This window comes from Faecalicatena fissicatena (assembly GCF_016900595.1).
Taxonomy (GTDB): domain Bacteria; phylum Bacillota; class Clostridia; order Lachnospirales; family Lachnospiraceae; genus Claveliimonas; species Claveliimonas intestinigallinarum.
On the sequence record NZ_JACLYY010000019.1, the window covers coordinates 1 to 51,602 of the forward strand.

General features: G+C 50.3%; 44 protein-coding genes and 1 pseudogene. 41 read left to right on the top strand and 4 right to left on the bottom strand.

Features of this window, described 5'->3' with window-relative positions:
- Nucleotides 1–65 precede the first annotated feature (65 nt).
- The 19 genes and pseudogenes from H7U36_RS14325 to H7U36_RS14415 all read left to right on the top strand — a co-directional run bounded on the left by H7U36_RS14325 (nt 66) and on the right by H7U36_RS14415 (nt 21,186).
- Complete coding sequence (locus H7U36_RS14325) at nt 66–488, top strand: FHA domain-containing protein (RefSeq protein WP_205156371.1); 423 nt, start codon at nt 66–68, stop codon at nt 486–488.
- A complete protein-coding gene (locus tag H7U36_RS14330) occupies nt 460–1,782 on the top strand; it encodes an FtsW/RodA/SpoVE family cell cycle protein (RefSeq protein WP_205156372.1) in 1,323 nt (440 codons plus the stop codon). The genes H7U36_RS14325 and H7U36_RS14330 overlap by 29 nt, the downstream gene beginning before the upstream one ends.
- Nucleotides 1,754–3,088, top strand: a complete 1,335-nt coding sequence (locus H7U36_RS14335) for a penicillin-binding transpeptidase domain-containing protein (RefSeq protein ID WP_205156373.1) — start codon at nt 1,754–1,756, stop codon at nt 3,086–3,088. The genes H7U36_RS14330 and H7U36_RS14335 overlap by 29 nt, the downstream gene beginning before the upstream one ends.
- 63 nt (nt 3,089–3,151) lie before the next feature.
- Nucleotides 3,152–3,718, top strand: a complete 567-nt coding sequence (locus H7U36_RS14340) for an FHA domain-containing protein (RefSeq protein WP_205156374.1) — start codon at nt 3,152–3,154, stop codon at nt 3,716–3,718.
- A 77-nt stretch (nt 3,719–3,795) separates the two neighbouring features.
- Nucleotides 3,796–6,813: an AAA family ATPase gene (locus H7U36_RS14345; protein WP_205156375.1), complete on the top strand. Its 3,018-nt coding sequence runs from the start codon at nt 3,796–3,798 to the stop codon at nt 6,811–6,813.
- On the top strand, nt 6,797–8,206 hold the full coding sequence (locus H7U36_RS14350) for a hypothetical protein (RefSeq protein ID WP_205156376.1): 1,410 nt from the start codon (nt 6,797–6,799) through the stop codon (nt 8,204–8,206). The genes H7U36_RS14345 and H7U36_RS14350 overlap by 17 nt, the downstream gene beginning before the upstream one ends.
- Nucleotides 8,207–8,230: 24 nt before the next feature.
- A complete protein-coding gene (locus H7U36_RS14355) occupies nt 8,231–8,407 on the top strand; it encodes a hypothetical protein (protein ID WP_205156377.1) in 177 nt (58 codons plus the stop codon).
- Nucleotides 8,408–8,435: 28 nt separating this feature from the next.
- Complete coding sequence (locus H7U36_RS14360) at nt 8,436–9,125, top strand: metallophosphoesterase (RefSeq protein ID WP_205156378.1); 690 nt, start codon at nt 8,436–8,438, stop codon at nt 9,123–9,125.
- Nucleotides 9,126–9,138: 13 nt separating this feature from the next.
- Nucleotides 9,139–10,506 (top strand): WG repeat-containing protein, encoded by a 1,368-nt coding sequence (locus H7U36_RS14365; protein ID WP_205156379.1) that lies wholly within the window; start codon nt 9,139–9,141, stop codon nt 10,504–10,506.
- 115 nt (nt 10,507–10,621) lie between these two features.
- Nucleotides 10,622–10,831: a DUF6462 family protein gene (locus H7U36_RS14370; protein WP_205156380.1), complete on the top strand. Its 210-nt coding sequence runs from the start codon at nt 10,622–10,624 to the stop codon at nt 10,829–10,831.
- Between the two features lie 312 nt (nt 10,832–11,143).
- The gene (locus tag H7U36_RS14375) at nt 11,144–12,379 is read left to right on the top strand and encodes a site-specific integrase (RefSeq protein ID WP_205156381.1); all 1,236 of its coding nucleotides are present in this window, start codon (nt 11,144–11,146) and stop codon (nt 12,377–12,379) included.
- Nucleotides 12,380–12,654: 275 nt separating this feature from the next.
- Nucleotides 12,655–13,029: pseudogene (locus H7U36_RS14380) on the top strand (lysine--tRNA ligase); the annotation flags it as partial.
- An 18-nt stretch (nt 13,030–13,047) separates the two neighbouring features.
- A complete protein-coding gene (locus H7U36_RS14385; RefSeq protein ID WP_195639072.1) occupies nt 13,048–13,212 on the top strand; it encodes a hypothetical protein in 165 nt (54 codons plus the stop codon).
- A gap of 58 nt (nt 13,213–13,270) precedes the next feature.
- Nucleotides 13,271–14,872: a response regulator gene (locus H7U36_RS14390; protein WP_205156383.1), complete on the top strand. Its 1,602-nt coding sequence runs from the start codon at nt 13,271–13,273 to the stop codon at nt 14,870–14,872.
- 12 nt (nt 14,873–14,884) lie between these two features.
- Nucleotides 14,885–16,687: a sensor histidine kinase gene (locus H7U36_RS14395; RefSeq protein WP_205156384.1), complete on the top strand. Its 1,803-nt coding sequence runs from the start codon at nt 14,885–14,887 to the stop codon at nt 16,685–16,687.
- The gene (locus H7U36_RS14400; RefSeq protein ID WP_205156385.1) at nt 16,662–17,960 is read left to right on the top strand and encodes an ABC transporter substrate-binding protein; all 1,299 of its coding nucleotides are present in this window, start codon (nt 16,662–16,664) and stop codon (nt 17,958–17,960) included. Before H7U36_RS14395 ends, H7U36_RS14400 begins: the two co-directional genes overlap by 26 nt.
- A 145-nt stretch (nt 17,961–18,105) precedes the next feature.
- Nucleotides 18,106–19,410 (top strand): ABC transporter substrate-binding protein, encoded by a 1,305-nt coding sequence (locus H7U36_RS14405; RefSeq protein WP_205156386.1) that lies wholly within the window; start codon nt 18,106–18,108, stop codon nt 19,408–19,410.
- A 96-nt stretch (nt 19,411–19,506) separates the two neighbouring features.
- On the top strand, nt 19,507–20,349 hold the full coding sequence (locus tag H7U36_RS14410; RefSeq protein ID WP_033125963.1) for a carbohydrate ABC transporter permease: 843 nt from the start codon (nt 19,507–19,509) through the stop codon (nt 20,347–20,349).
- Nucleotides 20,350–21,186 carry a carbohydrate ABC transporter permease gene (locus H7U36_RS14415; protein WP_205156387.1) on the top strand — a complete coding sequence of 279 codons (837 nt, stop codon included), beginning with the start codon at nt 20,350–20,352 and terminating at the stop codon, nt 21,184–21,186.
- Nucleotides 21,187–21,240: 54 nt separating this feature from the next.
- Here H7U36_RS14415 and H7U36_RS14420 read toward each other — a convergent pair whose 3' ends face one another.
- Nucleotides 21,241–23,721, bottom strand: coding sequence for an excinuclease ABC subunit UvrA (locus H7U36_RS14420; protein ID WP_205156388.1), 2,481 nt, complete (start codon nt 23,719–23,721; stop codon nt 21,241–21,243).
- 184 nt (nt 23,722–23,905) lie between these two features.
- Between H7U36_RS14420 and H7U36_RS14425 the strand changes: the two genes are divergently transcribed.
- The 10 genes from H7U36_RS14425 (at nt 23,906) to H7U36_RS14470 (ending at nt 35,233) form a co-directional block, all read left to right on the top strand.
- Nucleotides 23,906–24,649: an SDR family NAD(P)-dependent oxidoreductase gene (locus tag H7U36_RS14425; protein ID WP_205156389.1), complete on the top strand. Its 744-nt coding sequence runs from the start codon at nt 23,906–23,908 to the stop codon at nt 24,647–24,649.
- Nucleotides 24,650–24,807: 158 nt separating this feature from the next.
- Nucleotides 24,808–26,190, top strand: coding sequence for a branched-chain amino acid transport system II carrier protein (brnQ, locus tag H7U36_RS14430; RefSeq protein WP_205156390.1), 1,383 nt, complete (start codon nt 24,808–24,810; stop codon nt 26,188–26,190).
- Entirely contained in the window at nt 26,187–26,855 is a 669-nt protein-coding gene (locus H7U36_RS14435; RefSeq protein WP_205156391.1) for a response regulator transcription factor, read from the top strand. The genes brnQ and H7U36_RS14435 overlap by 4 nt, the downstream gene beginning before the upstream one ends.
- A gap of 20 nt (nt 26,856–26,875) precedes the next feature.
- Nucleotides 26,876–28,054, top strand: coding sequence for a sensor histidine kinase (locus H7U36_RS14440; RefSeq protein WP_205156392.1), 1,179 nt, complete (start codon nt 26,876–26,878; stop codon nt 28,052–28,054).
- 103 nt (nt 28,055–28,157) lie between these two features.
- Nucleotides 28,158–28,838 carry an ABC transporter ATP-binding protein gene (locus H7U36_RS14445; protein WP_205156393.1) on the top strand — a complete coding sequence of 227 codons (681 nt, stop codon included), beginning with the start codon at nt 28,158–28,160 and terminating at the stop codon, nt 28,836–28,838.
- 5 nt (nt 28,839–28,843) lie between these two features.
- Entirely contained in the window at nt 28,844–31,021 is a 2,178-nt protein-coding gene (locus tag H7U36_RS14450) for an ABC transporter permease (RefSeq protein WP_205156399.1), read from the top strand.
- A gap of 90 nt (nt 31,022–31,111) precedes the next feature.
- Nucleotides 31,112–32,104 carry a helix-turn-helix transcriptional regulator gene (locus tag H7U36_RS14455; RefSeq protein WP_205156394.1) on the top strand — a complete coding sequence of 331 codons (993 nt, stop codon included), beginning with the start codon at nt 31,112–31,114 and terminating at the stop codon, nt 32,102–32,104.
- 351 nt (nt 32,105–32,455) lie between these two features.
- Nucleotides 32,456–33,463: an ABC transporter substrate-binding protein gene (locus tag H7U36_RS14460; RefSeq protein ID WP_076779643.1), complete on the top strand. Its 1,008-nt coding sequence runs from the start codon at nt 32,456–32,458 to the stop codon at nt 33,461–33,463.
- 24 nt (nt 33,464–33,487) lie between these two features.
- Entirely contained in the window at nt 33,488–34,426 is a 939-nt protein-coding gene (locus H7U36_RS14465; RefSeq protein ID WP_243426787.1) for an ABC transporter permease, read from the top strand.
- A 12-nt stretch (nt 34,427–34,438) separates the two neighbouring features.
- Complete coding sequence (locus H7U36_RS14470; protein ID WP_173829268.1) at nt 34,439–35,233, top strand: ABC transporter ATP-binding protein; 795 nt, start codon at nt 34,439–34,441, stop codon at nt 35,231–35,233.
- Between the two features lie 62 nt (nt 35,234–35,295).
- Here the strand turns inward: H7U36_RS14470 and glgD are convergent, their stop codons facing one another.
- Both glgD and H7U36_RS14480 read right to left on the bottom strand, forming a co-directional pair.
- A complete protein-coding gene (gene glgD / locus H7U36_RS14475; protein ID WP_205156395.1) occupies nt 35,296–36,411 on the bottom strand; it encodes a glucose-1-phosphate adenylyltransferase subunit GlgD in 1,116 nt (371 codons plus the stop codon).
- A gap of 1 nt (nt 36,412) precedes the next feature.
- On the bottom strand, nt 36,413–37,552 hold the full coding sequence (locus H7U36_RS14480) for a glucose-1-phosphate adenylyltransferase (RefSeq protein ID WP_076779633.1): 1,140 nt from the start codon (nt 37,550–37,552) through the stop codon (nt 36,413–36,415).
- 263 nt (nt 37,553–37,815) lie between these two features.
- On the opposite strand from H7U36_RS14480, the gene H7U36_RS14485 reads away from it, so the two are divergent.
- Nucleotides 37,816–38,979 (top strand): CD0519/CD1768 family membrane protein, encoded by a 1,164-nt coding sequence (locus tag H7U36_RS14485; RefSeq protein ID WP_243426788.1) that lies wholly within the window; start codon nt 37,816–37,818, stop codon nt 38,977–38,979.
- 95 nt (nt 38,980–39,074) lie between these two features.
- Here H7U36_RS14485 and map read toward each other — a convergent pair whose 3' ends face one another.
- Entirely contained in the window at nt 39,075–39,884 is an 810-nt protein-coding gene (gene map / locus H7U36_RS14490; protein WP_205156396.1) for a type I methionyl aminopeptidase, read from the bottom strand.
- 182 nt (nt 39,885–40,066) lie between these two features.
- Here map and H7U36_RS14495 point away from each other — a divergent pair, with 182 nt between their 5' ends.
- The 11 genes from H7U36_RS14495 to H7U36_RS14545 all read left to right on the top strand — a co-directional run bounded on the left by H7U36_RS14495 (nt 40,067) and on the right by H7U36_RS14545 (nt 51,264).
- The gene (locus H7U36_RS14495; protein WP_205156397.1) at nt 40,067–41,143 is read left to right on the top strand and encodes a 6-phosphofructokinase; all 1,077 of its coding nucleotides are present in this window, start codon (nt 40,067–40,069) and stop codon (nt 41,141–41,143) included.
- 51 nt (nt 41,144–41,194) lie between these two features.
- Nucleotides 41,195–42,766 (top strand): DNA polymerase III subunit gamma/tau, encoded by a 1,572-nt coding sequence (gene dnaX, locus H7U36_RS14500; RefSeq protein ID WP_205156398.1) that lies wholly within the window; start codon nt 41,195–41,197, stop codon nt 42,764–42,766.
- 25 nt (nt 42,767–42,791) lie between these two features.
- The gene (locus tag H7U36_RS14505; protein WP_087175123.1) at nt 42,792–43,142 is read left to right on the top strand and encodes a YbaB/EbfC family nucleoid-associated protein; all 351 of its coding nucleotides are present in this window, start codon (nt 42,792–42,794) and stop codon (nt 43,140–43,142) included.
- 23 nt (nt 43,143–43,165) lie between these two features.
- Complete coding sequence (gene recR, locus H7U36_RS14510; RefSeq protein ID WP_033125345.1) at nt 43,166–43,762, top strand: recombination mediator RecR; 597 nt, start codon at nt 43,166–43,168, stop codon at nt 43,760–43,762.
- A gap of 3 nt (nt 43,763–43,765) precedes the next feature.
- Complete coding sequence (locus H7U36_RS14515) at nt 43,766–44,881, top strand: LacI family DNA-binding transcriptional regulator (RefSeq protein WP_033125344.1); 1,116 nt, start codon at nt 43,766–43,768, stop codon at nt 44,879–44,881.
- A 259-nt stretch (nt 44,882–45,140) separates the two neighbouring features.
- Entirely contained in the window at nt 45,141–45,797 is a 657-nt protein-coding gene (fsa, locus tag H7U36_RS14520) for a fructose-6-phosphate aldolase (RefSeq protein WP_033125343.1), read from the top strand.
- A gap of 70 nt (nt 45,798–45,867) precedes the next feature.
- The gene (locus H7U36_RS14525) at nt 45,868–46,704 is read left to right on the top strand and encodes a transketolase (RefSeq protein ID WP_033125342.1); all 837 of its coding nucleotides are present in this window, start codon (nt 45,868–45,870) and stop codon (nt 46,702–46,704) included.
- Complete coding sequence (locus H7U36_RS14530; protein ID WP_205148839.1) at nt 46,692–47,633, top strand: transketolase family protein; 942 nt, start codon at nt 46,692–46,694, stop codon at nt 47,631–47,633. Before H7U36_RS14525 ends, H7U36_RS14530 begins: the two co-directional genes overlap by 13 nt.
- Nucleotides 47,634–47,848: 215 nt before the next feature.
- The gene (locus H7U36_RS14535) at nt 47,849–48,985 is read left to right on the top strand and encodes a LysM peptidoglycan-binding domain-containing protein (protein ID WP_138304991.1); all 1,137 of its coding nucleotides are present in this window, start codon (nt 47,849–47,851) and stop codon (nt 48,983–48,985) included.
- A 107-nt stretch (nt 48,986–49,092) separates the two neighbouring features.
- A complete protein-coding gene (locus tag H7U36_RS14540; RefSeq protein ID WP_205148838.1) occupies nt 49,093–50,331 on the top strand; it encodes a DUF5711 family protein in 1,239 nt (412 codons plus the stop codon).
- Nucleotides 50,332–50,340: 9 nt separating this feature from the next.
- Complete coding sequence (locus tag H7U36_RS14545; RefSeq protein ID WP_205148837.1) at nt 50,341–51,264, top strand: CvpA family protein; 924 nt, start codon at nt 50,341–50,343, stop codon at nt 51,262–51,264.
- Nucleotides 51,265–51,602 lie beyond the last annotated feature (338 nt).

Consider the following 51,602-nt stretch of genomic DNA (forward strand, 5'->3'; position numbering starts at 1 on the left):
CGTGAAGGTGGTTCTCATCTTCCGTGAGACTGGCTCAGAATACTCGTGCAAGTGGTGCTACACGAGTGGAATATACACAGCATAATAAATTTAAGTATACGAAATTAACCGAAAGTAATGATGGTTATCAATATAATGCATCAAATCTTTCCGAGTATGCCTACATAATTATTCAGTTAAATCGTAATGGTCAAGTGCTTCAGAAAAAGGGAATTAATATTGACAACGGCGGACGGTTTACTATAGGTAATTCCCAAAAGTGTGATATGTGTATCGAAGACAACAGCATAGATGAATTACAGAGCATAATTTCAAAAGATAATAAAGGAATGTTCCTTATCAATAACTCAATGTTATGTAAGCTTTATTATGACAGAAAAAGTGTAAGACAAGTTGATATAGCAGACGGTACACTTATTTTCCTTGGTAATTATATTTACAAATTTAGAGAGGTACGTCATGAAAGTAAAATTCAAACAGTTGAATGACATCCACTTAATTAAAATTGCAGGTTTATTTTTGATATTGGAATTGTTTGTAGCGGGAATTATTTTATCCAGACATGGAAATATCGATGTTTTTGCTTCTGTTTCATTACTTTACCTGTTAATAGCTACAGTAACAGTTTTCGTAGTAAAAAAATATGCTTCAAATATTAAGATAGCAGTATGCAGTTTGCTTCTTTTACTTATAGGAATTACTTTGCAAAGCTTTGTTCAGGAGAAAGAATATGGAAGGAAGTTCCTTTTCATTTTGGCTCTTAGCTTTGCTGCGTCTGCAATGTTTTGGGTTCTGTATCTTAAGATACATGACTTGTGGAGAAAAGAAATCTTACTGCCTGTTTTGGCTGCTCTTACTATTTTGGGATATGCTGGATTGTTTGTATATGGAAATAATATAAATGGCACAAATGCATGGATTATTATTGGTGGTTTTTCATTTCAGGTTACTATCTTATTTAAGATTATCTATATATATTATTTATCTTTAGTTTTTGCGGTATATTCCTGGAGTGATATGAAAAAAATATTGAGTACTATGCCAATATTAGCGATAAATTTTTGTGGCCTGATTGCTATTCGAGAAATGGGAACCTTGTTGGTGATGTGTATATTATATGTTTTATATTGTATTTTGTTTCTTAGACAGATAAAGACTATTTTTGTCATGATAATTGCTGGGGGGATAGTACTTCTTTTTGGTTTTGGTCTATGCTTTCTATTATCTCATTTAGGCATAAATAACGTAGTCGTTCAAATGGCTGATAAAATATCAAATCGGCTTTATATATGGATACATCCAGAAGCTGATCCATTTAATCTTGGATATCAGGGATTAAAAGCAAAAGAAGCAATGGCGTTAGGTGGCGTATTTGGCAGTAATTATAAGATTGAAATACCTGTTGCGGAAAGCGATTATGTATTTCCTGCGTTGATTTTATACATGGGAGTATTTGTCGCTGCCATTGTAGTGATATTGTATATTTTACTTCTTGTTGAAGGAATTAAAATTTATTTGTATGCAGATCAGGAGTTAGAAAAAGGACTTGTGGCAGGCTTTACATATTCAATATTTATCGAATCTGTCCTAATGATGTTTGGATCCACAGGTTTTTTTGTTATGACAGGAGTCCCCATGGCCTTTATAAGCGATGGAGGAACCGCTATGTTAACAAACTTTTTGATGATTACTTTTATGCTTTGTGTTGATTCAAAGTTAATACAGAACAAAAAAAGAAAGGAGCGTTTTTATAATGCAGAAGATGTTATACGAAAGAACTAAAATTGTGATTTTAATTATAACGACAGGTATAATTTTCTTTTTATACTATTTGTTAACTAGGACTTCTGTAGTTAGTGGAGTAAATGAATATACCGATAATTTAAGAAAATCTACTTTAAATGATATATATAGGGAATCCGTTTTAGAGGGTTCAATTATTGATTCATCAGGAAATATCATTTCGGAAGCCACGGAAAAAAGCAAAACAGGAAGTCTGGTATATCCCGAGGCATATTCATGGTTAATTGGATATAATGATGTTACATTTGGTGCTTATGGGCTCAAAGGAAGATATGAAGAATATCTTTATATGCCAGGTGAGGACGGTAAAGGTGCTACAATCCAGTTGACCATTAATGATAATCTGCAGCGGAAAGCATATGAACTGATTTCTGGTACAGAAGCGTCTGTAATTGTACTCAATACAACTTCGGGAGAGATATTAACATTAGCCTCATCAAAGAAAGACACTCAATTTAATGTGAATGAAATCAATGAATATATGGAAGAATGGAATAAAATAGATGGTTTTTTTCTTCCAAATGGATATAAAGATATGGAGGAGCCGGGAAGTGTCTTCAAAATTATAACGGCGTCTTCTATTGTAGAAAATAATATGGAAAATAATATTATTCAGGATTCAGGCACGCTGGATATACAAGGACACACTGTTAGAAATAGTGGAGAATCTGCATTTGGATCAATATCATTGCAAGATGCATTAGGATATTCTTCAAACGTGTATTTTGCACAAGAAGCATTGCTGCTGGGAGAATCCGAACTAAATGGAAAGGGCAAAGATTTTTTGATTGGGGAGGATATAGAGTTAGATTTTACTACGTTAAAATCGAATTGGAATTTAGAAAATGCATCATCGGCTCTTTTGGCAGATACAGCATATGGACAGGGGAAGACTTTAATTACACCTTTGCAGATTGCAATGATTGGACAGGCGGTGGCGAATGATGGAAAAATGTTAAAACCTTATCTTGTAGATGATATCTCCCTAAATGGAAATAAATTATACGAAGGAGCAAAAACTTGTCTGACCCAGTCAATTTCCGAAGAAACATCTAGTCTTCTGAAGGAATATTTAAATAAGGTAGCGGAGAACAATTATGGTATAAATTTATACAATATATCTGCTAAAACGGGAACAGCAGAACTTCCAAATGGGTATGTGAAAAAATACTTTCTGGCATTCAACCAGGATTATGTAGTGCTGATTTCTCAAAAAGATATAAGTGGATATGGAATAGATTTAAAAGATAAAGTTATGGAAATGTTTGGTTTACTGTACCAGTAAAAAAATAAAATTTTATAGGACTCCATAGATTAAAATAGAGAAAACAAAAAGGAGGAGTCTGTTATGAATAATTTGTTGGCACAGTTTATTATTATCGCGTTAATAGGTGGGATCATTTTCACTGTAAAGTTTCTTTGCAGTACCATAGGAGAAGGTGACTCTGGCTATAGAAAATTAAAAAAAGGAAATATACATCGAGCCAGTAGAAAACAGCGTGTTGGAACTTATATTATGCCTACATGGGAAATTCAAATGCTCAATGACAGAGGAGAGACTGTAAAAAAGAAACCAATCAGTTTTTTGCCTGGAAAAGGATTTTACATAGGCAGCTCGGAAGAGTGCGATTTTGTAATTAAATCCCCTTTTATATCGTCTAAGCATGCCATAATAGCGGAAGATGAGAATGGATACTTTATTAAAGATTTAAATTCTAAAAACAAAATAAGGGTAAAAAATGAGGTGGTTGAGGAGATTGATTTAAGAGATGGGATGCTTCTCTATTTAGCTAATATTCCCTGCAGGATTGTAAAAGAAGATCCGTTTGCGGTTTTTGAAAATATGAAAGAAGCAAAAGAGAAAGAAAGAATATATGATTTCACGGACACGGAACCTATCACAAGATTACGGTGATTAAGAATAATCTAATATTTATTACGGTAAAAAATACAGTAGTTGAGATAGGAGGGATCAGTATGTGTGCGTATAACATGAAAGATGAAGATATCCAGGAAATACAGACAACTTTCTTTGCTATTAAAACTGCAAAAGTGGAGACTGGTCATATAATTTGTATCGAGTCCGAAGTCTATAATCTCCGGAAAAACTTACTGTATGAGTTTCATATCATCGATCAGGAAGATGAATGTCGCAGACTGAACTGCTGCCTTGAAATGATGCTTGCAAAACAGTTGGGCGAACCTTTGGAAGGGGAAAACTATTGTTTTTTTCTTGCCCTGGATGAGGAAACTGAGTTGTATCATGTCCAGTCCTATATTAAAACGTCAGACAAGCCCATTTTACGAGAGTATCTGGAGCATGTGGACCGTAATCCTGATAATAAGGTTCTTGCTGCTTTTTCAAGTATGACAGAAGAACAAAAAGAATCTATCAAAAGACAGCTTGATTCGCCCGAATATGCACAGAAAGAAAGGGATGAACGGCCTGCACCGATATTCAACACAGAAAGCGAACTGAGATGTAAATATGAGCTGGCGAAAGCTCATTACAGTCCCGAAAATAGAGAGTACATAGAGGGGAAATTTGCAGTTTTACAAAAGTCTTCGGACAGCAAAGAGAAACACCATGCAAAAGAGTGTTTAAAATATTTTCTGACTATTAATTCGGGTGTTCAGAAAGGATTTTCTTTTTCGACTGCTTCTCTGCGTAAAGAGATAAGCACGAGCCTTTATGGAATGGAGACCGTAACAGAACGGATTATAGAGATACTCATGGCTGCCAGAAGAAGTGGAAAGTCAAACTGTCGTATTCTTCTGGTAGGAAGTCCCGGAACAGGGAAAACAGAAGTGGTTCAAGCTGTTTCCCGTGGAATAAACCGTCCTATTGTAACGATAGAAGGATCTGCTATGCGTTCCGGGCTCGATCTCATAGGAGAGGATAAAATCTACGATAAATCAGAACCGGGAGCGGCTACGCTACAATTTTTCAGGGCGGGAACTACTGATGTGGTCCTGCTTATTGATGAAGTCGATAAAATGGGAAAAGATGCGAGGGATGGAAACTGTTTTAATGCCCTGCTGTCTCTTCTGGAGGGATATGACACCTATCTCGAAGGATGTCTCGATCTGTCTTCCACATTGGTATTCGCTACAGCCAACTCACTGTATGGAATTTCGGATGCTGTGGTAAACAGGTTTGAAGTGATTCATATTCCGGATTTCGACTTCGAGAGAAAAATAAAAATTGCTGAAGAATACTCAGTTCCTAAACTGTTGAAAAAATACCATTTATCAGAAGGCGAACTAAGAATAAATAACGATGTCCTTGAAATGCTTGCCAGACAGTATTGTTCAGATGCAGGCATGAGAGATATGCAGAAATTTTTGGAAGTAATATTCCAGAGAGTGCTTGTAAAAAATGCTGAGGGAACTGTTTCTGTGAATACAGAAAATATTAAGGAATATCTTGCGGTGGAACCGGATAAGACAAATCTGAGAGTCCTTTATAATAATCAGTATCAGTATTACAGCGAGGAAGAGCGCCGGGAAATAGAGGGGATGTTTTCCACCCTGGCAAGTCCGGCTGCAGATTCAAAAGAGAGGATGATTATCAGAAAGAAACTGGAATATCACATTTATATGAATCCTTATGAGGAAAATCGAGAGAAAGTAGGCATTGAATCATTTTACCGTACCCTCGAAGAAAGTCACTTTGGGATGGAGGCTGTCAAAAGGCAGATTATTCGCTCTTATTATTCAGAAAAGCAGCCGAATTTCAGATTTCTCTTTTATGGTCCTGCCGGGACAGGAAAGACTAGCTTGATTAATGCAGTGGGCAAGGTTTTAGATATGCCGGTTGTTCGGATTAACTGTAATGGGCTTTATGATGTGTCGGTCTTAAAAGGCACGCCGGATCTTTATGGAAATGGGGACTGCGGTGCAGTAATAAGGGGAATGAGTAAAAAGAGAACAAGGAGGGTTTTGATACATCTGGATGAAATCGATAAAGGACTGAAACAGGGAGGATCAGGAAACATAGAAGCGGTTTTAATGGAGTTGTTGGATGACAGCAGACTCTGGTACGATACTTTTCTGGACTTTCCGATAAATATGGATTCTGTCAGTTTTATTGCGACATGTAACAGTCTGAATGAAATCAGTCCGATTTTACTGGATCGTTTTCGTATGATTCCTGTTATGGGTTACGAGCCGTGGGAGAAGAAACAGATCGCCTCAGCTTATATTCTGCCAAGACTGATTCGCCGGTCTGGATATGATAATCTGCAGATCCATATGGATGCGGCTGCTGCGGAATATCTTGTGGATTACTGCGCGCCGGGAAGGGGCGTGAGAGGGTTGGAACATTGTCTGAGGACAGCTGTGGAGGCGTTGATTGAAGAATATTGCAGTTCGGGAAAAGAAGAATTACGTATCAGCAAATATCTGCTGGAAAAAGAAATAGGATCAGCTGTCAACAATGAAGATGAATGCCCTTGTAAAGATACAAAAGCGGTGGGAATAGCAAAAGGAATTGGAGTTTGTAACGGAATCGGAAGAATTATGACAGTAGAGGCAACAGTACTGGATAGAAACGAGATTGTGATAACAGGCAGTGTGGAAGAGGATACAAGAGAGAGCGTTCTGGTAATCCGTACACTGGTTGAAACAATGACATCAATACAGGGGAAAGGTCTGCATATACATTTTGGTACAATTGGCGAGCGAAAATGTGGTCCTTCCGCTGGACTCAGTGTATTTGCGGCTACATACTCGGCATATACCGGTTTGCCAGTTCCAATGGATCTGGCTCTTACCGGCGAGGTGACGTTGAAAGGATATGTAACAGGCGTCGGAGGTGTAGAAGAGAAGATCAGAGGAGCACAGAAATCCGGATGTAGTCTGATCTGTGTTCCGAAACAGAATTATACGGAAAAAGTGGAAGCATTATGTGAAAATTTAGAAACAAAGGTTCTTCCGATATATCATGTAAAAGAAGTTCTCAAACATGTTTTTGGAGAGGGGGAAGGAAACGATGGAGGAGTTATTTAAACAGCCGCTCGGGGTACAGCTTGTCAATCTTTACGCTATGCGCTTGAAGTGTTTAAGAGAAGGGAACGGGATGCATCAGGCAATATACTTGTTTCGGTATATTAAGATTTTAGCAATGCTCGGCGTAATCCCTTATTCGGTATATAAAGAATGTGACTTAAAATATGGGTGGCGAGAAGAGTGCGCTAAGCTTTATTTTTGCATAGCCAGGGTGCTTTGGAACGAGCTTGGAGTGTACAAAAAAGATGCTGATATCCCTGATATAAAAGTCTTGAGCGATCACTTAAACCGTTATCCATCGATTCGGTATAACTGGCTGGAAAGAGCTTATCTTCGGAGAGATTCAGATATTATCAGAATGGAGTTGCGCGGAAATAATTACATTTTGTTAGTCCGTCATCCGGGGGAAAATAATCTCTTTATCATATCGGCAGATAAGGTGAATGCTGTTGAAAATATAGAAAAAAATATTTCAGAGATTTTGGGGAATAAGGGCGAATTTGAGAAAATAGGCGGCTTGACATTAGCTGAAGGCATCAGGAAATTCCCCTGTATTCTTGAAGATTTTGGAGAAGATATTCTTTATTATGATCTCCCTGATCGTGATGATTATATTGCAGAATATAAAATGCTCACAGGAGAGGGGAAAATAGGTAAAATGAAAACGCCGAATCTTTTCTGGAGCCATACATTTTGGGGAAGATGTTCGGATAAATTTGCCTACTGGGACAGAAAGAAAGGGATTATTTATCATGAAGAGGGTGAAGAACGTAAGCTGGCGGATCTTCCAAATCATTGTGAAGTGGAGCGGAAGAAAAACAGAATTGAGCTTTGTTTTACTCATGAATCTGTCTTTTTTGAAAGGATTTTTTATGACCTGGAAGGGAATTGCCTTGCAAGTTCAAGGAGTGATCAGTTGGAAGATATGTGGTGGCTGATTGTCCAGCTGGTGATTCCACCGGGTTTCAGGATTATGACAGACCGAGATATTGATTTATTAAGACGATATCATGATAACTTCAGCATAAACTGGATCCGGCAGAAACTGAGTGAAAGAAATTTCTTGGCAAGTAAAAAGGAAAAGGCATTTCAGGATATCCTTACTCTTCTGGAGGAATGCGGCTGTAATGATGAAAGAGATATTCTTTCGATATTAAGAATATTGGCGCACTATACATTCAGAGTTATTGAAGATGCCTTTGTTGTAAGACGTTACTTCTCAGAGCTCTTCTATAATGTGTTGATACAGGCAGTAGATTTTCATGGGAAAGACCAGTTCCTCAATAAACTGGAATCGGATCCCGAAACAGTGTTTGCCCCATATTGTATCAGGACACAAGAAGAGTGTGATGAGATGATGGATAAAGCGATGTTTTCATATGATAAAAATTAATCATGTGTTGAAGGAGCGGGGAAAATGGCCAATAAGTATTTGAGCGATTTACATCTTGGACATGCACATATTTTGGAGATGTCGAAAAGAGGAGAAAGGTTTGCAGACGTTGATGAAATGAACAGATGTTTCGATATAAACGATCATCCCGTGACACTGGAAGAACTGATTGAAAACAATAGGAAATGGTATGGACGATAAAAGAGGTGAGTTTTTTATGACGTACGTAATGAGCGATATTCATGGTGATTATTCATCATTTTATAATATGCTTGTTAAAATAAATTTTTCGTCATTTGATAAGTTATTTATCCTTGGAGATGTAGTCGATAAGGGACCGGACAATCTTTGTCTGCTTGGGTTTATCAGATCTATGCCTAATATTTTTTTAATTAAAGGAAACCATGAATATCTTTTTGAGAGATATCTGCAGGGGACTGTCAGCGCTGAATTATGGGATGCTTGTGGAGGCAGTATAACTCGTAAAGAGGCTGAAGGACTTACAGAAGAGAAAAAAGCTGACATGTTTCAGTATCTAAGAAGTTTGCCCGTTTATGAAATCGTAACGGTCGGGGGCAATGAATATTTCCTCACGCATTCAGGCTACAATGCGGATTATGATGTATTCCATTCCGGAATGGGTCTGATTGATATTAAAGAGTCTGTAGATCAGGCAGTTAAGGCGGATCAGGAAAGGTATCTGTTTTCAAATGATATTCATTATATACCGGCTGTTTTAAAATTTGATAAGAAGATAATTGTGGGACATTATCCGACATTTTTAATTCCGGGGCACAAGATGTATTCCATATTTTATGGGGAGAAGTTCTTTGATATAGATACGGGAAATGAGCGTAGGGATGAAGGGGGAAGGCTTGCCTGTCTTCGCTTGGATGATGGAAAAGAATTTTACATATAGGGGGAAATGAAAAATGAAAAAGAAAATTTACTTTGTAATTCTAATGACTATATTTCTGCTTACAGGTTGTTCGAGTAATTCTTCTGATTCTAATATAAACGATATTGATCCAAAGAATAACGATGTTTTAAGAACAACAGAAGAAATAAAAAATGAGTTGGAGAATGTAGCCTTGCCGTATACATGTGGAGAAGAGTCTGGATTGATTAATGTTGACGGAGAAAAAATATTTTCTATGAAAGAGGACTGGATACATCCAACTTATGATGACAAATATTGGATATGTGGAAATGAGGTCCGAAGAATTGATGGATCTAGTGTGGTTAACTCCGGGGGTGGAGAATTGATATTATATCTTGGTGAAAATATGTTTGTTCAGACTATGTTGATCGGGGAGATTTTAGGAGAAGATAAATATGCTGTTCAGGCATTCAACGTAAATGAAGAAGGTGCTGTTGAGCTTCCATTAAGCAATATCAGTGAAGTTGTTCCTTTTCAGAATGGCATAGCAATGGTAAAAGGAGAAGGATTTGATCAATATGAGATTATATATATTGGTACTGATGGCAAGCCAATTACAAATAAAATATTTCGATCTGGAACAGGGTTTAATAGTAATAGCGAAGCACTTGTTCTTGACGAGGATAACACCTACAAATATATTAACAAATACGGATCTATAATACGAACAACAAACTATACTGCATCAGATTTTTCGATTCTTTTCAGTTGTCCTAATTCTGATTTGGTTGCCATCAGTAAGAATCCGGGAGAATACATGATAAACGGTGAAGAAATATCAGCTGACGGCGGTAAATCCGGATATCTAAATTCAAAGACAGGGGAAATTATAGGATTATATGATAATGTGGCTAATTTGACCGAATTAAACGGGGAGACATATGCAAATGTCTATTTGGAAGATAAAGGATGGGGTCTTATGGATGTTGCATCAGGAGAAACTGCTATTGAGTGTCAGTATAGTAGTACAGGTCTGTTTCGTAATGGACTCGTCTCCTTACAGAAAGAGTCACTGTTTGGTTGTATAAATGTAACCGGTGAAGAAGTCGTTCCTTTCTCATTTATAGATCCAGTAGAATTTGGCAATCGCGGGAACTGGACTGTTGGAAATAAACTTTCAGAAATCGATATTGTCCTGATAGGGGAATATGTGTTACTTACTACAGAGAATGGAAAGTGTGCAGAATCGGAAATTCCAGGTCTAAAAGAAGGTGATGAGCCTAAGGTAAATCTCTTTAACGCATCAGATAAAAACTGTACGATTCAGCTGTTAAATGATTCTAATCATGACAATGTGATCGAATCAACACGCTATATAAATCCGTGGACCGGAGAAATAATATGTGAAGTGGGAAATTAAAATATCTCAAAATAAAAGTTTTAATAATATATTGTATTATGAGCCTTTTTCTCTTGGAAATATGAGGGAGTTGTTTTCTAATTCCTTCTAAATTTTGAAGAAAGGGGCTTTTATTATGGGTTTTGCGAGAAAAGATGTTGAAGCAACGAAGCGCCGCGAAAAGAAGTTTGTGAGATATCAGGAAGGCGCTGAAAAATACAGTCTTGGATTGACAAAATTCCAGGCATTAGCAAAAGAGGCTAAGGCGACATATAAAATTGATAAAGTTGTCTTAGTGAATTGTGAGATCTTTGAAAAGTATCTTGAAACATTTAGAGAATATTGATTATTTACAGTGAGAAAAAGGACTCAGATAAGATTGCTGCCTGTTGACATTTTGTCATACAAAAAGTATAATGTGAATCATAGGAGGTATGAATGCAGCTATGACTAAGATGGGAAGACCAAAGTCTGAAAACACAAAGAAGAAAGTCTTGAGCATTCGTGTGTCTGACCAGTTGTATTCTCAGCTGCTTACATACGCCGAAAAACATAATATGACCACTACAGATGTTGTTTTACGTGGAGTGGAGGCTTTTATCTCTAAGCAGGAATAAATCAATGAGTCCTTCTTTCATACTGGGAGGAGGAAAACAACATGGCAAAGACAAGAAAAGATCTGCGGGGAAGGTCGTTAAGAAAAGGAGAGGTGCAGAGAGCGTCGGATAAGCGGTATATGTATACTTATACGGATCCGCTTGGCAGACGAAAATTTATTTACGCAAATGATCTTACACAATTAAGAGAAAAGGAAGAAAAACTGTTAAAGGATCAGTTGGACGGTTTGGATATCTATGTGGCCGGGAAGGCTACTCTGAATGAAACTTTTGACCGTTATATCTCTACTAAATACAATTTGAGAGAGTCTACAAGAAGTTCCTATTTATATACTTATGATCACTATGTGAGGGATACTTTTGGACTAAAGAGAATTGCAGAGATAAAATATTCCGATGTTTTGCAGTTTTATTATCATCTTCTTAATCAGCAAGGGATTTCATTAGGAACACTTGATTCAGTGCATTGTCTGCTTCATCCTACATTTCAGTTGGCGGTAAGGGATGAGATTATCAGAAAAAATCCTACTGACGGTGTAATGAAGGAAATAAGCAGAGAGTCGGGAAAAAACAGAGGCGTCAGGCATGCGTTGTCCATTGAACAGCAGAGATGTTTTATGGAGTATATTGCCAACCATCCAATTTATTATCACTGGTGGCCTATGTTTACTATTTTATTGGGAACAGGCTGCAGGATCGGAGAAGCGCTTGGATTACGATGGCAGGATCTTGACTTTGAAAAGCGGGTAATCAGTATTAACCATAGCCTGGTATATTATCCGGCGAATGGAAGTAATAAATGTGTTTTAAGAGTTTCACTTCCGAAAACAGATGCCGGCATCAGAACTATACCGATGTTGGATATCGTAAAAGATGCTTTTGAAATGCTCTATGAAGAACAAAAAGAAAACGGATTCAATGAGACAGAGATTGACGGAATGACGGGCTTTATTTTCTGTAACCGCTTTGGTTCAGTGCCAAATCCGCAGACAGTCAATCATACAATAAAACGTATTGCCAACAACTATAATGCTGATGAAGTGGTTCGGGCAAAAAAAGAACACAGGGATCCGATTATTCTACCTAATTTTTCATGCCATCATTTGCGGCACACTTTTTGCACCAGACTTTGCGAAAACGAAACAAATTTAAAAGTTATCCAGTCCATTATGGGTCACAAGAATATTGAGACTACATTGGACATCTACGCTGAAGCAACAGAAAAGAAGAAACAAGAATCATTCGAGAATTTGGCAGCCAAATTAGATATCTTTTGAGAAGGGCTTACAAATTCGCGGAGTACAACAAAATTTTGAAAAGACAACAAATTGACAACAAAATGAATTGAATAATGAATTATAACGAAGGACTGTGAATAATATATTTATTCAGTTGCAAGCCGGAATAAGGGATAATAAGTGATCACGAAGAGATCATAAAATATTTCCCGACAATGAAGTCGCAGGGAGCTGCAAAGAACGCGGCCAACAACGAGGCCCAGTCCTCCGCACCGGCACAGGCACAGACAGCGGCAGTATCCGCGCCCGCTCTGGATCTGTCCAAGGTGAAGATCGAGCCTCTGTTCGAGGATATGGTGGACTTCGAGACATTCAGCAGGTCTGATTTCCGGGCTGTGAAGATTGAGGCCTGCGAGGCAGTTCCGAAGAGCAAGAAGCTTCTGAAGTTCACACTGAACGACGGGACAGACCGGAAGCGCACGATCCTGAGCGGTATCCACGAGTACTACGAGCCGGAGGAGCTGGTCGGAAAGACAGCGATCGCCATTACAAACCTTCCGCCCAGGAAGATGATGGGCATTGACTCCGAGGGTATGCTGATCAGCGCGGTGTACGAGTATGACGGACATGAGGGGCTGAACCTGCTGACGGTGGATGACCAGATTCCGGCAGGAGCAAAGTTGTACTAAAAATAGAAAATATAAGAAATGAGACTGCAGAAGAGCACTTTTTGGAGGAGAGATCTTTCAAGGAGTGCTCTTTTTGTGTCTGGAAAACACACAGGTTTAATTTTTTGCATGCCAGGTATAGTTTTTGTTACAGGTTTTTCTCCCGGAGGACTTAAAATAGTACGTGATGATATGATAAGATAGACTCAGTGTACCGGACGGCGGAGGGGCTGGCCGGGCGCTCCTGGGAGAAGAGGTTTTTATGAAATTATTGAAACTTGTGATCGTGGACGATGAACCTATCCTGCTGCAGGGACTGCTTGACACCTACGACTGGGCGGACATGGGTTTTAAGGTAGTGGGCTCAGCCCAGAGCGGGGAGCAGGCCATAGAGGTGATCAAAGAGACAAAGCCCCATGTGGTGCTGACAGATATCCGGATGAAACAGATCACGGGGCTAATGGTGATGGAGGAGATCCAGAAAACGGACATGGACTGCATGTTTATCGTCCTCAGCGCCTACCGGGATTTTGACTATGCCCAGCAGGCCTGCGATCTGGGGGCCTTCGCTTATCTGCTGAAGCCTATTGAGGATGAGAAGCTGCGGGAGACCATGGAGGCAGCCTACCGGACCTGCATGGAGCAGATGGAGCAGGAGGCCAGGTATGAGAGCTGGGAGAAGCTGCTGGTGAAGGATGGAACCAGCTTTCAGCAGGTGGTTGTGCAGAATTATGTCCGGGACAGGCTACCGGAGGAAAAGGTGGAAGAAGTCTTCCGGACGCTGGGAGACATGCCTGGAAATGAGGAGCGCTTTATCACTGTGTACGCGGATATAGATGTGGCCTACAAGATCACGGATTACCTGGATTATGAAGCGGCCAGATTTGCGCTTCTTAAAAGGCTGGAAGAGGAGCTGGAGAGCCGCTATTTCTGCTGGCGGGCCGACGGCGAGGAGACGGGTAGCGCCTTTATCGTCCGCACCACGGACAAAGAGGCGGTGGGAAAGCTGAAGCACTTCCTGGAATACATCAAAAAGGAGGAGCAGAGCAGGGTTATAGCCGCCATATCCAAGCCCTACAAAGGAATTGCCGGGATCAAAAGAAGTTATGTGGAAGCCCGGAAGCTGTTCGAGATTGCCAGTGTGTCCGGAGCGGGTGCTTTTACTTCCCCGGAGGGGGTGGAGCTGCCGGACCAGGCGGCGACGGCCGGAGAAAGCGGGGACGTGGACAATCTGATCGTGAACGCTGTGCGCAGGAACAGTGAGAAAGAGCTGAAGGAGGCCTTTGTCCAGTTTGTCTACGGGCTGCCTCACGAGGAGGAACAGCAGCGGCAGCATCTCCACCGGATGATGCTGAAAGTGGAACTCATGCTCCAGGCGTCTTACGGGCTGTCAGAGGATATCCGGGAAAAGTTCCGGGGCTACTACGATAATCTGGGAACCATCGGCACGGCAAAGATGGTGGATGTCTGTTACCGGATCCTGTGCGCGGCCATTGAAGTGAGAAAAAGCGACGCAAAGCAGGATGAGACAAGATATTTCAAAGAGTACATGTCAGAGGCAGTGGCTTATATAGAGGAACATCTCAGGGACGAGGAGCTGTCCATTGTATCTGTGGCCTCCCACATTTATCTGAACCCGGTCTATTTCGGAAGGGTGTTTAAAAATACGTTCCACATGACGTTCAAGCAGTATCTTCTCCAGCAGAGGATGGAGAAGGCCAAAAAGCTGCTGGAGGAAGGAAAAGGCAGTATCGGAGATATCTGTGAGGCGGTGGGGATCCACAACCCGTCCTATTTTTCCCATGTGTTCAAGCAGTACACGGGGAAGCTCCCAAGCGAATACAAGAAAGAGTACGAGGGATAGACAGAAATCGATATGAAAAGAAACGAGAAGGTATCCGGCATACAGAAAAAATATCTGAAGTATACGGCGGCGCTCCTGGGGCTTGCGCTTCTTCTCTCCAGCCTGGGGGCCGGCCTGTATGTGAAGAACAGGCTGACCCGGGCGGTGATCGCAAAATACGAGTTTATGACGGAGAGAATGGGCATCAGCCTGGAAAATCTGTTCCGCCAGAGCGACGAGGCGATGGCAGAGTGCGTCCTCTATGACGATGTGCAGCAGAGCCTGCGCAGTAAGGGGCTGGAGGAAGTCAGCCGCATTGGTCTGAGTAAATATTTCGCCTATGTGGGGCTGGAGCACATCGCGGATTACTGCTATGTGGATAATAAAGGGAATGTATACAGTAAATCCTATTCAGATGTAACCTTTGAGGATGTGACAGACAGCGGTTTCCAGGAGTATCTGGGAGCGGACTACGCCCGGACAAAATGGTTCTGGGCGAAAGATACGCTTTTTGGAACAGAGGAGGAGGCGCTTTTTATCGGAAGGTATGTCCGGAGCATGGAGTATGCCCACGACCCCGGGATGCTGTTCTTCAGGATGGATGATGCGTTTCTGGAGGGGATCACAGGGACGAGTGGAGAGCTGACAAGCGAGGCGGCGGTTGGAATTATCGACGCCAAAGGGCAGCTCTGTTTTTCCTCGGTTCCGGAGGAATTCAGCGTGGGTAAGAAGCGCCAGGCGGATATAGCGGAGCGTATCGCCGGGAGCGGGTCTGCCGGCATGATCCTGGAGGGGGAGAGTATTCCGGGAGGCGTTCTGTCGGCGTACCGGGATGAGGCCAGCGGGCTGGCGGTCTTTTCCTTTGTGCCGGACAGGGTGCTGAACCAGGGGATTTTCCCTGTTTTCCTGGTGCTGGCCGGGATCTATCTTGTGGTGCTGGCTGCGGCCGCGGTGCTGAGTATTTATTTCTCCAGAAGATTTACAAAGCCCATCCAGGAGATCCGGACGGCCATGGCGGAATTTGACGGCAGCAATTTTGACCGGACCATAGAGCTCCATACCAACACAGAGCTGGACGAGATCGGTCACTCCTACAATGAACTTCTCGGGAATATCCAGAGACTGCTGGAGGAGATCAAGGAGCAGGAGAGAGAGCTGCGCACATCGGAGCTGAACATGCTGATCAGCCAGATCAATCCCCATTTTCTGTACAATACACTGGATACGATCTATATGCTGGCGCGGATCAACAAGGAAGAGACGACTATGCGGATGATCCAGGCCCTGTCCAGATATCTGCGGCTGTCGCTGAGCAAAGGAAACGATATAGTGACTGTGGAAGACGAGCTGGAGAATGTGAAGAGTTACATGGAGATCCAGCAGATACGAAACAAAGATCTTTTCTCCTACCAGGTAGACTGCCGGGTGGATGCCGCCCACACAACCGTTCTGAAGCTGGTCCTGCAGCCGCTTGTGGAAAATGCAGTAAAGTATGGATTCCGGGATATATTTGAGGGAGGGCAGATCCGGATCACCGTGTGGAAGGAAGAAGAGGAGCTGTACCTGGAGGTGTACAACAACGGCACCCCCATGGAGGCGGACATGGTGCAGAAGATCAACGGAATGAACAAGCTGCCTCTGGGAGAGATGAAAAACTGCTTTCCGGATAAGAGGCACGGTTACGGCGTGGTAAATATTCTGACCCGGCTCAGACTGAAGTACGGGGACGGGGCAGCCTTTTACTGCAGAGCACAAGAAGATGGAACAAGCTGTACGATCAAAATTCCCCGGGGAGACGGGCAGGAGGCATATGAGCAGGAACAGATACAGATTTAGAGGAAGAGTGATACAGGCGGCAGCGGTTTCCCTGCTTTTCTCCGTGGCAGCCGCAGGCTGCGCGGGAAGGCAGACAGAGGAAAAAGCAGGCGGGGAGGAGGTGTCCATCCCGGTCATCCTGATCGTGGACTCCTCTACAGGCAATAGAAATGAGGAAGATGTGATCCAGGCATTCAATGAACTGTATGATGGGAAGTGGCAGGCGGATGTGGAGTGGGTCATGGAGACGGAGGAAGAGTACCGGCAGAACCTGAAACGGCAGAATGTGACGGATACCCTCCCGGCAGTTATTACAGATCTCCGGATGCTTCCCGCTTTCTATTATACGATGATCCAGGATGGCAGGATCGAGGAACTGTCCGGGTATATCAAGGAAGATGAAGAGTGGATGGAGATGATCGAGCCGTCGGTGCTGGAGTCCTGCAGCGAGGAGGACGGCAGTATCTATCTGGGGCCTGTCAGTACGGCGGCATTTTCCTGTTCCGGGATCTTCTGGAACGAAGAGCTGTTTGCCCAGGCAGGTATTGAAAAATTTCCCGAAACCTGGGAGGAATTCTGGGAGTGCTGCGAGAAGCTGGAGAGCTGCGGCATCACTCCGCTGGCCCTTCATACCGAGGGGACGGCCTGGGCGCCCATGCTTTTTGCCACGGCGGAGGCGGCCTCCACGGAGGAAGGGGCGCAGTTCATGCAGCAGTTTTACCCGGACACCTACCAGAATGAAAGCGGGCTGCGCATTGCCCGGACGCTGGAGCGGCTGTTTCAGTACACCACAGGTGATGCGCTGTATGCTGATTTTGATGTGTCCTATGAGAATTTTTTCTCCGGGAAGGCAGCCATGATCCCCAACGGATACTGGATGATGGATCAGATTCCCGAAGAGTGGCAGGACAAAGTAAGGTTCTCGGCATTTCCGGAAAACAGGCTGATCTCATCCCCGGAGACATTTGGCTGGGCCATTGTGTCCAGCTACAGCCAGGAAGTCAAAGAGGGGGCGGCGGCGCTTCTGAAGCTGCGCACGCAGATGAACATGGAGCAGAGGGAGGAGCTGTTTGAACAGAGTCCGGATTCCCTGACCCAGGCAGAGCGGGACTATATAGAGACCTACAAAAGCGGCCCGGTCCTTGTCCCCAACTACCAGGTGAAATGGAACTCCATCCTGCAGGAGGAGACGCTGGGAACCATCCTCCCGGATCTGGCCCAGGGGAAGATCAGCCCGGAGGAATTTACAAGAAAAGAAGACGAGAGCATCCAGGAATTTCTGGAGGAGCAGTGATACTTCGGCGCCGGAGAAGATACCGGCGCTGAAGTATTTTTTTTGGCATTCCTGGTTTTTTATTTGATAACGGGGAGGAAGAGCGGCCGGTTATAATAGTCCCAGAACAAAGAAAACAGAGGTTTTCAGAAAGGTGAGGAAGGATATGAAAAAGAAAAAAGTAATATCATTATTATTAGTTGCAGCCATGACAGCAGGCCTGGTGGCAGGATGCGGAAGCTCCTCCGATTCCGGGGACAGCGCCGGCAGTGAGGCAGAAGGAAAGGTATATTACCTCAACTTTAAGCCTGAGGCGGACGAGTACTGGCAGGAACTGGCGGAAGTCTACACAGAGGAGACCGGCGTGGAGGTGACAGTTCTGACAGCAGCTTCCGGAGAGTATGAGAAGACACTGAAATCAGAGATGGCAAAGACAGATGCGCCTACCCTGTTCCAGGTAAACGGACCTGTGGGACTGGCAAGCTGGAAAGACTACTGCTATGATCTGTCTGACTCCGATATCGCAGGGGAGCTGACAGACGACAGTTTTGCGCTGATGGACGGCGATAAGATGGCAGGTATTGCCTACGTTATCGAGAACTACGGCATTATCTACAACAAGGACCTTCTTGAGAAAGCAGGCTACACAGCAGACGATATCACAGACTTTGACAGCTTCAAAAAGGTAGTGGAAGACATTACGGCAAAAAAGGATGAACTTGGATTTTCCGCTTTTACATCAGCAGGCATGGACAGCTCATCTGACTGGAGATTCAAGACACATCTGGCAAATCTTCCGATCTACTATGAGTATAAGGATGAGGGCATTGACAATACAGACGCCATCAAGGGCACATACCTTGACAATTACCGCCAGATCTGGGATCTGTACATCAATAATGCAACCTGCGAACCGACAGAGATTTCCACAAAGACAGCCGATGACTCTACAGCAGAGTTTGTGACAGAGGAAGCGGTCTTCTACCAGAACGGTACATGGGAGTACAACAACATTGCGGATATCGGGGATGAGAACCTTGGCATTCTGCCGATCTACATCGGAGTTGAGGGCGAGGAGAACCAGGGCGTCTGCACAGGAACAGAGAACTACTGGTGTGTAAACTCCAAGGCATCTGAGGAAGATATCCAGGCAACACTGGATTTCATGAACTGGTGTGTAACTTCCGATGAAGGTGTGGAGGCTATGTGCAAGGATATGGGATTTGTCATTCCGTTCGAGTCCAACCTTGAGTCTGAAAATACACTGGTAAACGAAGCCAACGCGTACATGGAAGATGGGAAAACACCTGTGACATGGGTATTCTCAACCATGCCTTCTGAAGAGTGGAAAAACGGCGTAGGATCTGCGCTGACTGCATATGCGGCAGATCAGACAGATGCCAACTGGGATAAAGTTGTAAGCGCATTTGTGGACGGATGGGCTACAGAGACAGCGGCATCAGCAGAGTAATCTTTCCGGAAGATCTGAAAGACATATTGAATTGAACAGGAAAGCGGCGGGCAGAAAAAGTCTGAACGCCGCTTTTTCAGAAGGAGGAGGATTTATATGGAAAAAGCGATCAAGCGGTATATGCCCATCTTTGTGCTTCCCACATTCTGCGCATTTATCCTTGGATTTATTATTCCGTTCGTAATGGGGATCTGGCTTTCGTTCTGCAAATTTACCACAGTCACGGATGCGAAGTTTGTCGGATTATCCAATTACATCGAGGCGTTTAAGGACACGGTGTTCAGACATTCTTTCTGGTATACCGCTCTTTTCGCCGTGGTATCGCTGGTGGTGATCAATGTGATCGCCTTTGCCCTTGCCATGGCGCTGACCCAGAAAATGCGGGGAACCAATATTTTCCGCACGATCTTTTTTATGCCTAACCTGATCGGAGGCATCGTGCTGGGCTACATCTGGCAGCTCATCTTCAACGGCGTGCTGGCGCACTACAGCACAGCGCTGGGGCTGAATGAGTGGTACGGTTTCTGGGGACTGATCATTCTGGTGAGCTGGCAGCAGATCGGTTATATGATGATCATTTACATTGCAGGGCTTCAGTCCATCCCCGGAGACGTGATGGAGGCGGCCCAGATCGACGGCGCATCGCGGATCCAGAGACTTTTCAAAGTGACCATCCCCATGATGATGCCATCCATCACCATCTGCATGTTCCTGTCTATTACCAACGGATTCAAGCTCTTTGACCAGAACCTGTCGCTGACGGCAGGAGAACCGTCCAAGATGTCCGAGATGATGGCCCTGAACATATTCAACACATTCTACGGACGTACCGGATGGGAGGGCGTCGGCCAGGCCAAAGCAGTGATCTTCTTCGTCATCGTTGTGGCTATCGGCATGCTCCAGCTTAGGGCTACCCGTTCAAAGGAGGTGCAGCAGTAAATGAAAAAGAGAAGCAGGATAAGCACGCTGGGGACCGGCGCTTTCACCATACTGGGGCTGGTCTACATCGCCCCGATACTGATCGTGCTTATGAATTCCTTTAAGAAAAAAGTATATATCAACAAAGAACCTTTTACGCTGCCGACGGAAAAGACATGGAACGGCCTTGAGAATTATCTGACAGCCATCGACAAGTACGAGCTGCTCAGCGCCGTGGGCTGGACGGTATTTATTACCGTTGGCTCCGTGCTGGTGATCCTTGTGTGCACATCCATGTGCGCCTGGTATATCACAAGGGTAAAGACAAAATTTACTAAGGCCCTGTACCTGCTCTGCGTGTTCTCCATGGTAGTTCCCTTCCAGATGGTGATGTTCACCCTGTCTCTGGTGGCGGACCGTACCAGGCTCAACACACCCTGGGGAATTATCATCATTTATCTGGGATTCGGAGCGGGACTGGCAGTCTTTATGTTCTGCGGTTTTGTAAAATCCATCCCGCTGGAGATCGAGGAAGCGGCTCTTATCGACGGCTGCACGCCTCTTAGAACTTTCTTTTCTGTGGTGCTTCCCATTATGAAGCCGACATACATCTCCGTGGGGATACTGGAAACCATGTGGATCTGGAATGACTTCCTCCTGCCTTACCTTGTACTGGACCTGAATAAATACAAGACCATATCTATTGCGATCCAGTATATGAAGGGAAGCTACGGCCGGGTGGACATGGGCGCCATCATGGCGGCGCTGATCCTGGCGGTCATCCCGGTGATCATCTTCTACCTGTCCTGCCAGAAGCACATTATCAAAGGTGTGGCAGCAGGCGCGGTGAAAGGATAAAACAATGGAAAAACATAAGGGGGCTGCCCGGCGGGGTGCCCTCCTTTCGTCTGTCTACAGATATCTCCCTGTCACGCTCTGCGCATTTGTCTTGATTTCCTCCGGCGTTCCGGCTGCCACGATCCGCCCGCCGCTCTCCCCGCCGCCGGGGCCCATGTCGATGACGTAGTCTGCGCTGCGGATCACGTCCAGGTCGTGCTCAATGACGATGACAGTGGCGCCCTGGCTAATGAGCGTCTGGAAGACATGGAGGAGCGTCTGCACGTCCAGAGGGTGGAGGCCGATGGTGGGCTCGTCAAAGACAAAGACCGCATCCCCCTGGGGGCGGCCCATCTCGCTGGCCAGTTTCAGCCGCTGGGCCTCTCCGCCGGAGAGCCCCGGGGTCTCCTCGCCCAGAGTCAGGTAGCCAAGCCCCAGGTCTTTTAAGATCTGCAGACGCTGACTGACGTTTTTCAGATGCCGGCAGGCATCCAGCGCGGTGTTCACATCCATGGCCATCAGCTCCGGCAGAGAGAAGGACTGTCCTTCTTTATTAGTATACCTGATCCTGCCGGCGTCCTTGCTGTACCGGGAGCCCCGGCATCCGGGGCAGGTGACTTCCACATCCGGCAGGAACTGCACGTCCAGGCTGATGACGCCGGTGCCGTCGCAGACCGGACAGCGCAGCTTTCCTGTGTTGTACGAAAAGTCCCCCGCCTTGTAGCCGGCTTCTTTGGCATCCGGTGTCCTGGCAAATGTCTTCCGCAGCTCATCGTGGACATTGGCGTAGGTGGCTACGGTGGAGCGGATGTTGATGCCGATGGGGGTGGCGTCGATGAGTTTTACCTGTCCGATCCCATCCGCCTCCAGGGAACGCACGTGTTCCGGCAGTTTTCTGCCCTTGATCTGTGCCTCCAGGGCGGGGATCAGGCTCTCCAGGATGAGGGTGGTCTTGCCGGAGCCGGATACGCCGGTGACAGCAGTGAGCCGTCCTTTTGGGATGTCTGCCTCCAGCGGCTTTACGGTGTGGATGGGACCGGTGGAGAGGTGGATGCGGCCGTGGGAGAACATGTCAGAGGCCGGAGCCTGCTCCCGCCGGAAGCCGTCTGCCCTGCCGGCCAGGAAGGGGCCGATCATGGAATGGGAATCTGCCATGATCTGGGGAATACTGCCCTGGGCGATGACATGGCCGCCCTTCAGGCCGGCCTCCGGCCCCATCTCCACGATCCAGTCGGCCTCTGACAGGATCTGTGTATCGTGGTCCACCAGTACGACGGAATTGCCGTCTGCTATGAGGTCGTGCATGACTCCTTTCAGCCCTTCGATGTTGGCGGGATGCAGTCCGATGGAGGGCTCGTCCAGCACGTAGAGCACCCCGGTGGTGCGGTTGCGGACAGCCCGTGCCAGCTGCATCCGCTGGCGCTCCCCGGTGGAGAGGGTGGAGGAAGCGCGGTCCAGGGACAGGTAGCCAAGGCCCAGGTCCATGAGCCGCCGGGCCGGGGTGTGGAAGGACTCGCAGATACTCTCCGCCATGGGGCGCATTTCCTCCGGCAGGGAGGCAGGTACGCCGGACACCCAGTCAGCCAGATCCACAAGTGGCATCCGGCACACCTCATCCAGGGAGCAGCCCCGCAGCCGGGGCGCTCTTGCTTTTTGGGAGAGTCGGGTCCCGCCGCAGTCCGGGCAGACCTCCTCCTTTAAGAATTTTTCCACCCGCTTCATGCCTTTTTCGTCTTTTACTTTGGAAAGGGCGTTCTCCACAGTATACACGGCATTAAAATAAGTAAAATCAAGTTCCGCCGCCTGGTTGGAGCTTTTGGCCTTGTAGAGGATATGTTTTTTCTCGGCGGGCCCGTTGTAGACAATGTCCTTCTCCCTGTCTGTCAGCTGGCAGAAGGGCACGTCCGTGCGCACTCCCATCTCCCGGCAGACGTCGGTCATAAGCGACCACATAAGGGAGTTCCAGGGAGCCACGGCGCCCTGGTCGATGGTGAGGGTTTCGTCCGGTACAAGGGTGGAGCGGTCCACTGTCCGGACGGTTCCGGTCCCGTCACAGGAAGGGCAGGCTCCCTGGCTGTTGAAAGCCAGTTCTTCCGCCGAGGGAGCGTAGAAGGAGGCGCCGCAGTCCGGGCAGACCAGCGCCTGCTCGGCGGCCACCTTCAGGGTGGGCGGGTGGTAGCAGCCGCAGGACGGACAGCGGTGGCTGGCCAGCCTGGAGAACATGAGCCGGAGGCTGTTCAGAAGCTCGCTGCCGGTCCCGAAGGTGCTGCGGATGCCGGGGACAGCCGGGCGCTGGTGGAGGGCCAGAGCTGCCGGCACGTAGAGCACATCATCCACATCGGCTTTGGCCGCCTGGGTCATCCTGCGCCTTGTGTAGGTGGAGAGGGCGTCCAGATACCGCCTGGATCCTTCCGCGTAGAGGACACCCAGGGCCAGGGAGGATTTGCCGGAGCCGGACACGCCGGCGATCCCCACGATCTTGTTCAGAGGGATATCTACGTCTATATTTTTCAGATTGTGGACCCGGGCGCCCCGGATCTTCATCTTGTCTATCATCTGTCATCATTTCCTTTCCGTTGTGTTTCTGTATCTCATAGTATAGTCCAATCTGAATTGTTAGGAAAGAGCTGTAGATTGACTAATATTAAACGTTCCTTGTAAACAGGGATCAGCCGGTATAAAATAAAATTAACAGATAAAAATATAAAAAAACAGAAAATTGTGCAAAGGAGGAATGAAAATGCTAAAAAATAAAGTGGCAGTTGTGACAGGCGGCACCCGCGGCATCGGCTACGCGACGGTGAAAAAATTTCTGGAGAACGGGGCGGCGGTCGTGCTGTTCGGTTCCCGCCAGGAGACCGTTGACAAAGCCCTGGCATCTCTGAAAGCGGAAAACCCGGCATGGGAAGTGTACGGCGCCTGGCCGGATCTGGCAGATGCCGAGGCGGTGGCCGGGGAGGTCGGAAAGGTCAAAGAGACATTGGGAAAGATCGATATCCTGGTAAACAACGCCGGCATGTCGGACAGCACACCTATTGACAACTACACGGCACAGCAGTTTGCAAAAGTGATGCAGTTAAATGTAAGCGCCATGATGAACTGCATCATGCCCACAGTGAAAATTATGAAAGAGCAGGGAGGCGGATGCATCCTGAATACGAGCTCCATGGTCAGCATCTGTGGACAGCCCTCGGGCGTGGCTTACCCCACAAGCAAATCTGCCGTGAACGGACTTACCTGGTCCCTGGCAAGGGAGCTTGGCCCAAGCCGCATCCGGGTCAACGCTGTGGCGCCGGGTATTACAAAGACAGACATGGTGGCGGCGCTCCCCAAGGAGATGATAGATCCTCTGATCAACGCCATCCCGCTCCGCCGGGTAGGCGAGCCGGAAGACATTGCCAATGCTTTCCTTTTCCTGGCCAGCGATATGGCCTCCTATGTGACAGGAGAGATCTTATCTGTGGACGGGGCGATGAGGACGTAGAAGAGACAATTGAGAGAACATAACAGGGAGGTTTGATTTTTCAAGCCTCCCTGTTCTTGCCTATGATCACCAGTTTTGTCGATCACTCCCGGCAGTTCCTTCCTGCCGGAAAGTGTGCTATAGTAAAGACAATGATGAAAAACAGGAGATGCGTGGAAATGACAAAAAAACTGACTTTCAGAGAGACCATATTTGTAGCCAGCATGCTGTTTGGCATGTTTTTCGGGGCGGGGAATCTGATCTTTCCCGTGTCCATGGGGCAGATGGCGGGCAGCCATATCTGGCAGGCCGCGGCAGGCTTTCTCATTACCGGTGTGGGCCTGCCCCTTCTGGGTGTGGCCGCCCTGGGCATCAGCCGGGAAACAGGACTTCTGGGGCTGGGGAGCCGGGTGGGAAGAGGATACGGTATGTTCTTCACCTGTGCGCTCTACCTGACGATAGGGCCATTTTTTGCCATACCCAGATGCGCCAGTGTCTCCTATACTGTGGGGATGGAAGGCATACTTGCGGGGGAGGGGAGCTTCCTTTTTCAGGCAGCGTTTTCCTTTATTTTCTTTGCGGCGGTCCTGTTTTTTGCCCTCAGGCCGGGGCAGATCATGACATGGATCGGAAAGGTGCTGAACCCTCTCTTTCTTGCGTTTCTTGCCGTCCTTGTGGTGCGGGCACTGACAGCGCCTATGGGAAGCGTCGGGGAGGCGGCCCCGTCCGGGAAATATGTGGAGGCTGCCTTTTCCACAGGGCTGCTGGAGGGCTACAATACCATGGATGCTCTGGCGGGGCTTGCCTTTGGCATCGTGGTCATCGATGTCATCAGAGGACTGGGAGTGACAGAGCCGGAAGAGGTGGCCAAAAGCACGGTGAAAGCAGGCGTTTTCAGCTCCATCCTCATGGCGGTCATCTACCTCCTTGTCTCTGTCATGGGGACGCAGAGCACAGGAGAGCTGGAGGTGAGCAGCAACGGCGGAGAAGCCCTGGCCCAGATCGCGGACAGCTACTTTGGCGGCGGCGGCGCCTTTATCCTGGCGGTGATCGTCACGGTGGCCTGCCTGAAGACGGCAGTGGGGCTTATCACGAGCTGTGGCGAAACCTTTGCGGAGATGTTTCCGGGAGGGCCCTCCTATCACGTCTGGGCGGTAGTCTTCTGCGTGGGCTCCTTCCTGGTAGCCAACCTGGGGCTGGATGCCATTATTGCCTACTCCCTTCCGGTCCTGATGTTCCTCTATCCCCTTGCCATCGTGCTGGTCCTGCTGACTCTGACGGGCAGATGGTTTGGAAACGACCCGGTGGTCCTTAGGTGGGCGCTGGGCCTTACGGGCGCGGCCGCCCTGTTTGACGGTCTGGGAGCGCTCCCGGAGGGGACAAGGGCGCTGCTCCATCTGGACGGTCTGACTGCCTCTGCCCTGGAGCTCCTGCCCCTCTCCGGGCAGGGGTTTGGCTGGGTGTGCCCCGCACTTCTTGGAACGGCGATCGGCCTTGCCGTACATGCATATGCGGCAGGCGGAAGGGCCGGGAAGCGTGAAAAGACCGGAGGAGAGCGATGACAAAAATCTGGTATGTGGAAGATGATGGGCAGATAGCCTGCATGGTAAAAGAATATCTGGAAGAGAGAGACTGCCAGGTAATGGTGTACGACAGGCCAGAGGCAGTCAGAGAGGCTTTTGAGGCGGAGAAGATCCCGGACCTGCTTATTCTGGACTGGAACATACCGGGCGGCAGCGGGATGGAGCTGTGCCGCTGGATACGGGCCAGATGGCGGGAACTTCCTGTTATCTTTCTTACGGTCCGCGGTGATACACGGGATATTGTGAACGGACTGGGAGGCGGCGCCGATGATTATATGACCAAACCGTTTGAGCTGGAAGTCCTCTATTCCCGTATACTGGCGCTGTTAAGAAGAACAGGAGGCAGCCCGGGCCAAATCCTTGTCTGCGGAGAGATCCGGCTGGACAGAAGCCGGATGGAAGTCTGGAGCGGCGGCAGAAAGGTACCTGTCAGTCAGACAGAATACCAGATCCTTCTGCTCCTGATGGAGAATATAGGAAGGACAGTTACAAGACAGAGCCTGCTGGAGCAGGTCTGGGACAGTAACGGCAGCTATGTTAATGACAATACGCTGACTGTGGCTGTGAAACGTTTGCGGGAAAAGCTGGGACACCCGGCATGTTTCAGGACAGTCCGCAGCTTTGGATACAGGATGGAAATGTGAGTGGATAAGGGAGGAACAGGATGCGGGTAAAAAAAGAAAAGGCAGGCGTATTTTTGTCTGTCATGGCCGCTTTTCTGGCAGCAGCTGCACTGCTGACAGTACTGATGGGCAGTTATTTTGCGGGAAGGCAGTTTGACCTTCTGGGAGAGGTCTGCCGGGAAGTGGTGCAGCAGTCGCCGCAGTCCGGCAGCGCTGTAGTAAATGCGCTGAAGAATGCAGGTGAGGCCGGTGAAAGGACAGGGGCAGAGTATCTGCAGGGTTATGGCTACAGTGCCGGCGATTTTGACACGGGATACAGCAGGATGTATGCAGCGGCAGGGACGGGCTTCCTGGCTGCGTGCCTGCTGTTTCTTTCTGCCTTTTTTCTGGAGAGAAGGAGGACGGCCCGGCAGGTGGAAGAGCTGATCCGGTATCTGGAGCAGGCCGGTACCGGGCAGCAGGGGCTGCTGGGGCGGCGCCGGGAAGATGCATTTTCCGGGCTGAGAGATGAGATGTACAAGACAGTGACAGCCCTGCAGCAGACAAGGGACAGGGCCCGGGAGACAAAAAATATGTTTGCCGCGAACCTGGCAAATATAGCTCATCAGATGAAGACGCCGGTAACGGCTATCTCTCTGTGCATACAGAGGATGAAAGAGAAGAACACGCTGGAGTATCTGGCCTCCGTGGAGAGGCAGCTTGACCGTCTCACCCGTCTGGAGGAGGCGCTGCTTCTGATGTCCCGCATGGATGCAGGGGCGCTGGAGTTTCAGAAAAAAGAGGTGGATGTGTTCACTGTCCTTGAAATGGCGGCGGAAAATCTGGAGGATCTGAGCCTGAGGAAAAAGGTGGCTGTCCATGTGCCGGAGCGGCCGTTGGTCTGCGCCTGGCTGGATCCGGACTGGACTGTGGAGGCGGTTATGAATCTGATGAAGAACTGCCTGGAACACAGCCCGGAAGGGGGCGCTGTGCACTGTGACTGGGAGGACAATCCTCTCTATGTCCGGATCCGTATATGGGATGAGGGAAAAGGATTTTCCGGGAAAGATCTGCCCCACCTGTTTGAACGGTTTTACAGGGGAGAAGAGGCCGGGAGGGATGGCATCGGCATCGGTCTTTACCTGGCAAAGGAGATCCTGGAAGCACAGAACGGAGCCCTGGAGGCATACAACAGGCCCGGCGGGGGAGCCTGCTTTGAGATCCGGCTGTACCATCGTTAGATAACTTTTTCCATAAAATGCTGTCACCGGAATGTCACTTTGTTCTGGTATGATAAAGAAAAATGGCGATGGACCATCAGACAGAAAAAACAGGGAGGCGGCTATGGAGATTGTAAAATGTGTCGGAGTAAAAAAGGTATACGGAGAGGGAGAGGCTCAGGTGGAAGCCCTGCGGGGCATTGATCTGACCGTGGAGAGCGGGGAGTTCCTGGCAGTGGCAGGCGCGTCGGGCTCTGGCAAATCCACGCTCCTTCACATTCTGGGGAGTGTGGATAAAGCCACGGAGGGAGAAGTCCTTGTGGGCGGAACGGACATTGGCAGGCTTTCTCCCAGGGAAACAGCCCTGTACCGGAGAAGGAAAGCAGGGCTTATCTATCAGTTCTATAATCTGATCCCTTCCATGACAGTAGAAAGAAATATACAGATGCCCCTTCTTCTTGACAAAAGAAAGCCGGATCCCGCGTATTTCCGTCAGATCGTGGAGATGCTGGGGCTTGAGGAAAAGCTGAAAGCGCTGCCCTGGCAGCTCTCCGGCGGGCAGCAGCAGAGAGCGGCCATCGGGAGAGCTCTCATGGCCAGGCCGCTGCTCCTTCTTGCCGACGAGCCTACGGGAAATCTGGACCGGAGAAATGCCAGGGAGATCATGGATCTTTTCCATCTCTTTCACAGAAACTTTCACCAGACTATTCTTCTTGTTACCCATGATGAAAAGCTGGCCCTTGAGGCGGAGCGCATCATCACACTGGAAGACGGGCGGATCGTCAGTGACAGAAAGGTAAGGTGAGAACCATGTGGAAGGAGTATTCAAAAGGATATCTGAAGCAGAACAGATCAGCCGGGGTCTCTGTCATGGCGGCGGCCCTGCTGGCCGCTTTTTTTCTGTCCCTGCTCTGCAGTCTCTTTTATAATTTCTGGGCCTATGATGTGGAGAGGATCCTTCTGGAAGAGGGGGACTGGCATGTGCGCATCGAGGGATCCTTTGACCGGGAGGATCTGGAGCTGATCCGGGGATTTTCCGGGGTTGACCGGGCTGAGATAAATGAAGGACTTTCGGAAGACAAGACTGTGGTGGAGCTGCGCTTTGAGGATATGGGGGACGTATACAAGGAGACTGCTCTGATCTGCGGGAAGCTGGGGATTGATATGGCGGATGTATCCTGGCACGAGACACTTCTGTCCAGGTATTTTATCACAGATCCCCGGGACAGCGAGCCGCCTCTGCTTCTGCCTTTCTTTGCTGCGGTGCTGCTGGTCCTGTGTGTGTCTCTTGTTCTGGTGATCCGCACGGCCTTTGAGATCTCCATGCAGGCCAGGGTGCGCCAGTTCGGCATCTTCTCCAGCATTGGAGCCACACCGGGACAGATCCGGCTGTGCCTTGTGCAGGAGGCGGCCGCCCTCTGCGCGCTGCCTGTACTCGCAGGGATCCTGCTTGGAACTGCGGGCTGTGCCGGTATTCTGGAGGCTGTCAACAGATTTGCGGCAGATGTGCCGGGCAGGCACGAGGCTGTTTTCCAGTACCACCCCGCTGTATTGCTGGTTACAGCCATATCTGCCGTGCTGACGGTACTCTGTTCTGCCTGGGCGCCGGCGCGGAAACTTTCCAGGATGACGCCCCTCCAGGCGCTGCGTGAGCCGACGGGGCTGCAACTGAAGAAAAAAAGCCGCCAGAGGATCCTGGGAAGTCTGTTCGGGATCGAGGGAGAGCTGGCGGGGAATGCCCTGAAGATGCAGAAGAAAGCCCTGCGCATCTCCAATCTGTCTCTTACCCTGTCTTTCCTCGGATTTACGGCTATGCTGTGCTTTTTTACCCTCTCCGGGATCAGTACCAGATACACCTATTTTGAAAGGTACCAGGACGCCTGGGATGTGATGGTGACAGTGAAAGACACGGATCTGGCAGATTTTTCCCTGTCGGAGCAGGTCAGGGAAATTCCGGGAGTCCGAGGCAGCATTTCCTATCAGAAGGCGGACGGTACGGTGCTGCCGGGGGAGGACTGGTTCAGTGACAGGCTGGTGGAGGCCGGTGGATACAAGGTTCTTGCCGGGACAGAAGGTGCCGGGCAGATCCCCTCCCAGGTGGTGGTCATGGACGATGCAAGCTTTCTGGAATACTGCCAGCAGATCGGAGCGGAGCCGGGCGTCTGGGGAACGGTTGTGCTGAACCGGATCTGGGACAGCACCAGCAGCAGTTTCCGGGAGCGGGCGTATATTCCCTTTGTAAATGAAGAAAAAGAAACGCTTGCCATGGGCGGGGAGGACGGAGCCACGCTGGATATACCGGTCCTTTCCTACACAGAGGAAGCGCCGCTCCTCAGGGAGGAGTATGAAGATTATGCCCTGGTGCAGTTTATGCCCCTCTCTTTGTGGAAAACGCTTCCCGGGCAGGCGCTGGACAAAGACAGAGATACCTTTATACGCATACTGGGGCCGGAGGGGGCGGATCTGCAAGCTCTGGATGAGATAGAAAAACAAGTGACAGAGCTGCTGACCCCTTCCCTGGAGGTGGAGAGCGAGAACCGGATCCAGGAGAGGCTGACCAATGACCAGATGCTCCAGGGGGCGCAGATGATAGGCGGAGCTTTCTGTGTGCTTCTGGGAGTTATCGGTCTTGCAGGCATTTTCACAAATACATTCGGCTTTCTGCGGCAGAGAAAAAGAGAATTTGCCCGGTATCTGGCTGTGGGGATGGACGGCGGGGAGATGAGAAAAATCTTCTGCATTGAAGCGGCGGTCATTGCCGGGCGGCCCATTTTGCTGGGACTAGGCATCACAGTGCCTGTAACTGTCTTTATGACCAGCGCCAGCCACCTGGAGTTTTCTGTCTTTCTTGAGGAGGCGCCGCTTGTGCCAGTGTCGGTCTACGGGGCATGTATCGTCCTTGCTGTAGCCCTGGCTTACTGGCTGGGGGTGAGGAGGCTGGCTGGAAGTGACCTGAGCGGATGCCTGAGAGATGACGCTCTGAACTGATGGGAAGAAATACTATATAATATATAAGTTGAAGGCGCCTCTTCCTGCGTGTTATACTTGAAAAACAAACAGGAAGGGAGCCTTTTTCATATGCCCAGAGGACAGAACCAGAAACTGAAGCTTTACTATCTCGCAAAGATCATGCTGGAGAAGACGGACGACGACCACTACCTGACCATGCTCGAAATCCTGGAAGCGCTGCGCTCCTATGAGGTGACGGCGGACCGGAAGAGCATCTACACGGACCTGAAGGACCTGGAGCATCTGGAGATCGAGGTGGAGGGGGAACCCTGGGGCAGATCCTACCGCTACCACGTGGTGGGCCGGCAGTTCGAGATGCCGGAGCTGAAGCTGCTGGTGGACGCCATCCAGTCCTCCCGGTTCATCACGGCAAAGAAATCCAACGAGCTCATCCGGAAGCTGGAGAGCCTGGTCAGCGAGTACGAGGCCAGGGAGCTGCAGCGTCAGGTCTACGTGTCCGGCCGCATCAAGACCATGAACGAGAGCATCTACTACACGGTGGACGCTATCTACAGCGCCATTGCCAGAAACAGGAAGATCCTCTTCCAGTATTTTCAGTGGAATGCAAAAAAGGAGATGGAGCTGCGCCACGGCGGCGCCGTTTATAAGATAAGCCCCTGGGGACTTGCCTGGGACAATGAGAACTACTACCTGGTAGGATATGACTCGGAAGCGGACATGATCAAGCACTACCGGGTGGACAAGATGCTGCGCATCCGCATGTCCGACGAGGAGAGAGAGGGGCGGGAGCGCTTCAGGGGGCTGGACATGGCGGCCTATACGAAGAAGAGCTTCGGCATGTTCGGCGGCCGGGAGGAGCAGGTAAAGCTGCTGGTGCACAACCACCTGGCCGGAGTGATCATTGACCGGTTCGGGAAGGATATCATGATGATACCGGCGGATGAAGAGCATTTCACGGTACATGTGGACGTGGCAGTGAGCGGCCAGTTCATCAGCTGGGTCTTCTCCCTGGGAGACGAGGTGAAGATCCTGGGACCTGAGCCTGTGGTGGAGCAGGTACACCGGGAGATACGCCGGCTCACGGAACAGTACGGAGTGTGAGGTGGCATTTTTATAGGACAGCTTTCGGATTACACTGAGTTTAAAGATAAGAAAACTTGGTTGTAGAAGGGAGCTGTTCTTTTATGAAGGGTTACAATACAGACAAAGGCTATATGGGATATGTGGAGGGCAGGTACATGCTGTTCGCAAGCGAGGAAGAGTACTACGATTACATGGAGGACTAAAAAGAATAAAAATAAGAAGGAATAAAAATTTCGCAGGAGGTCAGTCTATTTTGTAAAAATAGATTGACTTCTTTTTTTTGTCGTTGTATACTACCTTTCGTAGACGACTTTCGCGCAGTGAAGTGAGAAATTTTTAAAGTATAAAAGCAACAGGGAGGAATAAGAGATGAAGTTGAAAAAAGCAGCGGCAATCCTGATGGTGATGACAATGACTGCCGGTCTTGCGGCCTGTGGGAGCGAGTCATCGTCAGACGGAAGCGGGAGCGGTGATGATCCGGGAAAATATGTGATCGGCATCTGTCAGCAGATGGAGCATCCATCTCTGGATGACGCGACGGCAGGCTTCCAGGATGCATGTAAGGAACTGTTCGGTGAGGACAATGTAGAGTTTGATGTGCAGAACGCGCAGGGGGAGCAGACCATGTGCTCCACCATCATGAATAATTTTGTTTCTTCTGACGTGGACCTGATCCTGGCCAATGCCACCCTGCCTCTCCAGACAGCGGCCCAGGCCACAGCGGACATTCCTATTCTTGGAACCTCTGTGACAGACTACGGCAGCGCCCTTGGCATAGATGACTGGACAGGGACCACAGGGGTAAATATTTCAGGTACCAGCGACCTGGCCCCCATCTCTGAGCAGGAGGACGTGATGATGGAGCTCCTGCCGGATGTAAAGACCGTTGGCATCCTCTACTGCTCCGCGGAGTCCAACTCCAAGTACCAGGCGGAGATGTTTGAGAAGGAGCTGGAGGAGGACGGCGTGGACTACAAGGAGTACACGGCGGCGGACTCCAATGAGATCCAGTCTGTTGTGACCAGCGCGGTCCAGGAGGTGGACGCCATCTACATCCCGACAGACAACACCATGGCAGCCAACCCGGGCATCATCGACAATATCTGCCGGCCGGCAAAAGTCCCGGTAGTGGCCAGCGAGCAGGGCACATGCAGCGTGGCGGGGATAGCCACTCTGTGCATCAGCTACTATGAGCTGGGGTACACCACAGGCGAGATGGCCTATGACATCCTTGCAAACGGCGAGGACATCACGTCCATGGAAGTGCAGACAGCACCGGAGCCGACCAGGATGTACAATCCGGAGATATGCGAGGAGCTGGGCATCACGGTCCCGGAAGGATACGAGCCCATTGAGTCCGCATCTGCGGCAGAATAAGAGAAGAAAGGCAGAGGCAGAAAAATGATAGCAGAATATTTTCTTTCCCTGGAGCCCCTGGCGCTGCTGCGGGCAATGCCGGGAACAGCGGCACAGGGGATCATATGGGGCATTATGGCACTGGGAGTTTATATAACCTACCGCATCCTTGATTTCCCGGACCTTACAGTGGACGGGTCTTTAGCTACAGGAGCGGCGACGGCGGTCATGCTGATCCAGGGAGGGATGAGCCCGGCGCTCTCCCTCGTGTTTGCACTGCTGGCAGGCATGGCGGCGGGGATGGTCACGGGCCTTCTCCACACGGGCCTTGGCATACCGGGGATCCTGGCCAGTATCCTGACCCAGGTATCCCTGTATTCCGTGAATCTGGGGATCATGGGGAAATCCAACCAGGGTATCAGTCTGACCCAGCAGGGGCTGGTGGCCTCCTCCAGATATGTGACAGGAGATGACAGAGTCTTTTTCTTCCTGAAGCTGATCCTGGGATGTCTGATCCTGGTGGCCATCGTCTACTGGTTTTTCGGGACCGAGATGGGCGCTGCCATCAGGGCCACGGGCTGCAATCCGCAGATGGCCCGGGCCCAGGGCATCAACACCAACTATACAAAGGTGCTGGCTCTGACCATATCCAACGGCCTGGTGGGCCTGTGCGGAGGCATCCTGGCCCAGTATCAGGGAGCGGCAGATGTAAATATGGGGCGTGGAGCCATCGTCATCGGGCTGGCAGCCGTGATCATCAGCGAAGTGATATTTGGCAGGCTCTGTGCGGGCAAAAAGATTGCCTTTGCCTACACGCTGGCTGCGGTGTTCGTGGGAGCCATCCTCTACTACGTGGCGTACGCGCTGGTACTCTGGCTGAAGATGCCTTCAGACTATATGAAACTGTTCTCCGCACTTGTTGTTGCGGTGTTCCTGGCTGTGCCCTACTTAAAAGGCCGCTGGGCAGTGAGAAGGAGGGCCTAGGAAATGGGATACATGCTTGAGATAAAAAACATCCACAAGACATTCAACAAGGGGACGATCAACGAAAAGAAAGCCCTCGACGGAGTGGACCTGAACCTGAACCCGGGAGATTTTGTCACCATCATCGGTGGGAACGGAGCCGGGAAATCGACGACACTGAACGCCATAGCCGGAAGCTGGCTGGTGGACGAGGGGAATATCATCATAGACGGAGTGGACATTACCCGGCTGCCGGAGCACAAGAGAGCCGTCTATCTGGGGCGGGTGTTCCAGGATCCCATGACCGGCACCGCCTCCACCATGTCCATTGAGGAGAACATGGCCATCGCTGCCAGGAGAGGACACAGAAGAGGACTCAGATGGGGGATTTCCAGAAAAGAGAGAGAAGAGTTCAAGAAAAAGCTGGCGGCTCTGGGACTGGGGCTGGAGGAGCGCATCTCCACCAAGGTGGGGCTTTTGTCCGGCGGGCAGAGGCAGGCCGTGACCCTTCTCATGGCGGCCATCAAGAAGCCCAAGCTTTTGCTCCTGGACGAGCACACGGCGGCCCTGGACCCGAAGACGGCGAAGAAGGTGCTGGAGATTTCCGACAAGATTATCGAGGAGAACCAGCTCACAGCCATGATGGTCACCCACAACATGAAGGACGCCATCGCCCATGGCAACCGCCTCATCATGATGCACGAGGGACGCGTCATCTACGATGTGTCCGGCGAGGAGAAGCGGCAGCTCCATGTGTCTGACCTGCTGAAGAAATTCGAGGAGGTCAGCGGCGGAGAGCTGGACAACGACAGGATGATGCTGGGGTAGAGCGGATACAGGATATGAAAAAAAGAAGCCCGACAGATGACGGGCTTCTTTTTTATGCCTTTTTAAATGATATCGTTTCTTCTGATGTATCCCGGTTCATTGGGGTCAGCCACAACCTCTTTCACGTGAGTAATTTTTGCGTGCTTGTCCGCCACAATGTTCTCCAGGTGGACATCCGTGTCCACGATGACATGGGGAAGGATCACGCAGTTTTTCACGACAGCCCCCTTCTTGATGACGCATCCGCGGCCAATGACAGAGTTCTCGATGGTCCCCTCGATGAGGCATCCGTTTGACACGATAGAGTTCTTTACATTGGAGCCCTCGAAATACTGGGTCGGACAGGAGTCATTGGTCCTCGTGTAGATGGGCCACTCATCCTCGAAGAGGCTGAGAGCCATCTTGAAGTCAATGAGGGAGATGTTCGCGTCATAATAGCTCTTGAAGTCGGTGATGGAGGCAAAGTATCCCCGGTGGGAGACGCCCCGCACATCCAGCTCCTCGCAGGCCACGTTCACGATATCCGCCAGGCTGTACATGGAGGAGGTCTTGTGAGCCTTGCTCACCAGGTCGATGAAGAGCTCCTTTGACATCACATATGTGTCCATGAAGATGTGACGGTTCTTTGCGGTGCCCCGGTTCATCTCCAGAGACAGGACGCCCTTCTGCTTGTTCAGATTGACTGTGTTGCAGTTCAGGAAGTGCTCCTTTGCGTCGTCTGTGGAGTGATAGAGGAGAGTGATGTCCGCCTCGGAGTCGATGTGGGTCTGGAGCAGCTCGCTGAAATCCTGTGAGTAGATCATGTAGCTGGGTGCAATGACCACATAATCGCAGTTTACATTGCGGATGCACTCCATATTTTCCTGGAAGGCGGCGATATCGTTGTTGTAGATATCGTGCTCCAGACCTGTCTCCGAGAACATGATGTGGAGTCTTCCGCGCTTGGAGTTAATGTTATAGTGACGCCCGGTTCCCAGGTGCTCTGCCAGAGAACGGGGTTTTCTGCGGATATATACCTGGATCTGGTCAATGCCGCTGTTGCTCATATTTGAGATCGGGAAATCGATGACGCGGTACCGTCCCAGGAAGGAGAAGGCGCCGATAGGGCGGTAAGCCTGCATCCCCTCTACCCAGATGTGGTTTCCGGAAAAGTTTACAATACCTAATGCTTTCGCCATATTACTCAACCCCCTTTACGCGTTTGGAGACCAGCTCGATATGCTCACTGTCAGCGCTGCCGACCTGTGCCTCTTTTCCAATCTTTACGTTGTCAGCTACGAGAGCGCGCTGGACAACAGCACCTTCCGCAACCTCCGCGCCCGGCATGAGCACGCTGTCGATGATCTTCGCGCCTGCGCCCACTCTTGCCCCGGTAAACAGAACGGAGTTCTTGACGGAACCCTCGATGACACAGCCCTGCGTGATGAAGGCTCTGTCGATCTCGGCATCAGGACCTATGTACTGTGGGAGCGCCACTGCGTCCTCCGTGTATATCTTCCAGGTGGAGTCATTCAGGTCCAGCTCATTGTTCTTGTCCAGCAGGTCCATGTTTGCCTCCCACAGGGAGTCGATGGTCCCCACATCCTTCCAGTAGCCCTTGAACTTGTAGGCCACCAGCTTTTTGCCGTCGTTCAGCATGGCGGGTATGATGTCCTTGCCGAAGTCATGGCTGGAGTCCGGATCTTTCATGTCGGCCGTCAGCATCTTGCGGAGCAGCTTCCAGTTGAAGATGTAGATGCCCATGGAAGCCAGATTGCTCTTGGGCTCGGCCGGCTTCTCCTGGAATTCCACGATGCGGCCCTCCTCGTCCGTGTTCATGATGCCGAAGCGGCTCGCCTCTCTCATGGGAACCTCGATGACGGCGATGGTGGCATCTGCGTCATGCTCCTTGTGGTAGGCCAGCATCTTTGCGTAGTTCATCTTGTAGATGTGGTCGCCGGAGAGGATGAGAAGGTACTCCGGGGAGTAGGAGTCTATAAAATCAATATTCTGTGAGATGGCGTCTGCGGTTCCCCTGTAGACGTTCAGATCCACGTCCGCTTTCTCACGGGGCGGGAGTACGTACACACCGCTGTCCCGCGCGTCCAGTCCCCAGCGGCGTCCCGCTGCCACATAGCTGTTCAGCTGAATGGACTCATACTGTGTGAGGACTCCGACTACATCAATGCCGCTGTTGGCACAATTGCTGATGGGGAAATCGATGATCTTGTATTTACCGCCATATGAAACGGCAGGCTTGGCAACCTTATTGGTCAGCTCGTGCAGCCTTGAACCACGGCCGCCGGCTAAAATCATGGCTAACATATTGTTCTGTTTCATAATATGCGCCCTCCTCCTTTACTGTGATATACAATATTATATAATTCTTGGGCGGCGCTTTCCATAATAATTTGCAAAAAAATTAAGAAAATTTGTAAAAAATGATGTGAAAACAGAGGTATAAGTTTTTTTATCTGTGGAAAATTAAAAAAAATCAACTGAGAGTAGAAAAAAAGTTGCAGTTGGAGTGAATTTAATGTATGGTATTGGGAAAGAGCTGATTGTCTTTGAATTAACAAAGAGACAAAGAAATGGGGAAAAGTATGCAGAAACAATTTAAAAAAGCAGTAAGTCTGGAAGCGTTTGTCTTCCTGGCGGTCTTTATTGCCATTTTCGGAGGACTGGCGGCCGTGATGGGCGGAGCCAACATGATGCAGACACTTATGAACACAGCCTATCAGCTTCTGATCGACACGGTGTTCAATATCATGGCCATTGCGGTCATCGCCGGCGCGGTTTCGGGAGCCCTCTCGGAGTTTGGTGTCATCGCGCTTGTAAACAAGGCGATCACACCGCTGATGAAGCCGCTGTACGACCTGCCCGGCGCGGCTTCTCTGGGGATCATGACCACGTATCTGTCAGATAACCCGGCGATCCTGGGCCTGGCGGAGGACACCAATTTCCGGAAGTATTTCAAAAAGTATCAGCTTCCGGCGCTGACTAACCTGGGGACGGCGTTTGGAATGGGACTCATCGTTACCACCTTCATGCTGGGCATCAGCCTTCCGGGAGAGAATGTGGGAATGGCGGCCCTCATCGGAAATGTGGGCGCTATCATCGGAAGTATCATCAGCGTGCGGATCATGATGCTCTTTACAAAAAAGGAATTCGGTGTGACAGAGTACTGCATGCCGGAGGCGGAGGGAGAGTCCATTGACGACCTCCTCAACAAGCGTCAGGTACGAGGTGGCAGTGTGGGAGGAAGACTCCTGGAGTCCCTGCTGGACGGCGGAAAGAACGGTGTGGATGTGGGTATGGCCATCATCCCCGGCGTCCTGGTCATCTGCACGATCGTGATGATGCTTACCAACGGCCCTTCTGCCGATGGTACATATACAGGAGCGGCCTACGAGGGAGTGGCACTCCTTCCCTGGCTGGGAGAGAAGATCGACTTCATCCTGACTCCGCTGTTCGGGTTCTCCTCCGCCTCTGCCGTGGCAGTGCCGGTTACGGCCCTGGGAGCGGCGGGAGCAGCCATCGGCCTTGTGCCGGACATGGTGTCCGCAGGGTCTGTCCATGCAAATGACATCGCGGTGTTTACAGCTATGTGTATGTGCTGGAGCGGCTACCTGAGCACACATGTGGGAATGATGTCAGCCCTGAAGTGCCCGCACATGACGGGAAAGGCGATCATCAGCCATACCATCGGCGGCCTGTGCGCCGGTGTGGCGGCAAACTTCCTGTTCAAACTGGTAACTATGATATAATGGCCACGGCGTGGTTATTATACATGCGGCGGAAAGACATACAGCTCAGCAAAAAAGGACTATGCACCTGCACAGTCCTTTTTGTTTTGCTTTTTTTATTTTGTCAGGACCTCCACGCCGGTCTCGGTGACAAGCACCATGTACTCTACCTGGGCGGACAGGCCGTCATCGATGGTGTAGACAGTCCAGCCGTTCTCCTCGTCGATGAAAAAGTCCGGACTCCCCTCGTTGATCATGGGCTCGATGGTGAACATCATGCCGGGCACCAGGACCATCTCGCTTCCCTTGGGCGTGACGTAGCTGACGAAGGGTTCCTCGTGGAACTCCAGGCCGATGCCGTGGCCGCCGATGTCCTCCACCACAGAGTAGCCGTTGGCCTGTGCGTGGGAATTGATGGCCCAGGCGATATCGCCTAAGTGACCCCAGGGCTTTGCGGCGGAGAGGCCAAGTTCCACGCACTCCTTTGTGACCCGCACCAGCTTCTCGGCCCGGGGGCTTACCTCCCCGATGGTGAACATGCGGGAGGCGTCGGAGAAATATCCATTTAATATAGTAGAGACATCCACGTTGATGATGTCTCCCTCTCTGAGGATCTCGTTCCCATCCGGTATGCCGTGGCAGATCACATTGTTGATGGAAGTGCACACGCTTTTCGGAAACCCTTCGTAATTGAGCGGGGCGGGGATGCCTCCGTGAGAGACGGTGTAGTCGTACACCAGCCTGTCTATCTCGGCGGTGCTCATGCCCGCCTTTATGTGGGCGGCCACATGGTCCAGAACCGCCGTGTTCAGGTCGGCGCTCCTTCTGATCTCCCTTATCTGCTCCGGGGTTTTGAGAAGGGACCTGTCCGGGACAATCTCGCCTTTGGCGGCCAGAGACCAGAGTTTGATGTCCAGTTTATCCATAGGTTCGTTACCAGCTTTCTGTTTGATTTCCGGAAACGCAGGGCGTTCCGCTAACAGTATACTCGTTTTTTTTCGGAACGTAAAGGGAGGAGGGAGGACTGCGCCCGGTTTTTCTTGTGCTGTTTTTAAAAATAGGGTATACTTAACTGGAAATATCAAAGAAGGAAAGGAGCGACCGGATTATGTTACGGATTGGGATGCTTACCAGCGGAGGAGACTGCCAGGCGCTGAACGCTGCCATGCGCGGGGTTGTAAAAGGAGTTTGCTCAAAGAGGGATGACGTTGAGATCTACGGATTTAAAGATGGCTATAAAGGACTGATATACTCGAACTTTCAGATGCTGACTTCCAGAGATTTTTCCGGGATCCTGACAAGGGGAGGGACTATCCTTGGAACCTCCAGGCAGCCCTTTAAGCTGATGCGTGTGCCGGATGAGAACGGGCTTGACAAGGTGGAGGCCATGAAGCACACTTACCACAAGCTGAATCTGGACTGCCTTGTGATCCTGGGAGGGAACGGGACCCACAAGACGGCCAATCTGCTCAGGGAGGAGGGGCTGAACATCATCACTCTTCCCAAGACCATTGACAATGACCTCTGGGGAACCGACATGACCTTCGGCTTCCAGAGTGCCGTGGATATAGCCACAGATACCATCGACAGGATCCACACCACGGCCACGTCTCACAGCCGCGTGTTTATCGTGGAGGTCATGGGCCACAAGGTGGGCTGGGTGACTCTCCACGCAGGTATCGCCGGCGGGGCGGATATCATCCTTCTCCCGGAGATCCCCTACGATATCAAGGTCGTGGTGGAGGCCATCAAGAAGAGGGCGGCCGAGGGCAAACATTTTACCATCATCGCTGTGGCTGAAGGCGCTATCTCCAAGGATGACGCAAAGCTCTCCAAAAAGGAGCTGAAGGCCAAGAAGGCGAAGGAGAATTATCCCTCTGTGGCCTATGAGATCGCGGAGCGCATCCAGAAGAAGATGGACCAGGAGGTCAGGATCACCGTGCCGGGCCACACCCAGAGAGGCGGTTCGCCCTGCCCCTACGACAGAGTGCTGGCCACCAGATTGGGAGCTGCTGCCGCGGAGCATATCCTGGAGGGAGATTTCGGCTATATGATGGGGATAAAGAGCGGCGAGATCACGAAAGTGCCCCTTGCGGAAGTGGCAGGAAAGCTGAAATGTGTGGACCCGGAGGCCGGCATCATCCAGGAGGCCAGGATGACGGGCATCAGCTTTGGCGACAAATAAAAGGATGCGCATGACAGACAGAAAGAATAAGGATAAGAAGGAGTGCGGCAGATGAGCTACACGGCATTATACCGGAAATTCCGTCCCGGTGAGTTTGAGGATGTCAAAGGGCAGGATGCGATCGTAACTACATTAAAGAACCAGATACAGACAGACAGGATCGGACATGCCTATCTCTTCTGTGGGACAAGGGGGACCGGAAAGACAACAGTGGCGAAGATTTTCGCAAAGGCGGTCAACTGCCAGCACCCGGTGGAGGGAAGCCCCTGCGGCGAGTGCGCCATGTGCCGGTCCATAGCGGCCGGCACTTCCATGAACGTGATAGAGATCGACGCGGCTTCCAACAACGGTGTGGACAACATCCGGGAAATCCGGGAGGAGGTGGCCTACCGCCCCACGGAAGGGAGGTATAAGGTCTACATCATCGATGAGGTGCACATGCTGTCTATAGGAGCCTTCAACGCACTCCTGAAAACGCTGGAGGAGCCGCCGGAGTACGTCATTTTTATCCTGGCAACGACAGAGGCCCACAAGATACCGGTGACCATCCTGAGCAGGTGCCAGCGGTATGACTTCAAGAGGATTTCCATAGAGACTATTTCCGAAAGGCTTCGTGAGCTGATCGGAAAAGAGGACCTGGATGTAGAGGACAAGGCGGTGCGCTATATCGCCAGGATGGCTGACGGCTCCATGAGAGATGCCCTGAGCCTTCTTGACCAGTGCACAGCCTTTTATATCGGTCAGCGTCTCACCTACGACAATGTCCTGGAAGTGCTGGGCGCGGTGGATGCGGACGTGTTCAGCCGTCTGCTGCGTGAGCTGTTGGAGCGGGATGTGAAAAAAGTCATCGAGACCGTGGATGAGCTGGTCATGCAGGGGCGGGAGCTGTCCCAGATGGCGGCGGACTTTACCTGGTATCTGCGGAACCTTCTCCTGGTGAAAAGTTCGGAGGAGATGGAGGATGTGCTGGATGTGTCCACGGAGAACCTGGCCAGGATCAAAGAGGAGTCCGGGATGATAGAGACGGATGAGCTGATACGCTATATCCGTATCTTTTCGGAACTCACAGGAAAGCTGAAATACGCAGCTCAGAAGAGAGTGCTCCTGGAGGTGACGTTCATCAAGCTGTGCCGTCCCCAGATGGAGACCAGCCAGGACACCCTTCTCTCCCGGATACGGGCGCTGGAGGATGAGGTGCGAAGGCTGGAGGAGACGGGGGTGTCCGTTCCGGCCGGACAGACGGTCCGGGTGGTGAGAGAGGAGGAGGCCGGGCCTGCGCCCGCGCCGAAGCTTCCAAAGGCGCTCAGCGAGGATGTGAAGGCAGTGGCGGCGGATTTCCGGGGAATAGCCCAGGAGGCATCGCCCATGCTGCGGGGCTATCTGAAAAAAGCGCGCCTGAGTGCGGGGGAGAATGACCATCTCCTCATTGTCCTGGAGGACGAGGTGAGCGCGGCCTTTGTGGCAAAGCCGGAGCACAGGGAGGAAATCGAGCGGCTTATCGCAGAGAAGACCGGCAAGCAGATGGAGGTGGATGTCCGCCAGGTGGAGGAGGGCAGACGCTTCGAGGACAGCTTTGTGGATATCGAGAAGCTGATCCACATGGATATCACGATAGAAGATTGAGTATAGAAGATGGAGGAGAAAGATCATGGCAAGACGTGGAGGATTTCCGGGGGGAATGCCCGGAAATATGGCGAATCTCATGAAGCAGGCGCAGAAGATGCAGCGCCAGATGGAAGAGCAGGCAAAGGAGATGGAGACGAAGGAGTTCTCCGCCACAGCCGGAGGAGGAGCGGTGGAGGTCACCGTGTCCGGCGCCAAGAAGGTGCTGAAGGTAAAACTGGACGAAGAGGCAGTGGACCCGGATGATGTGGAGATGCTGGAGGATATGATCGTGGCGGCGGTGAACGAGGCCCTTGAGAAGGTGGACCAGGAATCAGCGGCCGGCATGTCCAAATTTACAGGAGGAATGGGCGGCGGGATGCCGGGCCTGTTCTAGGACAGAAGCGGCGGTGAAACAGAATGGATTACTACAGCAGTCAGATAAGCCGTCTCATCGAACAGTTTTCCCGGCTGCCGGGGATCGGACCAAAGTCGGCCCAGAGGCTGGCCTTCCATCTCATCAGCATGCCAAAGGAGCAGGTTCATGAGCTGGCCCAGTCCATTGTGGAGGCCAGGGACAATGTCCGCTACTGTGCTCAGTGCTGCACGCTGACAGACCAGGAGGTTTGCCCCATCTGCGCCAATCCGGACAGGGATCACAGGACCATCATGGTGGTGGAGACGCCCAGGGACCTGGCTGCCTACGAGAAGACAGGAAAGTATAACGGAGTCTATCATGTGCTCCACGGGGCCATCTCCCCTATGCTGGGGATCGGACCCGGAGATATCCGCCTCAAGGAGCTGATGGAGCGCCTGAGGGGAGACGTGGATGAGGTGATCATAGCCACCAACTCCAGCCTGGAGGGGGAGACAACCGCTATGTACATCAGCAAGCTGATCAAGCCCGCGGGGATCAAGGTGAGCCGCATCGCGAGCGGCGTGCCTGTGGGAGGCGACCTGGAATATATCGATGAGGTGACTCTTCTGCGGGCTTTGGAAGGAAGAACGGAGATATAGACGATGGCGGGAAAGAAAAAAGTGACTTCTACAGACATTGCCCGGGCGGCGGGCGTATCCCAGGCGACTGTCTCTATGGTGCTGAACCGGAAATACAATGTGTCCTTTTCCAAGGAGACCGTGAGGAAGGTGGAGGAGGCGGCCAAGGAACTGGGCTATGTCCTGCCAAAGCGAAAGGTGCGCAAAGAGAGCCGCCGGGAGAAACTCCTGGTGGTCTTTTGCTCTAATCTCACAAACCCCTACTATGTCATGCTCCTGCAGGGCATTGAGCTGCGGGCAAAGGAGCAGGGCTACGGACTCTTTGTGTGCAACACCCAGAGGGACCTGCGGATGGAGGAGCGATATCTGAAGATGATGAACGAGCTCCATCCGGTGGGGATCATCTACACCTGCAATCCAAGTCACTGCTTCATGGATACGGTAGAGAAGCTGGCGGAGGAGATTCCGGTGGTCATTGTCAACAACCAGAACGAGCACCTGAACGTGGACGCGGTAGAGCTGGACAATTCCAAGCTGGGCAGGATCATGGCCCGGCATCTGCTGGAGCTGGGACACAGAAAAGTTGCCTATATAGCTCCTCCGTTGACCGTGCGGCAGAAGCAGAGGTCCAAGCGGGTGGAGGGATTCCTGAAGGAGTTCGAGAAGGCCGGGCTCAGGGATCAGGTCATCATCAAGGCGGCGGACGAGGAGATCGATCTGGACATCGCCCACATCGACTCGGAGTACAAGATTGGCTACGACCTGACAAAGGAGCTCCTGGCGGAGCAGCAGGATGTGACAGCCATTGTGGGACTCAATGATATGATCGCCTTCGGCATCCTGGATGCTCTCCAGGAGGCGAAGCTGAAGGTGCCCGGGGACGTGTCCGTCATGGGCTGTGACAACACTCTGTTTGCCAGTATGCACAAAATGTCCCTCACCACCATTGAACACTTCGTGATCTTCAAAGGCCGTGACGCCTGCGATATTATCATGAAGAAGATCGACTCCAGGAGGGAAAAATATACCGATGTGGAGCCTATCAGCACCTACCATGTGGAGTATGAGCCCAGGCTGATCGTCCGGGGCACCACATCCTATCCGAAGAGCGGGACAAAGAGCAGAAAAAAGAAAAATTAATGCATTTGAGAAAATTATTAATAATAAAATGATTTCTCGCCCTTTTAGCTGCGGAGAAAAAACTGAAAAAAGGCTGTTTCTGTTCATGTTAACAGGGATTTAACATGAAATATAGAAAAACGGAATTAATAATTAGATATTATTAACTAGATGAATTATTAATAAGACGGAACTACTATTGACCATCCCCTTTTAAATGAGATATAATTTAGACAAATAGGCTTAGGCCAGACGTTCAACATATCAAGGAGGAAGAAAAATGAAGTTTTTTATCGACACAGCCAAGGTGGAAGACATTAAGAAGGCAAACGACATGGGCGTTATCTGCGGAGTTACGACAAACCCCTCACTGATCGCGAAAGAGGGTCGTGTGTTTGAGGAAGTAATCGCGGAGATCGCGTCTATCGTGGACGGGCCTATCAGCGGCGAGGTGAAGGCTACGACCACAGATGCTGAGGGTATGATCAAAGAGGGGCGCGAGATCGCCAAGATCCATCCCAACATGGTTGTCAAGATCCCCATGACTGTAGAGGGACTCAAGGCCTGCAAGCAGCTCACATCCGAGGGCATCAAGACAAATGTGACACTGATCTTCACAGCCAACCAGGCGCTTCTGGCAGCCAGAGCCGGCGCTACATATGTATCTCCGTTCCTGGGCCGTCTCGATGACATCTCTGTGAGAGGCGTGGACCTGATCCGTGAGATCGCTGAAATCTTTGCGGTTGCCGGCGACATCGACACACAGATCATCGCGGCCAGCATCCGTCATCCGATGCATGTGACAGACTGCGCTCTGGCAGGAGCAGACATTGCCACAGTTCCCTACGCAGTAATCGAGAAGATGACAAAGCATCCTCTGACAGACGCCGGCATCATCAAATTCCAGGAAGATTACAAGGCAGTTTTCGGAGAGTAGGCATCGGAGAGCAAACAACAGAAGCGTAAGGAAAAACGAAAAAAACCATAAACACCAGGAGGCAATTTTCATGAACAAATTAGAACTTATGAAGACTGCAAATGAGGTCCGCAAGGGTGTCATCACAGCCACCCACAGCGCAAAGTCCGGTCATCCGGGCGGATCTCTGTCAGCAGCAGACATTTTTACCTATCTTTACTTTGAGGAGCTGAACATCGATCCAAAGGATCCCAAAAAAGCCGACAGAGACCGGTTCGTCCTCTCCAAGGGACACACGGCTCCCGGATACTATTCAGCTCTCGCTCTCAGAGGATTTTTCCCTGTGGAGGATTTAAAGACGCTGCGCCACACAGGCTCCTACCTGCAGGGGCATCCGGATATGAAGCACATCCCGGGCGTGGATATGTCCTCCGGCTCACTCGGACAGGGCATCTCCGCGGCAGTCGGAATGGCCATCTCCGCAAAGCTGTCCGGAGATGACTACCGGGTGTACACACTGCTGGGCGACGGCGAGATCCAGGAGGGCCAGGTGTGGGAGGCCTCTATGCTGGCCGCTCACAGAAAGCTGGACAACCTTGTGGTGATCGTGGACAATAACAATCTCCAGATCGACGGGGCTATCACGGATGTGAACTCACCCTACCCGATCGACAAGAAGTTTGAGGCGTTCAACTTCCATGTGATCAACATAGACGGACATGACTTCGACGCCATCGACGCTGCCTTCAAGGAGGCCAGGACGGTGAAGGGACAGCCCACAGCCATCATTGCAAAGACTGTTAAGGGCAAAGGCGTATCCTTCATGGAGAACCAGGCGTCCTGGCACGGAACCGCTCCCAACGACGAGCAGTACAAGACAGCTATGGAAGAATTAGAAAAGGCAGGTGAAGCATTATGTCAGATGTAAAGAAGATCGCAACAAGAGAAAGCTACGGTAATGCTTTGGTAGAATTAGGAAAGAAACACGAGGATGTAGTCGTTCTGGACGCTGACCTTGCAAACGCCACAAAGACTGGCACCTTCAAGAAGGCCTTCCCGGAGCGCCACATCGACTGCGGTATCGCCGAGGCCAACATGATGGGCGTGGCGGCAGGTATCGCCACCACAGGCAAGGTTCCCTTTGCCAGCTCCTTTGCCATGTTCGCCGCAGGACGTGCCTTTGAGCAGGTCCGCAACTCCATCGGCTACCCGAAGCTGAACGTGAAGATCGGTGCTACCCATGCGGGTATCTCCGTAGGTGAGGACGGTGCGACTCATCAGTGCAACGAGGACATCGCTCTCATGAGAACGATCCCGGGCATGGTTGTCATCAACCCCTCCGATGATGTGGAGGCAAGGGCCGCAGTGGAGGCTGCCTACGAGCATCAGGGACCTGTATACCTGCGCTTTGGCAGACTGGCTGTTCCGGTGATCAACGACAATCCGGATTATAAATTCGAGCTTGGAAAAGCAGTGACACTGCGAGAGGGAACAGACGTGACCATCATCGCCACAGGACTTCCTGTGTCCGAGTCCCTGGCAGCGGCCAAGAAGCTGGCGGCAGACGGCATCAGCGCAGGGGTCATTAACATCCACACGATCAAGCCTCTGGACGAGGAGGCTGTCATCAAGGCGGCTGCCAAGACAGGAAAGATCGTGACAGTGGAGGAGCACTCCATCATCGGCGGCCTCGGAAGCGCTGTTTGCGATGTGGTTGCCGAGAAGGCACCGGCAAAGGTAATGAAGATCGGCATTAACGACACCTTCGGCGAGTCCGGCCCGGCTGTGGAGCTCATCAAGAAATACGGCCTGGACAGTGACAGCATTTACGCCAAGGTAAAAGAATTCCTGAAATAGAAAACAAATATACACCGGAGAAGAGCTGGCAGAGACGCCGGCTCTTTTTCTATATATAGACACAGTGCTGCCGCGGGTGAAAAGAGAAACGGTCTGAAAGTGTCGAGGACGGGAGAAAAATAACGTAAATTTCCACAGACAAGCCCCACCGATTGCTAAAATGCGCAAAAACCCTGTGCTATGATAAGCAAAAATATCCAGTGAGGTGAGAGTATATGGAAAGAAAATTTCCCAAAAATGTAAGGCAGGTAGGAAATGTCTCGGATACTCCCAAGATCTATGTGGAGGACTATGTGGACACCTACCTGGATCAGCTCAGGGCTCAGGCAAAGGAGGAGCCCACGGGCGCGCTGCTGCTTGGGGAGAACGCAGTAGTGGAAGGGCAGGAGTGTGTATATATAACCGGAGCCGTCCGCATCGAAGAGGTGTCGGAGGAAAACGGAGAGATCTGCATCAGCGATACGGCCAGAGAGGAAGCGCTGCGAGAGTGCGGCGAGTATTTCCCTGGCCGGGACGTGGTGGGCTGGGCCCTGGCAGCGCCCGGCAGGCCCCTTGTGCTCAGCGGCAGCATGGTTCAGATCCACGAAAAGCTGGGACTGAAAAAAAACAGCATTTTCATCATGAAGCATCCCGAGGAGGATGAGGAGATCTATTTTGCATATAAATACCATGATCTTATGCAGATGGGCGGATATTACATATTTTATGAAAAAAATCCGGATATGCAGAATTATATGATCAATACGCGCAAACAGATCGGCGTTTCTCCCAGTGAAGTGGTTGAGGATCGAGCTGCAAAGAATTTTCGTTCTGCAGTAAAGGAAAAGCTGGAGGCGCAGGAGCAGAGGAGCAATTCTCACCTCGTGTACCTCACAAGCGTTCTGCTGGTAGTTGTCGTACTGGCCATCGGTATCTCAGCCATGAATAACTATGACAAAATGAATTCTGTACAGTCCTCCATAGAGACCCTGTCCAAATCTGTGCAGGGCGGAGGCGGCGGTGAGCCGGCCGAGGGAGACGTCTCGGTAGATCCACAGGCGGATCAGCAGTCAGCCTCCGGAACCTCCGGCACCGCCTCCGACGCCGCAGGCGCATCTGACGTCTCCGGCTCCGGCGGGACTGCCTCCGGCGACGACGCTGCAGCCGGCGGCTCCGGCGATGAGGACAGCACACCGGTTATAGAGGAGGGGGAGAGCGGAGAAGAGTACTATACGGTGCAGAGGGGAGACACTCTGGACAAGATCAGCCTGAAGCTCTACGGAACCACAGATGAGGCGGAGGCCATCTGCAAGATGAACGGGCTGACAGACGGCAACCTGATCTTCATCGGACAGAAGCTGCTGCTCCCCTGACCTGTGGGCGCGGGACGTTTTGCGGGATTGCCACTTGAGAACTGGCGCATCCATGGTATAATAGGAGCACATGGACAGCAAACCATAGAAGAAAACGAGGTTGATGTATGAGGCAAAAGATAAGAGAAAGATTTCACATTGTGCGGGAGGGAAAAAGGCAGCCCGGGCAGCAGCCGGGAGAGCCGGTTCCGGATCCCACCATGCAGGAGCTGGATGCACAGGTGAGGGACTACAGGAGGAGGACCCGCCGCAGGATGATTATTACGGCCGCGGCTGTGATCCTTGTTCTGGTGGGTGTGTTTTTGTTCATAAATCTCCAGACATACACCTCCGTGCGTACGATTGATATATATGGGGCAGAAGACGCGGGAAACAGCAGCTACCGGCAGTTCGGCAGCGGGGTGCTCAAGTACAGCCGGGACGGCATTGTCCTGCTGGACCGGAAGGGTGAGGAGGTGTGGAACCAGTCCTATCAGATGCAGACGCCTACTGTCTATGAATTCGGCGACTCGGCGGTAGTGGCAGATAAAGGCGGAAACGACATGATCGTGGTGGATGAGGAGGGACTGAAAGGAGAGATAGAGACCACGCTTCCGATAGAGAAAGCGGTCGTGTCCTCCCAGGGAATTGTGGCTGCCATATTAAACGGGGACAGCGAGCCGCGGATTGTCTGCTACGACGCGGCGGGGAATATACTGGCTGAGCTGGACTCTGCGATGACCGGGAACGGCTATCCCCTGGATATCGGTCTCTCCGAGAACGGAGAGCTTCTGATGGTGTCCTACATGACCGTGCGTGGCGGCAGGACCGTCTCCAATATCTACTATTACAATTTTGGAGAGGCGGGAGCTCAGGCGGAAAATTACGAGGTGGTGACAGACACCTATGAGGACATGATAGCGCCCACAGTCTTTTTTATGGATGAAAATACTTCCGTGGCCGTGGGGAATGACAGAGTGCTGATCTACCGGGGGCAGGATACACCCGCCCTGCAGCAGACCATCGAGCTGGACAAGGAGGTCAAAAGCGTCTGCCACAGCTCTTCCTACATCGGTCTGGTGTTGAAAAACGAGGGGGAGGCAGGTTATGAGCTGCGCCTTTACAACAAGAGCGGCAGTATGGTCATGTCGGAGAAATTTACCGGGGACTACTCCAATATCAAAATATGCGGTATGCAGGTGATCATGTACGGTGGGACGCAGTGCAGCGTGTTTACCAGAGCGGGCGTTCATAAGTTTGAGGGAGAGATGGATGAGACGATCCTGGAAATGTTCCCTGCCTTTGGAGTCAATAAATACATAGTGATGAATACAAACGGGATGGAGGTTGTCCGGTTTGTCAAGTAAGGAGAAAATATGAATTGGATAATCATAGCTACAGGAGTAATCTTCCTTATATGCATAGTTGTCGGTCTGTACAGGGGAGCGGTCAAGATCGCGGTCTCGCTGGCGGCCACTATTGTGACATTTATTCTTGTGTTTTTCCTGACCCCTTACGTGAGTCAGGGGATTATGGCGGCGACGCCTCTGGATGAAATGATCGAAAGTCAGGCGGAGCAGTCTATCATGGGAATGGCGTCCTCTGTCCTTCAGGGAGACACAGAGGAGGGAGGGACAGGCCTTACCGTGGAAAATGTGAGGCGGGTTCTGGAGTCAGCCGGCATCACCGAGGCTCAGCTGAACGCAGTGGGCATCACGGTGGAGGATATTGTAAATGGAAATGTCACCAGTGATGAACTGGCTCAGTATGGTATATCCAGCAGCCTTCTGGACGGACTGCAGGGAGGCGGCGAGGAAGCCCAGAGCATACTGGAGGACGTGGAAATTCCCAGGGATGCGCAGATCGCGGCCATCGAGGGAGCTGATATCCCGGGTGTATTCAAGGCGCTTCTCCTCAATAACAATAACAGTGAGATGTATGATGAGCTGGGAGTGGACAATTTTATCCAGTATATCTCAGCCTATGCCGCCAGACTGATCATCAACATCCTTTCCTTTATTCTGACGTTTGTGATCATCACAGTTGTGATGCGGGCTATCATCTTCGCCCTGGATATCGTGGCAAACCTTCCTGTGCTGGGATTTTTCAACCGGCTCGGCGGGGCGCTTCTCGGCGCGGCCGGGGGGCTCATCATTGTGTGGATCCTTTTTATGATCATTACCATGCTGTATACCACCTCTTTTGGAAGGGAGGCTTACGACACGATCCAGGGAAATGATATTCTGCGGGTAATCTATGAATACAATCCGGTATTGAAGATGGCAGTGTCATTCAAATAAAAAGTAAAAAAATGAGTAAAAAATGAAAAAAAGCATTGACACCACAGGATTATGATGATATTATAAAAATCCACCACGCAAGAGGGTGGATTTTTTGCCGGATAAGGACAGTGTGATAACGGCGCGGGAGCGCAGGTTCGCTGGTATCCGCAGAAGACTTCCGAAAAGGAAGAAGAAAAAAGTTGAAAAAAGTTGTTGACAAACACGAAGCGACATGATATGATATAGAAGTTGTCGCTGAGATGCGAAAGACAACAAAACAAAGAACCTTGATAACTGAACAATAGACAACGACCCTGAAAATTTCTAAGAGAAATATTCAGAACGGAAATCAGGCC

Coding starts and splice junctions, on each gene's coding strand:
- H7U36_RS14330 (WP_205156372.1), top strand. CDS start 460: ATGAAAGTAAAATTCAAACAGTTGAATGACATCCACTTAATTAAAATT.
- H7U36_RS14335 (WP_205156373.1), top strand. CDS start 1,754: ATGCAGAAGATGTTATACGAAAGAACTAAAATTGTGATTTTAATTATA.
- H7U36_RS14340 (WP_205156374.1), top strand. CDS start 3,152: ATGAATAATTTGTTGGCACAGTTTATTATTATCGCGTTAATAGGTGGG.
- H7U36_RS14345 (WP_205156375.1), top strand. CDS start 3,796: ATGAAAGATGAAGATATCCAGGAAATACAGACAACTTTCTTTGCTATT.
- H7U36_RS14350 (WP_205156376.1), top strand. CDS start 6,797: ATGGAGGAGTTATTTAAACAGCCGCTCGGGGTACAGCTTGTCAATCTT.
- H7U36_RS14355 (WP_205156377.1), top strand. CDS start 8,231: ATGGCCAATAAGTATTTGAGCGATTTACATCTTGGACATGCACATATT.
- H7U36_RS14360 (WP_205156378.1), top strand. CDS start 8,436: ATGAGCGATATTCATGGTGATTATTCATCATTTTATAATATGCTTGTT.
- H7U36_RS14365 (WP_205156379.1), top strand. CDS start 9,139: ATGAAAAAGAAAATTTACTTTGTAATTCTAATGACTATATTTCTGCTT.
- H7U36_RS14370 (WP_205156380.1), top strand. CDS start 10,622: ATGGGTTTTGCGAGAAAAGATGTTGAAGCAACGAAGCGCCGCGAAAAG.
- H7U36_RS14375 (WP_205156381.1), top strand. CDS start 11,144: ATGGCAAAGACAAGAAAAGATCTGCGGGGAAGGTCGTTAAGAAAAGGA.
- H7U36_RS14385 (WP_195639072.1), top strand. CDS start 13,048: ATGAGACTGCAGAAGAGCACTTTTTGGAGGAGAGATCTTTCAAGGAGT.
- H7U36_RS14390 (WP_205156383.1), top strand. CDS start 13,271: ATGAAATTATTGAAACTTGTGATCGTGGACGATGAACCTATCCTGCTG.
- H7U36_RS14395 (WP_205156384.1), top strand. CDS start 14,885: ATGAAAAGAAACGAGAAGGTATCCGGCATACAGAAAAAATATCTGAAG.
- H7U36_RS14400 (WP_205156385.1), top strand. CDS start 16,662: ATGAGCAGGAACAGATACAGATTTAGAGGAAGAGTGATACAGGCGGCA.
- H7U36_RS14405 (WP_205156386.1), top strand. CDS start 18,106: ATGAAAAAGAAAAAAGTAATATCATTATTATTAGTTGCAGCCATGACA.
- H7U36_RS14410 (WP_033125963.1), top strand. CDS start 19,507: ATGGAAAAAGCGATCAAGCGGTATATGCCCATCTTTGTGCTTCCCACA.
- H7U36_RS14415 (WP_205156387.1), top strand. CDS start 20,350: ATGAAAAAGAGAAGCAGGATAAGCACGCTGGGGACCGGCGCTTTCACC.
- H7U36_RS14420 (WP_205156388.1), bottom strand. CDS start 23,721: ATGATAGACAAGATGAAGATCCGGGGCGCCCGGGTCCACAATCTGAAA.
- H7U36_RS14425 (WP_205156389.1), top strand. CDS start 23,906: ATGCTAAAAAATAAAGTGGCAGTTGTGACAGGCGGCACCCGCGGCATC.
- brnQ (WP_205156390.1), top strand. CDS start 24,808: ATGACAAAAAAACTGACTTTCAGAGAGACCATATTTGTAGCCAGCATG.
- H7U36_RS14435 (WP_205156391.1), top strand. CDS start 26,187: ATGACAAAAATCTGGTATGTGGAAGATGATGGGCAGATAGCCTGCATG.
- H7U36_RS14440 (WP_205156392.1), top strand. CDS start 26,876: ATGCGGGTAAAAAAAGAAAAGGCAGGCGTATTTTTGTCTGTCATGGCC.
- H7U36_RS14445 (WP_205156393.1), top strand. CDS start 28,158: ATGGAGATTGTAAAATGTGTCGGAGTAAAAAAGGTATACGGAGAGGGA.
- H7U36_RS14450 (WP_205156399.1), top strand. CDS start 28,844: ATGTGGAAGGAGTATTCAAAAGGATATCTGAAGCAGAACAGATCAGCC.
- H7U36_RS14455 (WP_205156394.1), top strand. CDS start 31,112: ATGCCCAGAGGACAGAACCAGAAACTGAAGCTTTACTATCTCGCAAAG.
- H7U36_RS14460 (WP_076779643.1), top strand. CDS start 32,456: ATGAAGTTGAAAAAAGCAGCGGCAATCCTGATGGTGATGACAATGACT.
- H7U36_RS14465 (WP_243426787.1), top strand. CDS start 33,488: ATGATAGCAGAATATTTTCTTTCCCTGGAGCCCCTGGCGCTGCTGCGG.
- H7U36_RS14470 (WP_173829268.1), top strand. CDS start 34,439: ATGCTTGAGATAAAAAACATCCACAAGACATTCAACAAGGGGACGATC.
- glgD (WP_205156395.1), bottom strand. CDS start 36,411: ATGGCGAAAGCATTAGGTATTGTAAACTTTTCCGGAAACCACATCTGG.
- H7U36_RS14480 (WP_076779633.1), bottom strand. CDS start 37,552: ATGAAACAGAACAATATGTTAGCCATGATTTTAGCCGGCGGCCGTGGT.
- H7U36_RS14485 (WP_243426788.1), top strand. CDS start 37,816: ATGCAGAAACAATTTAAAAAAGCAGTAAGTCTGGAAGCGTTTGTCTTC.
- map (WP_205156396.1), bottom strand. CDS start 39,884: ATGGATAAACTGGACATCAAACTCTGGTCTCTGGCCGCCAAAGGCGAG.
- H7U36_RS14495 (WP_205156397.1), top strand. CDS start 40,067: ATGTTACGGATTGGGATGCTTACCAGCGGAGGAGACTGCCAGGCGCTG.
- dnaX (WP_205156398.1), top strand. CDS start 41,195: ATGAGCTACACGGCATTATACCGGAAATTCCGTCCCGGTGAGTTTGAG.
- H7U36_RS14505 (WP_087175123.1), top strand. CDS start 42,792: ATGGCAAGACGTGGAGGATTTCCGGGGGGAATGCCCGGAAATATGGCG.
- recR (WP_033125345.1), top strand. CDS start 43,166: ATGGATTACTACAGCAGTCAGATAAGCCGTCTCATCGAACAGTTTTCC.
- H7U36_RS14515 (WP_033125344.1), top strand. CDS start 43,766: ATGGCGGGAAAGAAAAAAGTGACTTCTACAGACATTGCCCGGGCGGCG.
- fsa (WP_033125343.1), top strand. CDS start 45,141: ATGAAGTTTTTTATCGACACAGCCAAGGTGGAAGACATTAAGAAGGCA.
- H7U36_RS14525 (WP_033125342.1), top strand. CDS start 45,868: ATGAACAAATTAGAACTTATGAAGACTGCAAATGAGGTCCGCAAGGGT.
- H7U36_RS14530 (WP_205148839.1), top strand. CDS start 46,692: ATGTCAGATGTAAAGAAGATCGCAACAAGAGAAAGCTACGGTAATGCT.
- H7U36_RS14535 (WP_138304991.1), top strand. CDS start 47,849: ATGGAAAGAAAATTTCCCAAAAATGTAAGGCAGGTAGGAAATGTCTCG.
- H7U36_RS14540 (WP_205148838.1), top strand. CDS start 49,093: ATGAGGCAAAAGATAAGAGAAAGATTTCACATTGTGCGGGAGGGAAAA.
- H7U36_RS14545 (WP_205148837.1), top strand. CDS start 50,341: ATGAATTGGATAATCATAGCTACAGGAGTAATCTTCCTTATATGCATA.